This window comes from Pseudomonas sp. NPDC089741 (genome assembly GCF_044748825.1).
GTDB classification, from domain to species: domain Bacteria; phylum Pseudomonadota; class Gammaproteobacteria; order Pseudomonadales; family Pseudomonadaceae; genus Aquipseudomonas; species Aquipseudomonas helmanticensis.
In genome coordinates this window covers 6,405-61,076 of the sequence record NZ_JBIVGT010000015.1, presented here as the reverse complement: position 1 = coordinate 61,076, position 54,672 = coordinate 6,405, and the positions used below count along the sequence as shown (strand labels likewise).

At 58.0% G+C, this 54,672-nt stretch carries 56 protein-coding genes, 1 tRNA gene and 1 pseudogene (1 of these 58 cut by a window edge); 25 read left to right on the top strand and 33 right to left on the bottom strand.

The genetic code is table 11. From position 1 onward, the window contains the following. A tRNA-Asn gene (locus ACIPZE_RS16300) sits at positions 1–31 on the top strand; it begins 45 nt to the left of the window's first position. A 181-nt stretch (positions 32–212) separates the two neighbouring features. Here the strand turns inward: ACIPZE_RS16300 and ACIPZE_RS16295 are convergent. After that, on the bottom strand, positions 213–1,736 hold the full coding sequence (locus tag ACIPZE_RS16295; RefSeq protein WP_400773869.1) for a nucleobase:cation symporter-2 family protein: 1,524 nt from the start codon (positions 1,734–1,736) through the stop codon (positions 213–215). A 254-nt stretch (positions 1,737–1,990) separates the two neighbouring features. Here ACIPZE_RS16295 and ACIPZE_RS16290 point away from each other — a divergent pair, with 254 nt between their 5' ends. Further along, entirely contained in the window at positions 1,991–2,275 is a 285-nt protein-coding gene (locus tag ACIPZE_RS16290) for a BrnT family toxin (protein WP_400773866.1), read from the top strand. Between the two features lie 3 nt (positions 2,276–2,278). Then, positions 2,279–2,608, top strand: a complete 330-nt coding sequence (locus tag ACIPZE_RS16285; RefSeq protein WP_283435820.1) for a BrnA antitoxin family protein — start codon at positions 2,279–2,281, stop codon at positions 2,606–2,608. 3 nt (positions 2,609–2,611) lie between these two features. Here ACIPZE_RS16285 and ACIPZE_RS16280 read toward each other — a convergent pair whose 3' ends face one another. Together ACIPZE_RS16280 and xth are read right to left on the bottom strand one after the other, a co-directional pair. Beyond that, complete coding sequence (locus ACIPZE_RS16280) at positions 2,612–3,439, bottom strand: arylamine N-acetyltransferase (RefSeq protein ID WP_283435819.1); 828 nt, start codon at positions 3,437–3,439, stop codon at positions 2,612–2,614. Between the two features lie 101 nt (positions 3,440–3,540). Continuing rightward, positions 3,541–4,335: an exodeoxyribonuclease III gene (gene xth, locus ACIPZE_RS16275; RefSeq protein WP_129394733.1), complete on the bottom strand. Its 795-nt coding sequence runs from the start codon at positions 4,333–4,335 to the stop codon at positions 3,541–3,543. Between the two features lie 128 nt (positions 4,336–4,463). Between xth and ACIPZE_RS16270 the strand changes: the two genes are divergently transcribed. Both ACIPZE_RS16270 and ACIPZE_RS16265 read left to right on the top strand, forming a co-directional pair. Continuing rightward, positions 4,464–5,045 (top strand): GNAT family N-acetyltransferase, encoded by a 582-nt coding sequence (locus ACIPZE_RS16270; RefSeq protein ID WP_400773862.1) that lies wholly within the window; start codon positions 4,464–4,466, stop codon positions 5,043–5,045. 85 nt (positions 5,046–5,130) lie between these two features. Beyond that, positions 5,131–5,442, top strand: coding sequence for a hypothetical protein (locus tag ACIPZE_RS16265; protein ID WP_400773860.1), 312 nt, complete (start codon positions 5,131–5,133; stop codon positions 5,440–5,442). Between the two features lie 53 nt (positions 5,443–5,495). Here ACIPZE_RS16265 and ACIPZE_RS16260 read toward each other — a convergent pair whose 3' ends face one another. Next, positions 5,496–7,064: a diguanylate cyclase gene (locus ACIPZE_RS16260; protein WP_400773857.1), complete on the bottom strand. Its 1,569-nt coding sequence runs from the start codon at positions 7,062–7,064 to the stop codon at positions 5,496–5,498. A 212-nt stretch (positions 7,065–7,276) separates the two neighbouring features. Between ACIPZE_RS16260 and ACIPZE_RS16255 the strand changes: the two are divergent. After that, positions 7,277–7,894, top strand: a pseudogene (locus tag ACIPZE_RS16255) (LysR substrate-binding domain-containing protein); the annotation flags it as partial. Positions 7,895–8,042: 148 nt separating this feature from the next. On the opposite strand, the gene ACIPZE_RS16250 reads toward ACIPZE_RS16255, so the two are convergent. Continuing rightward, the gene (locus ACIPZE_RS16250; RefSeq protein ID WP_129394737.1) at positions 8,043–8,708 is read right to left on the bottom strand and encodes a ribonuclease T2; all 666 of its coding nucleotides are present in this window, start codon (positions 8,706–8,708) and stop codon (positions 8,043–8,045) included. Positions 8,709–8,873: 165 nt separating this feature from the next. Between ACIPZE_RS16250 and ACIPZE_RS16245 the strand changes: the two genes are divergently transcribed. Next, positions 8,874–9,344 (top strand): hypothetical protein, encoded by a 471-nt coding sequence (locus ACIPZE_RS16245; RefSeq protein WP_283435810.1) that lies wholly within the window; start codon positions 8,874–8,876, stop codon positions 9,342–9,344. Positions 9,345–9,350: 6 nt separating this feature from the next. Here ACIPZE_RS16245 and ACIPZE_RS16240 read toward each other — a convergent pair whose 3' ends face one another. After that, positions 9,351–10,205: a LysR substrate-binding domain-containing protein gene (locus tag ACIPZE_RS16240; RefSeq protein WP_400773854.1), complete on the bottom strand. Its 855-nt coding sequence runs from the start codon at positions 10,203–10,205 to the stop codon at positions 9,351–9,353. A 102-nt stretch (positions 10,206–10,307) separates the two neighbouring features. Between ACIPZE_RS16240 and ACIPZE_RS16235 the strand changes: the two genes are divergently transcribed. Together ACIPZE_RS16235 and ACIPZE_RS16230 are read left to right on the top strand one after the other, a co-directional pair. Beyond that, entirely contained in the window at positions 10,308–10,955 is a 648-nt protein-coding gene (locus ACIPZE_RS16235) for an FMN-dependent NADH-azoreductase (protein WP_283435808.1), read from the top strand. A 58-nt stretch (positions 10,956–11,013) separates the two neighbouring features. Next, positions 11,014–11,805, top strand: a complete 792-nt coding sequence (locus ACIPZE_RS16230; protein ID WP_400773851.1) for a transporter substrate-binding domain-containing protein — start codon at positions 11,014–11,016, stop codon at positions 11,803–11,805. 121 nt (positions 11,806–11,926) lie between these two features. On the opposite strand, the gene ACIPZE_RS16225 is transcribed toward ACIPZE_RS16230, so the two are convergent. After that, on the bottom strand, positions 11,927–12,142 hold the full coding sequence (locus ACIPZE_RS16225; protein ID WP_283435806.1) for a hypothetical protein: 216 nt from the start codon (positions 12,140–12,142) through the stop codon (positions 11,927–11,929). A gap of 135 nt (positions 12,143–12,277) precedes the next feature. Between ACIPZE_RS16225 and pseH the strand changes: the two genes are divergently transcribed. Both pseH and ACIPZE_RS16215 read left to right on the top strand, forming a co-directional pair. Next, a complete protein-coding gene (gene pseH / locus ACIPZE_RS16220; protein ID WP_400773849.1) occupies positions 12,278–12,844 on the top strand; it encodes a UDP-4-amino-4,6-dideoxy-N-acetyl-beta-L-altrosamine N-acetyltransferase in 567 nt (188 codons plus the stop codon). A gap of 51 nt (positions 12,845–12,895) precedes the next feature. Next, positions 12,896–13,300: a hypothetical protein gene (locus tag ACIPZE_RS16215; RefSeq protein ID WP_129394746.1), complete on the top strand. Its 405-nt coding sequence runs from the start codon at positions 12,896–12,898 to the stop codon at positions 13,298–13,300. A gap of 138 nt (positions 13,301–13,438) precedes the next feature. Here the strand turns inward: ACIPZE_RS16215 and lepB are convergent, their stop codons facing one another. The 3 genes from lepB to ACIPZE_RS16200 all read right to left on the bottom strand — a co-directional run bounded on the left by lepB (position 13,439) and on the right by ACIPZE_RS16200 (position 15,592). Beyond that, entirely contained in the window at positions 13,439–14,227 is a 789-nt protein-coding gene (lepB, locus tag ACIPZE_RS16210) for a signal peptidase I (protein WP_400773846.1), read from the bottom strand. 180 nt (positions 14,228–14,407) lie between these two features. Then, entirely contained in the window at positions 14,408–14,770 is a 363-nt protein-coding gene (locus ACIPZE_RS16205) for a DUF6124 family protein (RefSeq protein ID WP_400773844.1), read from the bottom strand. A 261-nt stretch (positions 14,771–15,031) separates the two neighbouring features. After that, positions 15,032–15,592: a hypothetical protein gene (locus ACIPZE_RS16200; RefSeq protein ID WP_400773839.1), complete on the bottom strand. Its 561-nt coding sequence runs from the start codon at positions 15,590–15,592 to the stop codon at positions 15,032–15,034. Between the two features lie 547 nt (positions 15,593–16,139). Here ACIPZE_RS16200 and dusA point away from each other — a divergent pair. Further along, on the top strand, positions 16,140–17,135 hold the full coding sequence (dusA, locus tag ACIPZE_RS16195) for a tRNA dihydrouridine(20/20a) synthase DusA (RefSeq protein ID WP_400773836.1): 996 nt from the start codon (positions 16,140–16,142) through the stop codon (positions 17,133–17,135). Positions 17,136–17,162: 27 nt separating this feature from the next. Next, positions 17,163–17,582: a DUF2388 domain-containing protein gene (locus ACIPZE_RS16190; RefSeq protein ID WP_400773834.1), complete on the top strand. Its 420-nt coding sequence runs from the start codon at positions 17,163–17,165 to the stop codon at positions 17,580–17,582. Here ACIPZE_RS16190 and ACIPZE_RS16185 read toward each other — a convergent pair whose 3' ends face one another. Then, positions 17,583–18,416, bottom strand: a complete 834-nt coding sequence (locus ACIPZE_RS16185) for an undecaprenyl-diphosphate phosphatase (protein WP_400773832.1) — start codon at positions 18,414–18,416, stop codon at positions 17,583–17,585. 584 nt (positions 18,417–19,000) lie between these two features. Here ACIPZE_RS16185 and ACIPZE_RS16180 point away from each other — a divergent pair. From ACIPZE_RS16180 to ACIPZE_RS16170, 3 genes are all read left to right on the top strand, one after another. Next, entirely contained in the window at positions 19,001–19,741 is a 741-nt protein-coding gene (locus ACIPZE_RS16180) for a winged helix-turn-helix domain-containing protein (protein ID WP_400773829.1), read from the top strand. A 279-nt stretch (positions 19,742–20,020) separates the two neighbouring features. Further along, a complete protein-coding gene (locus tag ACIPZE_RS16175) occupies positions 20,021–20,662 on the top strand; it encodes a winged helix-turn-helix domain-containing protein (protein WP_283435757.1) in 642 nt (213 codons plus the stop codon). Positions 20,663–21,054: 392 nt separating this feature from the next. Beyond that, positions 21,055–22,449, top strand: a complete 1,395-nt coding sequence (locus ACIPZE_RS16170; protein ID WP_129394757.1) for an undecaprenyl-phosphate glucose phosphotransferase — start codon at positions 21,055–21,057, stop codon at positions 22,447–22,449. A gap of 608 nt (positions 22,450–23,057) precedes the next feature. On the opposite strand, the gene ACIPZE_RS16165 is transcribed toward ACIPZE_RS16170, so the two are convergent. From ACIPZE_RS16165 to galE, 6 genes are all read right to left on the bottom strand, one after another. Further along, positions 23,058–25,136, bottom strand: a complete 2,079-nt coding sequence (locus ACIPZE_RS16165) for a YjbH domain-containing protein (RefSeq protein WP_400773826.1) — start codon at positions 25,134–25,136, stop codon at positions 23,058–23,060. Further along, positions 25,133–25,846 carry a capsule biosynthesis GfcC family protein gene (locus ACIPZE_RS16160; RefSeq protein ID WP_283435754.1) on the bottom strand — a complete coding sequence of 238 codons (714 nt, stop codon included), beginning with the start codon at positions 25,844–25,846 and terminating at the stop codon, positions 25,133–25,135. The genes ACIPZE_RS16165 and ACIPZE_RS16160 overlap by 4 nt, the downstream gene beginning before the upstream one ends. Positions 25,847–25,890: 44 nt before the next feature. Then, positions 25,891–26,556 (bottom strand): YjbF family lipoprotein, encoded by a 666-nt coding sequence (locus ACIPZE_RS16155; protein WP_283435753.1) that lies wholly within the window; start codon positions 26,554–26,556, stop codon positions 25,891–25,893. An 11-nt stretch (positions 26,557–26,567) separates the two neighbouring features. Beyond that, positions 26,568–27,629, bottom strand: coding sequence for a polysaccharide biosynthesis/export family protein (locus ACIPZE_RS16150; protein WP_129394761.1), 1,062 nt, complete (start codon positions 27,627–27,629; stop codon positions 26,568–26,570). Between the two features lie 144 nt (positions 27,630–27,773). Next, the gene (locus tag ACIPZE_RS16145; protein WP_129394762.1) at positions 27,774–28,010 is read right to left on the bottom strand and encodes a hypothetical protein; all 237 of its coding nucleotides are present in this window, start codon (positions 28,008–28,010) and stop codon (positions 27,774–27,776) included. 231 nt (positions 28,011–28,241) lie between these two features. After that, positions 28,242–29,258: a UDP-glucose 4-epimerase GalE gene (gene galE / locus ACIPZE_RS16140; protein WP_283435752.1), complete on the bottom strand. Its 1,017-nt coding sequence runs from the start codon at positions 29,256–29,258 to the stop codon at positions 28,242–28,244. A 389-nt stretch (positions 29,259–29,647) separates the two neighbouring features. On the opposite strand from galE, the gene galU reads away from it, so the two are divergent. Together galU and ACIPZE_RS16130 are read left to right on the top strand one after the other, a co-directional pair. Then, on the top strand, positions 29,648–30,481 hold the full coding sequence (gene galU, locus ACIPZE_RS16135) for a UTP--glucose-1-phosphate uridylyltransferase GalU (RefSeq protein ID WP_053122017.1): 834 nt from the start codon (positions 29,648–29,650) through the stop codon (positions 30,479–30,481). Positions 30,482–30,531: 50 nt separating this feature from the next. Further along, positions 30,532–30,945 (top strand): mannose-1-phosphate guanylyltransferase, encoded by a 414-nt coding sequence (locus tag ACIPZE_RS16130; protein WP_283435750.1) that lies wholly within the window; start codon positions 30,532–30,534, stop codon positions 30,943–30,945. Between the two features lie 128 nt (positions 30,946–31,073). On the opposite strand, the gene ACIPZE_RS16125 is transcribed toward ACIPZE_RS16130, so the two are convergent. From ACIPZE_RS16125 to ACIPZE_RS16090, 8 genes are all read right to left on the bottom strand, one after another. Then, on the bottom strand, positions 31,074–32,210 hold the full coding sequence (locus ACIPZE_RS16125; protein ID WP_400773821.1) for a GDSL-type esterase/lipase family protein: 1,137 nt from the start codon (positions 32,208–32,210) through the stop codon (positions 31,074–31,076). Positions 32,211–32,485: 275 nt separating this feature from the next. Further along, positions 32,486–33,523 carry an acyltransferase family protein gene (locus ACIPZE_RS16120; protein ID WP_283435748.1) on the bottom strand — a complete coding sequence of 346 codons (1,038 nt, stop codon included), beginning with the start codon at positions 33,521–33,523 and terminating at the stop codon, positions 32,486–32,488. A 12-nt stretch (positions 33,524–33,535) separates the two neighbouring features. Next, positions 33,536–34,639, bottom strand: coding sequence for a hypothetical protein (locus ACIPZE_RS16115; protein WP_129394768.1), 1,104 nt, complete (start codon positions 34,637–34,639; stop codon positions 33,536–33,538). Next, positions 34,630–35,862 (bottom strand): phosphoribosylaminoimidazole carboxylase, encoded by a 1,233-nt coding sequence (locus tag ACIPZE_RS16110; RefSeq protein WP_400773819.1) that lies wholly within the window; start codon positions 35,860–35,862, stop codon positions 34,630–34,632. Before ACIPZE_RS16110 ends, ACIPZE_RS16115 begins: the two co-directional genes overlap by 10 nt. Continuing rightward, positions 35,859–36,971: a polysaccharide pyruvyl transferase family protein gene (locus ACIPZE_RS16105; RefSeq protein WP_129394770.1), complete on the bottom strand. Its 1,113-nt coding sequence runs from the start codon at positions 36,969–36,971 to the stop codon at positions 35,859–35,861. Before ACIPZE_RS16105 ends, ACIPZE_RS16110 begins: the two co-directional genes overlap by 4 nt. Positions 36,972–36,985: 14 nt before the next feature. Continuing rightward, positions 36,986–38,068 carry a glycosyltransferase family 4 protein gene (locus tag ACIPZE_RS16100; RefSeq protein WP_129394771.1) on the bottom strand — a complete coding sequence of 361 codons (1,083 nt, stop codon included), beginning with the start codon at positions 38,066–38,068 and terminating at the stop codon, positions 36,986–36,988. A 40-nt stretch (positions 38,069–38,108) separates the two neighbouring features. Next, positions 38,109–40,337, bottom strand: coding sequence for a polysaccharide biosynthesis tyrosine autokinase (locus ACIPZE_RS16095; RefSeq protein WP_400773816.1), 2,229 nt, complete (start codon positions 40,335–40,337; stop codon positions 38,109–38,111). Positions 40,338–40,376: 39 nt separating this feature from the next. Continuing rightward, complete coding sequence (locus tag ACIPZE_RS16090) at positions 40,377–40,817, bottom strand: low molecular weight protein-tyrosine-phosphatase (protein WP_283435744.1); 441 nt, start codon at positions 40,815–40,817, stop codon at positions 40,377–40,379. Between the two features lie 292 nt (positions 40,818–41,109). Here ACIPZE_RS16090 and ACIPZE_RS16085 point away from each other — a divergent pair, with 292 nt between their 5' ends. Continuing rightward, positions 41,110–42,063, top strand: a complete 954-nt coding sequence (locus ACIPZE_RS16085) for a cellulase family glycosylhydrolase (protein WP_400773812.1) — start codon at positions 41,110–41,112, stop codon at positions 42,061–42,063. 201 nt (positions 42,064–42,264) lie between these two features. Next, the gene (tal, locus tag ACIPZE_RS16080) at positions 42,265–43,191 is read left to right on the top strand and encodes a transaldolase (RefSeq protein ID WP_283435742.1); all 927 of its coding nucleotides are present in this window, start codon (positions 42,265–42,267) and stop codon (positions 43,189–43,191) included. Between the two features lie 215 nt (positions 43,192–43,406). Here tal and rssC read toward each other — a convergent pair whose 3' ends face one another. Both rssC and rssB read right to left on the bottom strand, forming a co-directional pair. After that, positions 43,407–43,889 carry an anti-sigma factor antagonist RssC gene (rssC, locus tag ACIPZE_RS16075; RefSeq protein ID WP_042560140.1) on the bottom strand — a complete coding sequence of 161 codons (483 nt, stop codon included), beginning with the start codon at positions 43,887–43,889 and terminating at the stop codon, positions 43,407–43,409. Next, positions 43,889–45,070: a two-component system response regulator RssB gene (gene rssB / locus ACIPZE_RS16070; RefSeq protein ID WP_047302218.1), complete on the bottom strand. Its 1,182-nt coding sequence runs from the start codon at positions 45,068–45,070 to the stop codon at positions 43,889–43,891. The genes rssC and rssB overlap by 1 nt, the downstream gene beginning before the upstream one ends. 276 nt (positions 45,071–45,346) lie before the next feature. On the opposite strand from rssB, the gene ACIPZE_RS16065 reads away from it, so the two are divergent. Continuing rightward, positions 45,347–45,646, top strand: a complete 300-nt coding sequence (locus ACIPZE_RS16065) for a PilZ domain-containing protein (RefSeq protein WP_283435741.1) — start codon at positions 45,347–45,349, stop codon at positions 45,644–45,646. A 52-nt stretch (positions 45,647–45,698) separates the two neighbouring features. Here ACIPZE_RS16065 and ACIPZE_RS16060 read toward each other — a convergent pair whose 3' ends face one another. Beyond that, positions 45,699–46,388, bottom strand: a complete 690-nt coding sequence (locus tag ACIPZE_RS16060) for a VacJ family lipoprotein (protein WP_283435740.1) — start codon at positions 46,386–46,388, stop codon at positions 45,699–45,701. 197 nt (positions 46,389–46,585) lie between these two features. On the opposite strand from ACIPZE_RS16060, the gene ACIPZE_RS16055 reads away from it, so the two are divergent. Both ACIPZE_RS16055 and ACIPZE_RS16050 read left to right on the top strand, forming a co-directional pair. Then, a complete protein-coding gene (locus tag ACIPZE_RS16055; protein ID WP_129394778.1) occupies positions 46,586–47,206 on the top strand; it encodes an HAD family phosphatase in 621 nt (206 codons plus the stop codon). 108 nt (positions 47,207–47,314) lie between these two features. Then, positions 47,315–47,578, top strand: coding sequence for a DUF4404 family protein (locus tag ACIPZE_RS16050; protein ID WP_283435738.1), 264 nt, complete (start codon positions 47,315–47,317; stop codon positions 47,576–47,578). Positions 47,579–47,750: 172 nt separating this feature from the next. Here the strand turns inward: ACIPZE_RS16050 and queF are convergent, their stop codons facing one another. Then, positions 47,751–48,581, bottom strand: coding sequence for an NADPH-dependent 7-cyano-7-deazaguanine reductase QueF (gene queF, locus ACIPZE_RS16045; protein WP_283435737.1), 831 nt, complete (start codon positions 48,579–48,581; stop codon positions 47,751–47,753). Positions 48,582–48,642: 61 nt separating this feature from the next. Next, complete coding sequence (locus tag ACIPZE_RS16040; RefSeq protein ID WP_283435736.1) at positions 48,643–49,170, bottom strand: cupredoxin family protein; 528 nt, start codon at positions 49,168–49,170, stop codon at positions 48,643–48,645. A gap of 173 nt (positions 49,171–49,343) precedes the next feature. On the opposite strand from ACIPZE_RS16040, the gene ACIPZE_RS16035 reads away from it, so the two are divergent. Both ACIPZE_RS16035 and ACIPZE_RS16030 read left to right on the top strand, forming a co-directional pair. Then, positions 49,344–50,024, top strand: a complete 681-nt coding sequence (locus tag ACIPZE_RS16035; protein WP_129394782.1) for a heavy metal response regulator transcription factor — start codon at positions 49,344–49,346, stop codon at positions 50,022–50,024. After that, positions 50,024–51,370, top strand: coding sequence for a heavy metal sensor histidine kinase (locus tag ACIPZE_RS16030; protein ID WP_400773805.1), 1,347 nt, complete (start codon positions 50,024–50,026; stop codon positions 51,368–51,370). Before ACIPZE_RS16035 ends, ACIPZE_RS16030 begins: the two co-directional genes overlap by 1 nt. A 120-nt stretch (positions 51,371–51,490) precedes the next feature. Here the strand turns inward: ACIPZE_RS16030 and ACIPZE_RS16025 are convergent, their stop codons facing one another. The 3 genes from ACIPZE_RS16025 to ACIPZE_RS16015 all read right to left on the bottom strand — a co-directional run. After that, a complete protein-coding gene (locus ACIPZE_RS16025; protein ID WP_400773802.1) occupies positions 51,491–52,735 on the bottom strand; it encodes a lipoprotein-releasing ABC transporter permease subunit in 1,245 nt (414 codons plus the stop codon). Positions 52,736–52,798: 63 nt separating this feature from the next. Next, positions 52,799–53,497: a lipoprotein-releasing ABC transporter ATP-binding protein LolD gene (gene lolD, locus ACIPZE_RS16020; RefSeq protein WP_400773801.1), complete on the bottom strand. Its 699-nt coding sequence runs from the start codon at positions 53,495–53,497 to the stop codon at positions 52,799–52,801. Further along, positions 53,490–54,672, bottom strand: a 1,183-nt coding sequence (locus tag ACIPZE_RS16015; protein ID WP_400773798.1) for a lipoprotein-releasing ABC transporter permease subunit, incomplete at its 5' end; no start/stop codon positions are given. The genes lolD and ACIPZE_RS16015, both read right to left, overlap by 8 nt.

Genomic DNA, 54,672 nt, shown 5'->3' with positions numbered 1-54,672 from the left:
GTCCCTGGTTCGAGTCCAGGTTGTGGAGCCAAATAGCAAAGCCCCTGAATCGAAAGATTCAGGGGCTTTTTTGTGGGCGGCCGAAAAGATCAAAAGATCGCAGACCACCGATCCCTGTAGGAGCTGCCGAAGGCTGCGATCCTTTGATCTTCACATGAAAAAGGGCCGATCTGTTCAAAACAGATCGGCCCTTTTCTATTCAGGCACAGCGGTCAGACATGCTCGCTGCTCTTCGCCTGCGCTTTCGGCGCGCCATGTCCGTGGTCGTGATCATCCGGCTCGATCACCGGCACTTCCTTGCCATCGCAGTCATGCAGTTTGCCATCGCTGAAGTAGTCGCCTTCGCGCAACGCATCCAGATCGCGATAACGCAGGGTGCGCTCTTCCGCTGCCGCAAACACCGACTGCTGATCGGAGTTACCGGTGGTGAAGTGGTTGAACGCGAGGTTGAGCAGGATCGCCATGATCGCCGACGAGCTGATGCCCGAGTGGAAAATGGTCGCGAACCAGCTCGGGAAGTGATCGTAGAAGTTCGGCGCAGCAATCGGGATCATGCCGAAACCGATCGACGTCGCCACGATGATCAGGTTGACGTTGTTGCGGTAATCAACCTTCGACAGTGTACGAATCCCACTCGCGGCAACCGTGCCGAACAGCACGATACCGGCGCCGCCGAGCACCGAAGTCGGCACCGCTGCAATAACCCGCCCCATGAATGGCAGCAGGCCTAGGATCACCAGGAACACACCGCCAGTGGCGACCACGAAGCGGCTCTTGATCCCGGTCACTGCCACCAGCCCGACGTTCTGGGCGAAGGCGCTCTGGGTGAAAGAACCGAAGATCGGCGCGAACATGCTCGACAGCATGTCGGCACGCAGGCCGTTGCCCAGACGCTTGGAATCAACCTTGGTGCCGATGATTTCACCGACCGCCAGGATATCCGCCGAGGTTTCCACCAGCGTCACCATGACCACGATGCACATCGACAGGATCGCGGCGAAGTGGAATGTCGGCATGCCGAAGTGGAACGGTGTCGGGGAGCCGAACATCGGGCCAGTGGTGACACTGGAGAAGTCCGCCATGCCGAGGAACACCGCCAGCACCGTACCGATCACCATGGCCAACAGGATCGACAGACGCGAGATGGTCGAGCTGCCGACCTTGCTCAGCAGCAACACCAGCACCAGCGTGACCGCCGCCAGACCGATGTTCTGCATGCTGCCGAAGTCCGGCGCGTGGATATTGCCACCCATGGCCCAGCGTGCGGCCACTGGCATCAGCGTCAGGCCGATGGTGGTGATCACAATGCCGGTGACCAGCGGCGGGAAGAACTTGGTGATTCGCGAGAACACCGGCGTAATCAGCAAGCCGATCAATGATGCGGCAATCACCGCGCCCAGCACCGACTGGAAGCCGCCCTCCCCGCCACTGCTGACGATCGCGACCATGGTCGCTACGCCGGAGAACGACACGCCCTGTACCAGCGGCAACTGACAGCCAAAAAACGGCAGACCCAGGGTTTGCAGCAGTGTTGCCAGCCCCCCCGCAAACAATGAAGCAGCAATCAGCAAACCAATGTCTGCCGGCGACAGGCCGGCCGCCTGGCCGATGATCAGTGGCACCGCAACGATACCGCCGTACATGGTCAGAACATGTTGCAGGCCGTAAGCCATATTCGCGCCGACCCCGAGATTTTCGTCCTCGGGCCGTTGGTGTGAAACATGGGGCGTTTTCATGGTGGGGGGTTCCCTGGTTTTTGTTATGCGCACACTGTATTCAATACTCGGGACAAATGTCCATAGAGTTGTATACAACTTATCAGTCACATAATGGATAGGTAGCCACCCAACCTTCTAGCCCGCGGCTTGCATCCCCCACAAATCTGGCAACACATCCCTTCCTGCGTCTTCGCTCGCCCCCACTAGGCTGAACTGTTCATGGCGACCGACGGTACGGTCGCATCGTTTTTTATACATATAAAGTATGCATAATGGAGTCATTGGACATTCAGTACGACAAAAGCAAGAACGCAGCCAACAAACTCAAGCACAAAGGCGTCAGCCTCGCCGAGACCGAACCGGTCTTTCACGACGAACGAGCACTGACGATCGAGGACAACGATCACGATGAACAACGCTGGATCACCCTTGGTCTCGACGGCAAGGGACGTTTGCTGGTCGTTGCTTACAGTTATCGCGGCGCGAATGTCGTACGAATCATTTCTGCACGTGTCGCCACACCGAGCGAACGTTGCGCGTACTTTCCAGAGGCTTGATCGATGAAAGATGAATATGACTTCTCCCAAGGCAAACGCGGCGCACTGGCGCCGGCCAAGGGTAAAACCCGCATCACCATCATGCTCGACGACGCCGTCATCGAGGCGGCGCGCAACGTCGCGGAAAACGAAGGTTTCGGCTATCAGACAGTGATCAACAACACGCTGCGCCAGGTGTTGCTGGAGGGTGCCGGAAAGCCGGCCGATGACCCGGCCATTTCCGGGCAGTTCAAACAAGGCATTACCGCCGCCGACCTCAAGAGCCTCGAGAAAAAGCTGTCGGCGGCCGTCGGTGAAATCCGCCGCGTACTCGAGCCGGACGCAAAACCCTGACCGTCAGACAGGCACAAGCATTCGCGCCAGCGACTGGCGCACATGTGGCTGATCCGGAAGGCGCAAACCGAATTCCTGTTGCAGCACTTCGATCAGCTCATCGACGTCGCAGACTTCCCGGCGCTCACTGTCACCGCCCATGCGATGCAGGGCGAAACTGCCGTTGTTCAAGGTTTTGCGCCAGCCGTCGCCAGTGCGCGCAGCCATCAGGCGCTTGGCGAAAGGAGATTCCGGGTGAGTCGAGACGTACCAGTTACCGACGGTGTAGTCGGTGTCTTCCTGGCGCTGCAGATCGAACAGGTACATCGACCGCCACTCGCCGGCGACCTTGGCGCGCAGCATGTAGCCATCGACCTGCTTTTCGATGCGATAGGGTTCGTGGGGGGTGATTTGCTCGGCTTCGGAGTCGAGCAGCAACGGTGCGGTCGGCACCATGCCGCCAAACCCGACGTCAGTGATGTAACGCACATCATCGATGGTCACCAGACTCAAACGGTGAGTGCGCGTGGTCCAGGTGCCTTCGGGCTGGTTCATGACCACTCGACCGCTGATGGCACGCGCGTCGAAGCCCAGTTCGAGCAACAGGGCAAAAAACAGGTGATTGAGTTCGTAGCAGTAACCGCCGCGCCCGTCATGCAGGACTTTCTGCTCGATGGACGGCAGATCGATCAGTACCGGCGCGCCAGTAATGGTCGAGAGGTTTTCGAAGGTAAAGGCATTGGTGTGACGCCATTGCAATTCGCGCAGGGTGGCCAGGGTCGGCGCCGGCGGCTCAGCGAAACCGAGGCGTTGCAGATACAGTTTCACATCGTTCAGGCGGGGCTCACTCATTGCTCGATCCTTATGCATGGGGCCGCAGGTCACTGCGTTGATGGTCGCCATGTATACGGGATCGAGCAGCTGTTTCGATAATTGATTTCGCCAATCGCCCGTTAGCGCTTCTTGCGCGAAGCGATACGAATCCAGGTCGGCGCATGATCGCTGGCATGCGGCTCGTTGCGCACCCAGGCGTCTACCCCGGCCTCATGCAAATACGGACTCAGTGCCGGATTGAGCAGCAGATGATCGATGCGCAAACCGGAGTTGGTTTGCCAATGCTGACGAAAGTAATCCCAGAAGGTGTAGAGGCGATCCTCGGGGTACAGATGGCGCAATGAATCGGTCCAGCCCTGATCCAGCAAACGCTGGTAACACTCGCGGCTCTCGGGTTGCAGCAACGCGTCCTTGAGCCAGGAACGGGTGTTGTAGATGTCCATGTCGGTGGGCACGACGTTGTAGTCACCGGCCAGCACCACCGGGTGATCGCTCTGTTGCAGATCTTTCGCGTAGCTGATCAGCCGTTCGAACCAGGCCAGTTTGTAATCGAACTTCGGTCCCGGCTGCGGATTGCCATTGGGCAGGTACAGGCAGCCAACCAACACCCCGTGCACCGCCGCTTCCAGATAACGGCTGTGTTTGTCATCAGGGTCGCCGGGGAGCCCGCGCCGACTCTCCAGCGGTTGCGCATCACGGGCCAGAATCGCCACCCCGTTCCAAGCCGCCTGCCCTTGCCAGATCGCCCCGTAACCGGCGGCTTCCAGTTCGGCAGCGGGGAAGGCACTGTCGAGTGACTTGAGTTCTTGCAGGCAAGCGATGTCCGGTTGCTCGCGTTTGAGCCACTCGAGCAGGTTTGGCAATCGGGCGCGCAAACCGTTGACGTTGTAGGTGGCGATCCGCAGGTTTTTCATCGGCTGAGGCTCCTGCCCATGGGCTGTAAAAATTCTGACCCCACGATACTCGCGCCGGTTGCATCGGATCGGCCCGCTGCGGCGTAATAGGCGCTCGTCATTCGCCCGCACTGCCGAGAACCGAATCCATGCCCACCACGCTGCAAGGCCAGCGCATCGTTCTGCGCCCGCTTCAGTATGCCGACGCCGACGCCCTCCTCCACGCCGCCGCTGACGGCGAATTGTGGAACCTCACCGTCACCGTCGTGCCGTCGCCTGACACCATCGACAATTACCTGAAAAAAGCCCTCGATGGCCGCGACGCCGGCACGGTCATGCCGTTTGTCATCGTCTTGAAGGACAGCGGCGAAGTGATCGGCTCAACGCGGTTCTGGAAGATCGATCCGCTCAATCGCAAACTGGAAATCGGCAGCAGCTGGATCGCCGCGCGCTGGCAGAAATCCTTCGTCAACACTGAAGCCAAATACCTGATGCTGCGTCATGCCTTCGACGTACTCGACTGCGTGCGCGTGCAGTTCACCACCGATGAGAACAATCAGAAATCACGAAACGCGATCCTGCGTCTCGGCGCGCAACAGGAAGGCATCGTCCGCCATGAACGGATCATGCCGGATGGCCGCAAGCGCAACTCGGTGCGCTTCAGCATCATCGATGACGAGTGGCCCCAGGTGCGTCAGCGCCTTGAGCACAAGTTGGCGGCGTACGGCTGAAGCGACCGCTCGTCACCCGGCAGGCACCAAGTGTGGCGCGTCTCAGACCAACGTCAGGTAACCAGCCCTATTCTGGAGACCTACCATGACTTCCCGCACCCTGACTTCACTCGTGCTCGCCGGCCTGCTGGCAGCCACTTCCGCCGCAGCCTTCGCCGCCAACGATGGCGCGGACGCTACCGGCACCAAATCCGGCGCCACCAGCGGTACGAACATGCCGCCCAACAGTACGCCCGGCGCACCTTCCGGCAGCACCGGCAATGGCAATGACGGCTCCGTTTCGGGGTCCGGCACCGGCACCAACGGTGGCGCCAGCGGCTCGGGCTCAGGTGCCGGCGGTGGCACCGGAGCAGCGGGCGGCGGCACCGGCGGCGCGGGTGGTGGCACTGGCGGCTGAACGAACAAGAGCAGGCCATGGTAAGCGCCATGGCCTGTTTGTTTGCGCGCTGATCAACGATCCGAGCGCATCAGCTCCCCGAACACGGTGTCCATCGACAACACGGCGGCGCGATTGCGTCCGGCGTTTTTCGCCTGATACAGCGCCGCATCGGCACGCTGAATAAACATCTCGGGGCTGTCATTGCCCAGCGGAATGAACGAGTAGCAGCCAAGGCTCACAGTGAGATATTCCGAAGGTGATCCGCTGTGGGCGATGCGCTTGTCCATCACGCTACGGCGGATTTGCCCGGCAATCGCCAGTGCGCCATTGATGTCGGTGTCCGGCAGCAATACGGCAAATTCCTCACCGCCATAACGCACGGCCAGATCAGCCTTGCGCTGACAGCAACTCTTCACCACCTGCGCCACCTGAGTCAGGCAATGATCTCCCGCGACATGGCCATAGGCGTCGTTGTAGCGCTTGAAAAAATCGATGTCGAGCATGATCAGGCTGACCGGACTCGACTGCCGCGCACCTCGGGCAAACTCGATTTCCAGCGAGCGTTCGAACAACCGCCGGTTGGCCAACCCGGTAAGGCTGTCATGGGTGGCGATCTGCTCCAGTGCCCGTTGCGCCCGGAGCAGGTTCTTCTCGATCCGTTCGCCGTCGCGCACTTGATGGATGAACACCCAGCCGAACAAACCAACGCCGAGAATCACCAACGCGATGATCACACTGGACTGAAACGCGCGCTCGTACCAACCTTTGAGAATTGCGTCACGCGACGTCGCCGCCGCCACCACCAACGGATACGACGCCAGTTGCCGGTAGCCATACAAACGCACGACGCCATCGACCACCGAGTTGATCATCGCCGTACCGGCTGAAGCCTCAGGCAACAACGTCTTGTAAATCCGGCCCTGCGCCAGCGAAGAGCCGATCAGGCCTTCATCAAAAGGTCGACGCGCCAACAGCGTGCCGTCAGTCAGGCCGAGGAACATGATGCCGTTGTTGTCCAGGCTGAAGCTTTCGAAGAACTTGTCGAAGTACGACATCTTGATCCCGGCCATCAACACGCCCTGGAAGTTGCCGGCGCGGTCGTTGATGCGTTTCGAGATGGGGATGATCCATTCGCCATTCTCGCGGCTGCGAATCGCCGGGCCGATGTGCGCCAGCGTCGAGGCGTTCTGCTGGTGGAACTTGAAATACTCGCGATCCGCCACGCCGTTGCCACGTGGCAGATCGGTAAACGAGGTGATCACCCACTGACCGTCGCGATCGAACAGGAACATGCCGTGCAGCTGATCCAGTTGCTGCACCCGTCGGGCAAAGGTTTTCTGCAAACGCGGCTTCTGGCCGGCACCGTAGCCATCGTCCTCGATCCAGTCGACCAGGCTGGTCAGCACCAGATCAGCGGCCAGAAAGGTGTCCTCGGCCTGCTGCGCCATGGCGCGGGTCAGGTTGCTCGACGCCATCTTCGCCATCGCCAGATCCTGGCGGTGCGACTGCTCCAGTTGCAGATACAACAAACCGAACAGGCACAGGCATATCGCAACGATAAACAGCGCCGCCGCTTTGCGCAGCGGCAATCGTTTGAGTGCGCCGGGAGCCTGATGAGGATCGTGAATGGGGATTGGCAAAAGCGTGTCCTGGGCAGTTACGACAGGGGCAAACGCCCGAAACCCTTGTGTTGGTGAGCGTAGCCCACCGGGATACACCGGGCAAACGCCCTGGTCCCGCCTAGTAGTATCGGCGCACAGCGAGTTTCGATGATCGCTGTTCGCAGATTTATTTTCGATTGTTCTTTGCGGTTAGTCCGTTGTGAAGTGCCAGCCGGCGCATCGCACTGTGCAGTGAAGCGCTGGCCAGCGACTTCGATCTGGAAATCCTGCGCATCGGCATGCCGGAAGACTTCGATGCCCGCCGCATGGCGCTGATCCTCGCCGGATTCCCCCGCAACCACCCGCACGCACGCCTGGAAACCATTAGCGGTATGAGCCTGACCTGCGCCAACGGCTCGACGCTGGCGACATCGACATCGCGCTGATCAAACGCGAACCGGACAGCGGCCCGGCGTGGGCAACCTGGCCGGAACGGCTGGTGTAGGGTCAAAGGCGCGGATTTCGATTCGTCCAGCGGCGTGCTGCCGCTGGCGCTGTTTCCGCAAGGTTGCTTGTATCGGCAGCGGGCGATCCGCTTGCTCGATGTTGCGCAACGGCCGTGGCGTTTGGCGTTTGGCGTTTGGCGTTTGGCGTTTGGCAGCCACAGTTTGACCGGGATTCAAGCGGCAGTGGCTTCAGGGTTGAGGGTTTCGGTATTGCCGGAGCATCAAGTGTGTACGGACTTGCCTGAACTGGCGCCGACGGAGTTGGCGTTGGTCAGCCGTGAGGGGGTTTTGAGTGGGTTGCAGCGGGGGTTGGTGGAGTTTTTGCGTGGGGAGTTGGGTGTGGATGCCGGGGGATTTGCCTGACCGGTCAAGGTCGGCATCAAGCCTTTTGTGGCGAGGGGATTTATCCCCGCTGGATCGCGCAGCGGCCCCAAAAAAGGGTCTGCTGCGCAGCCCAACGGGGATAAATCCCCTCGCCACAGGCATGTGTACTTGATATTTAGCTAGCGTGTCAGCGCGACGGCGGCACCCGAATATCCCCCGCCCGGCATTGCGTCTTCACGCCCTTGCCACACGCGCCAAACTGCAGATCCTTGCCCATGCACACGCGCACTTCCGACAGTTCCGGGCCGCTGCAAATCACCGCAATGCCGTTTGCCGGAATCCCGGGATTGGCCTTGCGGAACAGGTCGGCGATCTCTTGGGCTTCGAAGTAATACGAGGAGCTGAGCGGTTGCAGTTCGTCCGGGACCTTCACTGCCGCGACGGCTTTATCCGCTTCATCCAGATAGCCCATCGCACCGAGGCCGCTGCAAGTGCCGTGCTTGGACCATTCGTGATCGAGCAGTTTTTTCGTCGGGAACAGTGTCAGGCCTTTAGCGGTTTCTGCCGCCGACAATGTCGTCAGCGGCGGGCAGGATTCCGGCCAGCCGCCGTTGGCGTATTGCGGCCACAGACCGTGCAGCACGAAGCCGTAACCCTTGCCGGTGCACTGTGAATCATCCTTGTGGGTCAAGCAGAACGTCGGCGACCAGGACAACGTCAGCAGGTAGTAATCGAACACCCCCGCCACTGCTTCTGCCTGCACCTTGCTCGATTGCGATTGACGCGCCGAACTCAAGCCGATGCTACCGGCTGTCAGCGCAATCACTGCCAAAATTGTAAACAGCTTTTTCATCTACCCGCTCCTTGGGACGCCTGCGTCCGTGGTTTTCGATCCTGGCCAGACTTGGCCAGTGCTGATTTCGACACGCTTGTGTTGCAAGCGCATGACGCAAGGCAAGGCCGTACGCCGTTGAAAGGTCTACGATTAACAGGCAGACATCAAACCAAGGGATCCGAAATGAGTAAAGCAGACGAACTCGCCGCCAAACTCAAGCAAACCCGGCACACCCACGCGGATGCGGCGCTGGAGATCGATTGTTGGCCGGCGCAGGTCTACGACCTGTATCACCGCATCGAGGCGTGGCTGCAACCGGTCACCGAGGTCGGCCTGAAAATTCGGCGTAATCCGACCCACGTTTGCGAAACCTCGCCCGATGGCGAAAGTCACGATTACGCCATCGACCAGTTGGTGATCGAGGCCAATCATCAAAGCCTGACATTTGATCCCATTGCCCGGTTTACCGAGGATGGCGCCGGACGGGTGCAGATCAATCCGTCAGCCACGGACACCTATTTGCTACGTACCGTGGATGAGCATGGCGAAAGCCATTGGTGGATGCAGTCGATTGAAACCGGGCAGCAGCTGGACGCCATCGCGCTGACGGAAAACAATCTTTTGCTGGCGGTACAGGAAGGTCTCGGCCTGTAGCGCCGACTATTGCCGCCGCGCCGCACAGAAATCGAAGATCGCCTGAGACACCGCTTCGATCATCTGCGGATCGGCATCAGCCGCGGTGAACAAGCGGAACTGCGCATCCGGCAACGCCGGCAAGCCATGTTCCGCATCCAGCGCCGCCAGCCCTTGGCCCAATTGACTCAATGGCATCGGTGCCACGGCAAATCCCGCCAGCGCCGCTGCGCGCAAACCGGCATTGCTGGAGCAGAGCATGGCGGTGCGCTGCGCGATTCCGGACTGGGCCAAACGGGTCAGCGCCGCTTCACGATACGGACACGGCTCAGGGAACAACGCCAGCGGCAATGGCGTCGGCAGTTGCGTAAGCGGTCGCGCGGCCCACGCCCACACCAACGGCTCTTGCCAGAGCAAGCGCCCCGACTCGCCGGTTTCACACAGCGAGCCGATGACCATTTCCAGGTTGCCCTGCTGCATCTGGCTGAGCAAAGTCCCCGGAATGTTCACCTGCACATCGATCTCCATTCCCGGGTGCTGCGCCGCGCAATCCTGCAATGCGCGCAACAACCGCGCCTCGACAAAATCCTCGGAAACCCCAATTCGCACCCGCCCCTGAAACGGCGTGCGCGTGAGTTGCGTCCAGGCATCGCGGTGCAACGCCAGAATCGTCCGCGCATAAGCGATCAGGCGCTCGCCGTCAGCCGTGAGCTGTTGCGAGCGCGTGGTGCGCTTGAGCAGAGGTTTGCCGACTTGCTCTTCCAGCCTGCGCAGATGACCGCTGACCGCCGATTGGGTCAGGTGCAGTTTTTCGGCGGCACGACTGAAGCCGTCCTCATCGACAACCGTGACAAACGTCTTGAGCAGCAGTGCGTCAAACATAGTGAGATACGTGATCAATGGTGGATTTATTCACGATTTATAGTTTGATGCGCGCTATGTTGCAATGCCTCGCACTGTCCACCCGAACTGTCGAGGCTTAGCGTGACCACCCTTCTGCACATCGAATGCTCACCGCGCAAACAACGCTCCGCGTCCCTGCAAGTGGCCCGCAGCTTTATCGATCGTCATCTCCAGCACCATCCGCAGACGCACGTCGAAACCCTCGATCTGTGGAGCCTGCAGCTGCCGGAGTTCGGTGAAGAGGCGATGAATGCCAAGTACGCAGGCCTCAGCGGAATAGCGCGTACAGCGGCCCAACAATCGGCCTGGGAAGAACTCGAGACACTCGCCGCCCACTTGCATCGTGCCGATATTCTGGTGATGTCAGTGCCGCTGTGGAATTACAGCATTCCCTACAAACTCAAGCACTACATTGACCTGGTGTCGCAGAAAGACATCCTCTTCAGCTTCGACCCCGAGCGTGGCCCGCAAGGTTTGCTGCACGGCAAAACTGCTGTGGTCGCGTATGCCCGTGGCCTGGATTTTTCGGCGCAATCGACCACGCCCGCCGAGCGGTTCGACTTTCAGAAACCGTACGTGGAAGCGTGGCTCGACTTTGTCGGGATCACCGATGTGCACGCGTTGATCGTCGAAAAGACCATTCTCGGTGAAGACCTCGACCGCGATTCGCGACTGCTCGCCTCACAACAGGCGCGGGATCTGGCTGATCGTCTCGCGCGGGCCGGGTGACACCCACGAAAGCCTTTCACTACACTGGGCCACCTTCCTTCTCGTAAACCCGATCGCAATGACAATTCTAAAAAGCACGATGATCCTCTGCGGTGCGCTCACTTTGGCCACCGCCGTTCAGGCGCAGGAAAGCACTTCACACCTCGACAGCATCCAGCAACAAGGCCAGTTGCGCGTCTGCACCACCGGCGACTACAAGCCCTACACCTTCAAACGCACCGACGGCGACTTCGAGGGCATCGACATCGCCATGGCCCGTTCGCTGGCCGATAGCCTCGGGGTCAAGGTCGAATGGGTGCAGACCACCTGGAAAACCCTGATGCCGGACATGCAGGCGGGCAAATGCGACATCGGCATGGGCGGTATTTCGGTGACGCTGGAGCGACAGAAAAAAGCCTACTTCAGCAACACCCTCGACACCGACGGCAAGATCCCGTTGGTGCGCTGCGCCGATGTCAGCAAGTACCAGAGCGTCGAGCAAATCAACCAGTCCAACGTGCGCCTGGTCGAACCTGCCGGCGGCACCAACGAAGCCTTCGTCCACGCCTTCCTGCCCAAGGCGCAACTGGCCTTGCACGACAACGTGACGATCTTCCAGCAACTGCTCGACAACCAAGCCGACGTGATGATCACCGACGCCTCGGAAGCGCTGTATCAGCAGAAACTCAAACCGGGGCTGTGCGCGGTGAATCCGCATCAGTACATGCAATATGGGGAGAAGGCTTACTTGCTGCCGCGCGATGACATCAGCTGGAAACTGTACGTTGATCAGTGGCTGCACCTGAGCAAGGCCACCGGCAAATATCAGCAAACGCTAAGCGAATGGATTGCCGTACCTACCGCCCAATAACCCTGTGGCGAGGGAGCTTGCTCCCGCTGGACTGCGCAGCAGGCCCAATCTTTCAAGGCAAAAGAAAGGGCCGCTTCGCGACCCAGCGGGAGCAAGCTCCCTCGCCACAGGTCATGTGTGATCAATCCTCATGCAACATGCCAGAGCTGTACTGATTCAAGCTGCTGCCAATACTGTTCCCGCCAAACTTCAGCGTATTGGCATTACTACGCCCTTCCTGCGACTGACAATCCGAGGAAAAACAACTCGTAGTCGTTAGCCCACCCGCCCCCGAACAAGCACTCAACACCGATACAGCTGCAGCAATCAACAGCACTTTGACGACACTGGCGCTCATGGCACGATACCCCTCGGGATGAAAAGCGACGATCTTGTGCCAACATCCTAGGCCCGCCCCGCACGCGGCAACATGAAACTTTGCGGATCGACAGCGCGGGTTCAGAATCGCCTCCCTGCCAGACAACGACATCCCATGCAATTGCTCCCTCTCACCGACGCCAGCCCCGCCATTCAGGCTTACGTCCGCACCCTGCGAAACCAGCCCGACGTGCGCAAATACATGTACACCTCGCACGAAATCTCCGAGCAGGAACATGCGAACTGGCTGGACTCGTTAAAGGGCAATCCACGCCAGCAAGTTTTTGTGGTGATCAATGATGAGCAGGCGGTGGGGGTTGTTTCGTTGAATGCGATCAACTTTTTGCACAAGAGCGCGGATTGGGCGTTTTATCTGGACGTGGGGTTGCAGGGTAAGGGCTTGGGCAGTGTCGTTGAATTCTGGATGCTTGATTACGCGTTTGGCGTGGTGGGGCTGGAGAAGCTGAATTGTGAAGTGCTGGCGATGAATTCGGCGGTGGTGAAGATGCATCAGAAGTTTGGGTTTGAAGTTGAGGGGGTGAGGCGGCAGAACGTGGTGAAGGATGGGGTTCGGGTCGATGTTGTTCTGCTCGGTATTAGCAAAAACGAATGGCAGAACAAGCGCCCGGCCTTACAAAGCGTGATTACCCGACTTGAGAGCCGCGCTGTCGGCAGCCCTTAAACACGAGGCGGATATCCTCTCACTCGCACAGCACGTGAATGGAAGTCAGAAATGGTAGAGCCGGCGCCGCGAATAATCGACCCCGTCAAACGTGACTGGGCGTCGGCGACTGAACAGCAGCGATTCGACGTCCATTGGGCGCTGTCAGATGCGTTTGTCGACAATGAGGTCAACTACGCATTTATCGCACGCGAAACCGAAGACTACGACCCACAAGAGATAAAGCGAATCCTCTACGAAGAGGTCGCACCTGTTTGCCATACGAATCTGGAAACCGTGATTCCAATGATCTGGTCTGCCTTCAACTCGGAGCAGTTGAAGGCAGACATAGCAGAGACTTTGAAAGCCCGGGAAAACAGCCGCTTTCGACGGCAGATAGACAAACTGCTGATACGTTGGCTGACGTTTCGATACAAATACATTTGGAAAGAGATCTCCAGGCATTATCGAAAGTGACCGACCCCATCGCTAGCTAATAGTTGGCGACCGCCGCAGCCTCCAGGCCATACCAAAAACTGTTTTTGATGGGCGCTTGGACTTTCGCTCAAGGACAAGTCAACAGCCACCACAACCCGCCCTTCAGGATTGGACTCATCAGTGAAAGACTGTGCCAATCCTCGATCGATCTTCTGAAAACCAGATCCCGGTGACCTTACCGACAATGTCCTCAACGGCGACCTGCCCCATAAAACGGCTATCGTTACTGCTATCGCGGTTATCGCCGAGCAAATACACGTGGTCTTTCTCGATCACCGTCTGCGGCGTTTGCAGATAACGACGATCCTTCACGCGCTCTGGCGGTGCAAAGAACAACCCCATGTTTTCACCGTTGCGAATGACCTTACCGTCAACGATCGACAAGGTATCGCCACCCACTGCGGCGACACGTTTGACCGCCTCCGTGCCGTTGTAGCGATAAACCACAATGTCGCCAACCTGCGGCGCGTCGATACGCGTTTTGGTGACGATGTAGTCCCCGATCGAGAGAGTCGGAACCATCGAGCCAGAGGGAATGAAGTAAGTCTTGAACCCTAGCGTCGGGCCTCGCAATGGCCCCAGCAGAACAAGCGAAACGATGATCAGCGCTACCACGTAAAGCACATGAAAACGGCTGCTGGGACTGTCCACCGAGCTGTCTTCTTTACGCGCCAGCATTGCCGCCGCCGTGGCCGATCCCAGTTTCACCAGCACGATAAAAATGCCGAAGACATACAAACCGATTGGCGTCGTCGTTACTCCGCACACGCCAAGCAAAACCACACCGACGTAGAGCAGCGCTGCCACGCGCACCGCCCATTTAACGCGACCGACATAAACCAGACCCCAGCCAGCCACCAGGCACGACATCACGAACGCTTGCAGCGGATTTTTACGAGTATTCATAAACTCTCATCGACGAGGTTGAAAGCGATCAGTGCTTCCGTGGAATTGCGGCGTTTTTCAACGCGGCGTGCGCGAAATGCTACTGAATGGCCATCATTCTGTCCATGTGGGCAAATGGGTGATTCCAGCGCTTTCCTCTCATGGCGACGGACTAACCGCCGTCGCCACGAAGGTCAGGATTTACGCCTTCAACTCGACGTTATCCAACGCCTGATTCACCGCCAACTCACCTAGCATCACCACCTGAGCAATGCCCAGCGCGGTTTTGCGGTGCGCGGGGTCGAGTGCTGCTGCGAAGTTGTTGAGCATTTCGGAGGCGGAACCGAGGGTTTCGCTGGCGTTGGCCAGGAGGGATTCGGTGTCGTACTTCGGATTGGCGAGGTACATGCGCTCGGGCTCGTTGGTGCTGGCCATGATGCGGTCAGCGGGAAGGAGGTAGTGATCGAGTGCGCGTTCGGCGGCTTCGTGGAGTTTGCGCGAATCGAGGGATTCGTAGGGGGATGCGGGATCGGTTTCTGGTGGGTTGGGCGTTACTTTGAACATAGATGGAGCCTCTAGCGCGATTACTAAAAGGAGCCATCACCCACGCTACCAAACGATGGGTGGCGGCCATACGCGGGTTGGTAGACCGGTCGCACTAGAACCCGGCGCCCACGAATGGGCCCCACGCATGACCACCATGTAATCCGAGTCCTGGGAAAGCGACTGCAAAAAAATCGGGACAGATTTATTTCCATCCAGAAACCCAGAACAAATGCAGAGCAAATAAATCCGTCTCCCTTCGCCACTAACCAATTTGGACGTTTATTGCTTGGGCTTTTCAGGACTTTCAACCGTAGGGTTGCCACTACCTAATGGCTTTTCTGGGGTAGATAAGCCTAGAGCCTCCCCAGAAGTGACTTTTGCAGACACAGCCTCTTCGACCTGACTTTTTGTTTTATCTTGAATAGATGCTTTGAGTAAATTCCTGATGCCTGTCGGAGTACACCGCCCTATATAAGTATTAAGATCAGAAACAGCAAGATCCAGCGAGTCTATCCGAAGCGGCCAAATGCCCGTCGGCTCTGAGACTCTCTTCAATAGTGTATTTTTATCCTTGGCTTGTGCAGAGGCAACCAACTCTTGCAGCAAACCAATATCCGTGGAAGCTAAAAAAGCAGAATTATATGCATCAAAGGATGATGATGAAAAACCAAACGCCGAACCTACGCCCCCTGTAACAGCAGATCCAGCATCTGCCAAGCCAAGCATGGCTGTAGTCAGGCTCCCCACCAGAGTGGTTTGCTTTTGTGAGTAGTCACGCTGTGCACGAGTCCAGTCTATCCTCGAAAAATACTCGCTGCATTGAAGATCCGTATAAGTCATTCCACTTTCGAGAAATCTCCGCAAATTTAGCTGAGTGGGCTCTTTTTTGGCCAATGCATAGGCAGCCGAAAACCTGTAACCCTGTGAACTTAACAAAGGCACATCTGTTCTAGGCTTCTCAACTTCTATTGGCCCATCCACCAAAGGGTTACGATCATTATAGGGAGTTTGTAACGATGTAAACGAACCGCACCCTGCGCTTGTTACAACAAACGGGATTACACATATGAGCTTTTTAGCTGTGTCCCTAGTTCTCATATTCGCAGCTCCAAAAACAACAGATATTTTCCATGGAGGGGATTAGGCATCTGTCTGAGTAACGAGATGCAGCTCTTGAACCTATTACACTGCAGTCAAAATGCCACTACCCGAGAGTAGGCAACAAACTGAAAAATGTCGAAGATGGCGATTCAGAAATGAGCCTTTTCATTAGTAGGGAAGGCGTCGTTGGCTAACTCATCTTGAGTTTCGCGAACAGACATCAACTGCGATATCCATTCCTGATAAACTCCCCCACCTCCCAGCCCCACCCAATCCAGAACCGCCAATGTCCCCTATTCCCGCCACACCCGCCCCACTCTCCCGCCGCTTCTCCGTCGCCCCGATGATGGATTGGACCGACCGCCATTGCCGTTTCTTCCTACGCCTCCTATCGAAGAACGCCCTGCTCTACACCGAAATGGTCACCACCGGCGCGCTCCTCAACGGCGATCACGAACGCTTCCTCCGTCACAACGAAGCCGAGCACCCTCTCGCCTTGCAGTTGGGCGGTAGCGTTCCGTTGGATCTGGCCGCCTGCGCCCGCATGGCCCAGGAACACGGTTACGACGAAGTAAACCTGAACGTCGGCTGCCCAAGCGATCGTGTGCAAAACAACATGATCGGCGCGTGCCTGATGGGTCACCCGCAACTGGTGGCGGATTGTGTGAAGGCAATGCAAGACGCGGTGTCGATTCCGGTGACGGTAAAGCACCGCATCGGCATCAACGGTCGGGACAGTTACGCCGAGCTGTGTGATTTCGTCGGCACCGTCCGCGATGCCGGGTGCACCAGTTTCACCGTGCATGCGCGGATTGCGATTCTGGAGGGGTTGTCGCCGAAGGAGAATCGTGACATTCCGCCTTTGCGCTATGACGTCGCGGCGCAGCTGAAGGCGGATTTTCCGGCGTTGGAGATTGTGCTGAATGGCGGGATCAAGACGATGGAGGCTTGTCACGAGCATTTGCGGACGTTCGACGGTGTGATGTTGGGGCGTGAGGCTTATCACAATCCGTATTTGCTGGCGGAGGTGGATCAGCAGTTGTTTGGCAGTTCGGCGCCGGTGATCAGTCGGGCTGAGGCGTTGGCGCAGTTGCGTCCTTATATAGCCGAGCATTTGTTGGCCGGAGGTGCGATGCATCACATCACGCGCCATGTGCTGGGCCTGGGCACGGGGTTCCCGGGGGCGCGGAAATTCCGTCAACTGTTGTCGGTGGATATTCACAAGGCCAAGGATCCGCTGGCGTTGCTGGATCAGGCGGCTGAGTTGCTTGAAGGTCGTTGATTGAAATTTTGAGTGTGCGGGCGACGCATGAGCGTTGCCCGTTGTTTTGTTGTACCGACAGGATGTCTTTTGTTTATGCCCGCGTTTACTTTTTCTGCTTTCAAGCGTTTCACCCTCCTCGCCTTGTTCAGCTTCACTTGCGACGTTTATGCGCACTGCGATGGCTTTTGCATGGGCCGTACCGATACGCCGTGGGAGGTGACGCAGTTTTCCGGCTTCACTTTGGTGTCTTTAATCCTCGCACCTATTTCGTCTAGCCAGGAAACGACTGACAGTCACAAGCGTGTTTACTCTGCCGAGGAACAGGAAGACGCGCGACTCTATCTGGCCAGCGACGGCATGCTGCAGGCCGCGTATTTCACGTCGGCCTTGCAGCGCTTTCGCCAGGAGTCGCCGGATTCGCCGCTAAACGATCTGGCCATTGCGGCGTTGATCAGCAGCCAGTGATCAGGCGGCCGCTGCTGCGGTCCAGTTGACCCAGCCAAACAGCCACGTCGCCAGAATCAACAAACCAAAGCCGATCCGATACCACGCGAACGCGGCGTAGCTGTGGTTGGCGATAAACTTGAGCAAGCCGCGCACGGCGATCATCGCGAAGATGAATGCGGTGACGAAGCCTAAGGCGAAGACTGGCAGGTCGTTGGGCTGGAACAGGTCGCGGTATTTGTAGCCGGAGTAGACGGCGGCGCCGACCATGGTCGGCATGGCGAGGAAGAACGAGAACTCAGTAGCGGCTTTGCGCGACAGGCCGAAGAGCAGACCGCCGATGATGGTCGAGCCGGAGCGCGAGGTGCCCGGAATCATCGCCAGGCATTGTACGAAACCTATCTTCAGTGCGTGAGACCAGCGCATGTCGTCGACGTGCTCGACGCTGATCACGTGATTGCGCTGTTCGGCCCACAACATGATGACGCCGCCCACCACCAATGCCACGGCGACGGTGATCGGGTTGAACAGGTATTGGTGGATTTTGTCAGCAAACAGTACGCCGAGTACCACGGCTGGCAGAAACGCAATCAGCAGATTGAGGGTGAAGCGTTGTGCGTTGCGTTGGGTGGGCAGGCCTTTGACGATATCGAAGATCTTCGGTCGAAACTCCCAGACGACGGCAAGAATGGCACCCAGTTGAATAATGATGTTGAACGCCATGGCGCGTTCGCCGCCGAAATCGAGCAAGTCGGCTACGATGATTTGGTGGCCGGTACTTGAGATTGGCAGGAATTCAGTCAGACCTTCTACCGCACCTAATATCAACACCTGGAAAAGGGTCCAGAAATCCATTAATCCTCCGTCAGAGCGCTCTTGATGAGCGACCGGGTAGTAACACTCAGGGGTTGAGTATCTGAAGTTACACAATTGGTTTGTTTGAAGAGCAAAAGATCGTCCGATCGCGGCCCGAACCTGCGGCAGCTCCTACAGGGGGAACGTATGCAAAGTAGGAGCTGCCGCAGGCTGCGATCTTTTGCTCTTGAAGAATAGGTCTTATGAATTGCCACACTCAAGCCATGTTAGTAATCGTCGGCCGACGAACTAAGAGGAAAATATTTAAGCCTTCCCTGGAAAAAAACTTGCCCAACCAACAAAGTGTGATCAATATCACACAATCCCGAGATGGCCAGACAGTGGCAAAAGGACATAGACAAAGCCATCGCAATAGACTCAAAATAGTGGCACCATTGCATATCGCCACTATCTAATCACTAGTTCACAGCTCCGCGAAAATCAACTAAAAGCTTGAAAAGCTTATTTATTGTTAGAAAACTCGCGAGACACGTCTAAAATCCGCGCAAATGTTACCAATTGTCAGTCACAGATGAGAACCGGTGCTTTAACATCCCGATGTCAGCACTAATTCGAGTCAATGCATGATGCTCTCAGGGAACTTAGCGACTAGAAGCCCGCGCCCGAAAAATGACGAACCTGGTGTTCTCACTCTGGGTCGTACCCGTTGCGTGGCTGAACATTTTAGTGCGCTGGTCGCCAAGCATGTGCACACCGATATGGCACTTGAGGCTAGTTCCTACACTAGTTCTTATCAGCTAAATGAATATTGCGACTCTTATCGGGCCATCTTCCTGGTCATCGACAATCCACAGGCGCTTGAAGACAATCTGGCGCTGGTGCAGAACCTGCGCTCGGGTAATTTGAAACCGATCATTTGCGCGGTCATCACCGGTCGCGGCGCCTTCAACAAGATCAAATATTATCTTGCCGGCGCGGACGCTTGTATCAAGCTCAATACCCTTGCCGATGATGGCGCCGACTTGCTCAGCGAATTCTTCAGCAGTGAAGAGTGGCAGCGCGATACCAATCTCACGCTTGATCCGACGCGGATCTGCCTGATGGACACCAGCAAGAAACTCGACATCTCTTTTGCCGAGATGAAGATCCTGGAAGCCTTTGCGCAAACCAGCAACCACATTCTCAGCCATGATGAAATCGCCAGCATCATGGGCCTGAACAGCAATTTCTACGACCCTCGAGCGCTGGAAAAATCGATCAGCCGCTTGCGTGGAAAAATCAAGGACATGTATGGTACAAACGCGATTCAGAGCATTCGCGGCTATGGCTATCGCCTGCTGCGGGGTCTGATATCGACTGCCTGAGTCACGGGCAGCCAATCCCTTTTGCAACGTACGAAGGATCGTCCAATGCAACCATATCGTTCTATCTGCATCTCACGCCTATTAGAAATCAAGCAATTGAATGAGCGCGGCAACACGACCCATAAAAATAAAACTCCATAACATAGCAGCAGTTCGAGTGGAACTTATCGAGGGCCATTATTGGGCCCAGACCCTGCCTATCGATTACTTCCAAGGAAGTCATTGCTCGCCTGCCGATTTATCTTTTAGCCAATTTTGGTGTGTATTTAGGAGAGAGACATGGAAACTAGTACAACCCTCCCAAGGAAATATTTTGTTGTCGTGACTCACAGCACAACGTCGCAACGTGAACTCGAGAGTATCCTCGCCAGCGAACGCTTCAATTCGTTTGGCAACTCTGAAGGTGTTGCGTCGCCCTCCTCCGCGCCAATGGTGATGGAGTTCACATATCCAAGCGTTAGTCGAAAGAATGTTGCTCGCAGCATTGAACATGACACCCAGCGAATTCTCGCGACTCTTGAGTCCGAATGGCTGGCAGCGCAAACCGCCAATCCTTTTCAAAGTATCCCGGCATTGACCGGTGAAAGCAGCAATATGCCACCGGCCATCGAAGGCGATCTGCCTTGCAGCGAAACCTGGCATCTCGACAACGATCAAGGTGCACTGGTCAAGGACGGTATCGAGATCAGTCTGACTGGCCTGGAAACAGCACTGGTCAGGAAAATGCTCAATCATGAAGAGCGCGTTGTCAGCCGAGACGAGTTGATCCTCAGTATCGGTCGAGAGCCGGAGCAATATCGCGGCCTGGAAATGTGCCTGAGTCGCCTGCAGGACAAATTCAAAAGCGCCAGTAATGGCGAGCGCCTGTTTCGTGCCGTAAGAAATCGCGGTTATTGCCTCATTCAGGAAATCGTCGCTTAAACGCGCAACCGACACCGCGAACAAAACAAACAGATTCAAGTGCGATTACAAAAACAACAAGAGCACTCTGTTTGGGTTCACCTCCCTTTGATAATAGAAACTCCCTGCCTCCACCCCTCCAACAGTAACAAATACGACAACACTTATTCACCCCCTGCTCTGCGACCTTTTCTAACAATCTTCTATTTAATTATTAAAAAGTTGGCACTGTGCCATCTTGTTAGAACTCGTCAGACACCATTTCCGTCGATAACTTAGTCTATTGACTGACGACAGTTCGGCATATCGATGTTGTTATCTCAAGACACTCGCTAGAACAAAAACAATAAGTCTGCATAACAACTCGGCTTTCAACTGTTGAAACCTGAATGGACGTCTTTTGGGGATATCGTATGGATCTTTCTCTTAGTATCAATCGAAGCGCAGGCCTCAAGGGACTGACCTTTTGGGGCCAATGGGCGCTGGCGCAGGGCTTTGTTGTAACGCTGTTGTTTATCCTCGCCGAGCAGCACACCGGGACGGTCGCGTTTTACTACCGTATGTGTGCAACGCTGGCGGTGCTGGCTTCGGTGCCGGCGTATACGTTCAGCGGTGTTTATCGCAAGCGTGACAACTACCTGACCGGGCTGGGCCGGCTGTTCATGGGTTGGTCGATGACGATGGCGGCGCTGGCTTGCATTGCGTTTGTCTGCCAGGCCGATGAGCTGTTTTCGCGGCAGGTGATCCTGAGCTGGGCGGTGTATGGCTTCCTCGGCCAGGCGTTTTTGTATGCGCCGCTGCATGCGTTTTCGAAGTTCTATCAGCGCTCGCGCAAAAGTGAGCACAAGACGCTGATTGTCGGCACCGGTGAACTGGCGTTGGGTCTGGCGAAGAAGCTCAGCCAGCTGGAGAATCTGCCGCTGGTGGGCCTGGTCAGCAACGGCGACGTGTCCGCGCTAGGTAAAGATGCACCGCGCGTAGTGGGCGCTCAGGAACAGTTGCTGGAGCTGATCGAAGCACACGACATCCGCCGTTTGTACATCACCCTGCCACTGTGCGAAGCGGCGAAGATCGAAGCGATGTATGTCGATTTGCTCGGGGCCAACGTCGATGTGGTCTGGGTGCCGGATCTGAACGCGCTGACGCTGCTCAATCACTCGGTGAAAGTCGTGGATGGCCTGCCGGCGATCTACCTGAACGAGAGCCCGCTGACCAGTCGCCCGACCGCTGCCTTGAGCAAGAGTCTGGTGGAGAAAACCGTTGCGTTGCTGGCGATCATCGCGCTGAGTCCGATCCTGTTGATCATCGCTCTGGCGGTGAAATTCAACTCGCCGGGGCCGGTGTTCTTCAAGCAGGATCGCCATGGCTGGAACGGCAAGGTGATCAAGGTCTGGAAGTTTCGCTCGATGAGCGTGCACGATGACCGCGATGTGAAACAGGCCAGCCGCAATGACTCGCGCATTACATCGGTCGGGCGCTTTATCCGTCGCACTTCGCTGGACGAGTTGCCGCAATTGTTCAACGTGCTGCAAGGGCATATGGCCCTGGTTGGCCCGCGCCCGCACGCTGTCGCGCACAACCATTTCTACTCGGGGAAAATCCTCGCCTACATGGCGCGCCACCGGATTAAACCGGGCATCACCGGGCTCGCGCAAATCAGCGGCTGCCGCGGTGAGACGGACACCCTCGACAAGATGCAGAAGCGCGTGGAGATTGACCTGCAGTACATCAACAGTTGGTCGTTGTGGCTGGATCTGAAGATCCTGGTGAAGACACCGTTTACGTTGCTGTCGAAGGATATTTACTGAGGCTCGACGCTACACACCGCAAGGGGACGAAAGTCCCCTTTTTTGTGCGTTGGATTTGGTGGTTGGCCGTGGATCCGTGGCTCAACACATAACCCCTGTAGGTGCGAGCCTGCTCGCGATCGCGGTGGGTCAGGCAAGACGATGTCGGCCGTTCTGACGCCTTCGCGAGCAGGCTCGCTCCCACAGAGGAATGGGGTTGCGCACAGGGAGCGGGATGGACACAAAACATTGTGGGAGAATCTCCCACAGGGATCTGGGTGTGGCAGTGGATCTGTGGCTCAACACATAACCCCTGTAGGAGCGAGCCTGCTCGCGATGGCGGTGGGTCAGGCAAGACGATGTCGGCCGTTCTGACGCCTTCGCGAGCAGGCTCGCTCCCACAGAGGAATGGGGTTGCGCACAGGGAGCGGGATGGACACAAAACATTGTGGGAGAATCTCCCACAGGGATCTGGGTGTGGCAGTGGATCCGTGGCTCAACACACACCCCCTGTAGGAGTGAGCCTGCTCGCGATCGCGGTGGGTCAGCAACGCGGATGTCGGCTGGTCTGGCGCTATCGCGAGCAAGCCTTGCTCCTACGGGATGTACGGTGTTTGTGGGATCAGCGCTTACTCCGTGATCTTCTCGAAATTCCGATAAAACACGTCCCCTTCCCGGCTATCGGTCATCGAGTGCAGCTGGAAGCTGCGGTTGAGTCGTGCACCACCGTCACGGGTCAGCGGCGCCCAGACCAGGTTGGCGCGGCGCATGGTCGACATGCTCATCATTTCGTCGAACGGAATCGACAGGTAGAGGCCCTTGTCGAAACTACCCTCGCCATACTCGGCACTGCTCGCGGTGGTGATCGTCGCCCACGCACCAAAGCGCACACCGTTGAAAAACTCCCGCGAGATATCCAGCGTGCCACCCCAATCCCCAGCCAGATAACGACCGACGCTGACAGCCGCCAACGTATCGAACGGCAAATCCGTATACCCGGTGATATGCCCGGTCACCACCGAGTAATCACGCAGGGCAAAACCCTGATCAAAATCACGCTGGCGCACCCAGTTGATATCCGCGCCCACCGACCAGCGCTCGCCGGTCGGCCGGAACAACACCTCACCGCCCACACCGGCAAACATCGACTCCAGATAGCCGCCGTAAACCATGCCATACAGGTCTTTATCCAACTGCTCGGCATGGCTGACCTGGAACAGCGGCATCGTCGTGTTGGACGTGGTCAGGTACTGACGCAAATCCGTGCGCACGCGCGGCAAACCGCTCGGCGCATCGTAGGTGAATTTGTCGAAGTTGTTGACCAGGTTGGCGCTGAGCAAACCGTTCCACCAAGTGTTGCGATTGAAACGATATTCAGCGTCCGCATCGGCAGTGAATTGATAGAGCAAACCATCTGGGCCGCCGACGTTCTGTTTGAAGCCCAGCCCGACGCCATAACTGAAATGCTGCGGCGCTTCGGTGTAGAGGGTTTTCTCGTTGTGCGGCATCGCCGGATTGATCTCGGTGGTGCGGTGCAACGACTGCAGCGGTTCCTCGTTGTTGATCACTTCGCGGAAAGTCTGGCGCGGCACACTGGTTTCTTCCAGGGGCAAGTCATAGCGCTTGTTGACCACAGTGAACCAGTCGATATCGTCATTGACGCTGTTGTCGAGAATCCGGCTCGCCCGCCCGACTGCCTTCGACGAATGGAAGTATCGCTGCTGCTCGCCATAGACGATCAGCTCGGAATCACGCTGGGCAATACGCTCGACTTTATAGCCGGCATTCTGCTGCAAACGCTGCGATACGTTGGCCCAATCGACCTGTTCCATCGACGCGGTCGGCGCCTTCGCCGGCAGTGGTTCCGGTGTCGGGTCGTAGGTCTTGGCCGGCGCCTTGCGACTGACGAAATTGGTGTGCAACGTCACACCAAACATCGCCGTGTTGCCGCGTTCCCACGCTGCGCTGAGGTCAATCGAATCGGTGACCTTGAACACCGCACCAAGGTTGATCGGCGAGTCCTGCTTGATCTCGTTGTCCTTCGGCTCGTGCTTGTAGTCGTTGCCTTCGAATTCGAGTTTCAGGCTGAGGCGATCCCACGGCGTCTGATAGCTCACGCCACCGAAAAACGACGGCCGGCCACGAAAGTATGAGCCCGAGTTGACGTCACCGGTGCCTTCTAGAGCTGGCCGGGTATCGAAACGATCGCTGACGTAGCCCAACGGGTTGTCGATATCGCCGCGATTACCGAGGTAGCCCCAGGCAATCCCGGCGCTGAAATCGAAGTTGTCGTAGCGTTTGTTGGCGACGAAAAATTCACTGGAGAACAAACCCGTACCGCCGACGTCTCGGAAGCCCAGCGCCACGTCGGGCAGCCAGTGGCTTTCCTGCCACAGCCGGACTTTGACGTCGACCGCCTTATCCTTATAGCTTTGGCTGCCGCTAAGGGCCTCCGAGCCGTAAGGCCGGTTGGTGATCGCGGTGTAGCGAAACGAGCCTTCGAGCCAATCCAGCGGCTGCAACGAAACGCTGTAGCGACTGTACGGTTCGGTGCGGTTGGCGTTGACGCTCAACTCGCCGGCCGGGGCCATGCGCGCCGTTGGCGTCTGCAACAGACCGGTGCCACCGAAGTCATTCTGGGTAATGCGCGGCTCTGCATGAACCAAACCACACGGCAATAACAACACAGCTGCAAAACGTAACTTCAACGAACCACCTCGGCCAGCTGCGTGGCAATAAATTCAGCCAACTGCTGATTCAGCTCAGGGATAGGCGGATCAAGATCGTCATTTTTAACCGGCACCAGAATCTTGCTGCCAGCCACGGGAAAGTGCCCGCTCTCGCGATTCCAGTGGGCAATGCCGACGCGCTGCGAAGCGCCGTTGGGCTGGATCAGCCACAGGTAATCGGCCTCGGCGTCACTCAGAATTGTGCAGCCTTGCAGGTATTCACGCGCCTCCAGCAACGGCTGATACGGCAAGTGGCACGGCTCGGCGACGGCACCGATTACTTGCACTTCATCGACGCGTTTCGGGTAGATCAGGCGATCGCCATCGCCGAGACGAATGTTGCGTGCGAAGCCGACTTCCAGTGCGACCGGATCGAGATCGGCGATCTGCCGTCCGGTGACCGGCATCTGCCGCACTTCTTCAGCCATGCGCTGCGCCAACGCCGCACGACTCGGCCGGTCGAAAAGCATCGACATGCGCTGCAGCACGTCCAGATCGAACAGCACGCCGACCTTCAGCCGTGTCTGCTCCTCAACCAGCGACTGACGCAGCAATCCGCCCGCCAGCCAATAGCCTTGCGCATTCGGCACCGCAACGCTGATCACATCGAGCAAACGCCCGCCCGGCGGCAGTTCAACGGGACCCGGATTGGCCACGTCACCGGTGACAGTGACGGCTGCGTGGCTCATGCCAGCGATCAGCATCAGGCACGCCGATAGCAAACCCCGGCGCGTCACGGCAGGTGCCTGCGATCAGGAGTCAGCTGCACAATTTTCACGCGCAGTTGCGAAGTCAGTTGCTGCTCGCTCTGCAAGATGAAACCGTCACGCGGATCGACCCAGTAACGATTCGTCGCGTTCAAGCCGATGGCCGGCGCGTCAATCTGTTCATCGACACGCAGCACGGTGTATTGCTTGTCGAGAATCTGCAGGGTTTGTTCCGATCGCCGGGAGAAACGACTGTTGACGATCACCCCGACTTCCTGGCCCTTGTACAGATCGATCCAGCGCCGCGTGGTGAAACCATCGGCGACCCGATGCAGACCTTGCTTGAACGGCGCGTCATCGGCCAGCCGCGTGCCATCCAGGTCGCCTTCCAGCCCGAGGCCGACACTGCGTACGGCGAGGCCATCGCGCAGGAGCAATACCTGTTTGCCGGAAGCGACCCAGAACTGCAGATCCTCGCGCTCGCGCATCAGCGCCAGCACACCGGAACCGGACGGCGTGGTCAGTTTCAGTTGCGGGTAGTTGACCGCAGCCACTTCGGCCGCCGTCACGTCCACCTCATCCGGGCCGACGACCGCTGCCTTCAGGTTGTTCAACGAAGCGCTCATCAACGGGTTACAGCCACAGAGCAACGAGGCCGCCATCAGGCAGACGCCAACTTTCAAGATGTTCAAAGTCGGCAACCTTATTTGCTGTTGTTACTGAATTCGCTCCAGTTCTTCGCAGCGGAAGCGCCTGTACCGACAATCGATGCCGACGGCACCAACTGACTGATGAAGCGGTTCCAGCGAGTCACGTTGGCAGGCCCGACATAGACGACGTCTTGAGGACGCACTTCGAAGTGCGAAGCGAGCGCCATGGCGGTCGGCGATTCAGCCTCCAGTTGATAGATTTTCGCCGGTTCGACATCGAGGTTTTCCACACCGCGAATCACGTACACCGCATTGCCATTGGAAGTGGTCTGGCTCAAGCCACCGACCGAACCGAGTACGTCGGACAGGTTCATCGTCGCCGTCTTGAAGCTCAATGCACGCGGCTGGTTGACTTCGCCCATGACGTAGATGCGTTTGTTGTCGTTGTATGGCAGGTACAGCTGATCGCCGCCCTTGAGGTAGACGTTCTGCAACTCGGAATCCGGTTGGTTGAGCGAGTCCAGGTTCAGCGGATAAACCCGTCCCTTGCGGGTCAGCAGCAGTCCGGACAAATCGGCGTTATTGGTGTCGATGCCGGCCGAACCCAAGGCTTCGACGACGCTCAGCGGATTGGTCGAAATCGCTTGTGGACCAGCCTTGGTCACCGCGCCGGTGACCACGACTTTCTGACTGGCGAAACGCAACACCGCGACATCCACTTGCGGCTCGGCGATGAACGCCGAGAGCCGCTGTTCAATGTCAGAGCGCAGTTGCTGAATGGTCCGGCCGGTGGCCTGGACTTCCTTGATGAACGGGTAATAGAGCGTGCCGTCGGAGCGCACCAGGCGGCCGTTGGCATCGATCTGTTGCTGCGCGCCGGACGGGGCCGTCAGCTCCGGGTGATCCCACACGGTGATGTACAGAACATCGTTGTTGCCGATGCGGTATTCGGCGGGTGTCGCCAACAGTTCCGCAGGCACTGACTCACGCTTTTGCGTGGCACGGTTCATGGAGATCAGTTTGGGGGTGATCGGGATCAACTCGACCCGGCTGCTTTCACTGGCGCCTTGGCGAGTGATGCTGCCGGTGCTCAGGTACTGACCGGGGGAAAACATGCAACCTTGCAAAGCGAGACTTGCCAACATTAAAAGATAAACACTACGAGTCATAATGGCACTACGCTATTCAAGGGCGAATCCAAAAACAAAGTCACCCGACTTGCGTCGGGCGACCTTGTACTGCACTAACAGAACTTCCTGTTAGTTATGCGTGCCGGTTGTACCGGTGGTACCCGTCGTACCGGTGGTACCGCCGTTGGCACTGCCACCACTGTTGGACGCCGCTACAGCACTGGCAACCATTGCAGTACTGGCTGCAGGCGCTTGAGAAGCCGCTACATTGCCACCTACATTGGTTACCGCTGTCAGCGGCGCTTCAGCAGCGGCAGCCCAGTTGCTCAACATCGTCAACAGGGCAATTGCCATCACTTTCTTCATATCAACTCCTTTCTAACATTCGACCTGTTAAAAAACCGGTCTGTGTTAGCGGTGGTAGAGTTCAAGCCCGCAAAAAGCGCGAACAAGATCCGTTGTTCTTTCACAGTCTTACCCAACTGATAAAAGTCGAACGGCAGGTTTATATCTACGGACTTGCAAAAGGCATTGCCAGTGTAATTTCCCGACGTAATCTAACAACCTGACTGAAAATAACATTGGACTAAATGGCCATCATTGCAGATAGCCTTTGGGATGATTCGACTGCCAGCGCCAAGTATCGGTGACCATGTCCTGCAAGTTGCGCGTGGCCGTCCAGCCAAGTTCTCGCGCCGCCTTGGAAGCATCCGCCCAACTCTCGGCGATATCCCCGGAACGACGCGGCATCACCCGATACGGCACCGGCTGCCCGCAAGCCTGTTCGAAGGCGCGCAGGACTTGCAGCACGCTGTAGCCATCGCCAGTGCCGAGATTCCAGGTGTGGATGCCGGTGCGCCCGCTGATCGACTGCAACGCCTTTAAATGGCCGTCCGCCAGATCGACGACATGGATGTAATCGCGCACGCCGGTGCCGTCCACGGTTGGATAATCATCGCCAAAGATCGACAGCTCTTGCAGGCTGCCCACCGCGACCTGGCTGATGTAAGGCAGCAGATTGTTGGGGATGCCATTGGGGTCTTCGCCCATATGCCCGCTGTCGTGCGCGCCAATCGGGTTGAAGTAGCGCAGCAAAGCGATGCTCCAGCGCGGCTCGGACTGACACAGGTCGCGCAGCACGTTTTCGACGATCAGTTTCGACTGGCCGTAAGGATTGGTCGGCGTGCCGGTGGGGAAATCCTCGCGAATCGGCATCTGCTCAGGCTCGCCATACACCGTCGCCGACGAGCTGAACACCAGCCGGAACACCCCCGCCGCTGCCATCGCCTGACACAGCGTGATGCTGCCGCTGACGTTGGTTTCGTAGTACTCAAGCGGCTTGCGCACGCTCTCGCCCACCGCTTTCAGCCCGGCGAAATGCAGGACGGCTTCGATGCTGTGCTCGCGGAAAATCCGGTCGAGCAAAGCGCGATCGCAGACATCGCCACGAATCATCTGCGCGCTCTTGCCGCAGATGGCTTCAACGGCGTGCAATGCCGCATCGCTGCTGTTACAAAGATTATCCAGTACGACAACTTGATAACCTGCTTCAAGCAATGCAAGTGTGGTGTGCGAGCCGATATAGCCAGCACCACCCGTTACCAGAATCTTCATAGCGCGGTCCGTCAATGGATAAGTACCCGGTAGCGTGTCAAGCCTGATTTATCGGAGTTGTGCTGCAATCCACATAAACAAGCCGACAACAACCTCGAACAAAATTAGTTCAACGACTGGCAATAAATATTTTTCCAGCTCAAACTGTATTGCCAGGTACTTATTAGCACTTCAAGTGCACCCATCACTATCAACAGATACCGACTAAAAATAACTAAAAAGGCTCTAACCGACATCTCATAACATTGTCATGCTTTACCCTAACGATTAATTGCCATGAACAACCTGACTCAGGTATTAAAGCAATCGTTCAATACTATTGAAACTTGCCCACTTGCATGAGTGCGCGCATTCGTCGCCTGTGTTCCATGACTGTCCAGGATACTTTTATGATTCGTAAATGTTTGTTCCCCGCTGCCGGCTATGGCACACGTTTCTTGCCGGCAACTAAAGCGATGCCCAAGGAAATGTTACCGATCGTCAACAAGCCTTTGATCGAATACGCCGTTGAAGAAGCACGGGACGCCGGCCTGCAACACATGGCCATCGTCACCGGCCGGGGCAAACGCGCGCTGGAAGACCATTTCGACATCAGTTACGAGCTGGAACATCAGATCCGCGGTACCGAGAAAGAGAAGTTCCTCGCCGGCACCCGCGAGCTGATCGACACCTGCACCTTCTCCTACACCCGTCAGGTCGAAATGAAAGGCCTCGGCCACGCGATCCTCAGCGGCCGTCCGTTGATCGGCGACGAGCCGTTTGCCGTGGTGCTGGCCGATGACCTGTGCCTGAACCTGGAAGGTGACGGCGTGCTCACGCAGATGATCCAGCTGTACAAGAAATTCCGCTGCTCGATCGTCGCCATCCAGGAAGTCCCGGCCGATCAGACGCACAAGTACGGAGTGATCGCCGGCGAGCTGATATCCGACGGCATCTACCGGGTCAACAACATGGTGGAAAAACCGGCACCACAAGACGCGCCATCGAACCTGGCGATCATCGGCCGCTACATCCTCACGCCGGATATTTTCGACCTCATCGCCGATACCGAACCGGGCAAGGGCGGCGAAATCCAGATCACCGACGCGCTGATGAAACAGGCGCAGAACGGTTGCGTGCTGGCCTATAAATTCAAAGGCATGCGCTTCGATTGCGGCGACGCCGAGGGTTATTTGCAGGCGACCAACTTCTGCTACGAGAACGTTTACCTCAAGGGCCGCTGAGACGGCCCCGACGCCACCTCACGCCCACTCTTCACTTCAGGCAGGCCACCATGAACATTGCACAACATTCCGTAGAGATTGAACGCGAGGTGGGTAACCTCGGGGTGATGAGCTGGTTGTCACGCCATCAGCCATTGCCCAGCGCCAATGAAACCTGGCTGGGGACGATCTTGCTGGTCGAACGCATTGGCGTGTTTCCCGCGTCCGGCGATATCCGCCGGCCGATGCGCGATCCCTATCCCCTGCTCGCTCATCTGAAAAAGCTGTATGGCGAGCAGGCGCTGGAAATGGATGACAGTGACGGGCTGAAAGTGATCTTCGGTGACTGGCGCTTCCGGGTGCGGATTTGCTGCAACGATCCGGCGATCATCATTAACGTTGAGACTCGATGCGATACGCGATTGATGCCGCAGAAGATTGCAGAGTTGTTGAGCCAGGTCGACAGTTTCACACCGGACGCCTGATCGTTCCCACGCTCCGCGTGGGAATGCCGCCCGGGACGCTCCGCGTCCCTTCGCTGAGTGACGCAGAGCGTCACAGGATGCATTCCCACGCGGAGCGTGGGAACGATCATCGCGCCGGGGTTTGCGCGTTATTTCATGGAGGCGTCGCAGCGGTCCTTGGTGCCGGTGATCCAGGCGTAGAAGTAATCGGCAATCACCTTGCCGCCCGTGGCCGGCACGGGGTGAATCTTGTCCGGGCCGATCATCGCCGCCGCGTAGCGTTTGACGTCGGGGCCGAATGCGCATTGCAGGTTGGTGTAACCCAGATGCTGCTCGCGTGCCCACGGCTCAAGTACCTGCGCATACGCCGACATCGGATAAGCGCTCGAGCGTGTGGTGTCCTGACGCATGATCAGGTTGATGCTCGCCTGCGGTTGGATCTCGCGCAGCATTCCCACCAAGCCCTGAACATTCTGCAGATACTTCGCCGGTTTCACGCCGAAACCCTGATCGTTGCCACCGAGCATGATCAGATAAACATCCGCAGGAATCTTCGACACAGCGGCTTTCCACTGCACCTGCCATTGCGGATCCTGGTGATAGAAATCCGCAGAAGCCGCACCCGATGCCGCCAGTTTCGAAACCCGAACGCCTTTCTGATCGTTGCTCATCCATAAGCCGAACAACGTCGGCGCGCCCTTCACAACTTCCAGTTTGAAGGACCAGTCTTTCGCTGCCGAGAGGCCTGCCAGTGGCACTTCCTGAACGCCCGAGCCTTCAAGTTTCAAGGGCTGCCAGTCTTGCGATGGCGCCCAGCGGTACCGGATTTCGCTGGCTTCGCCGTTGCCCAGATAGAGCAATTTCGCTTGGGTAACCGCCGTATTAATTGCCGGCGACGGGCTTGCATCGACCTGCAACCATGCGCCCGGTTTACCCGTCACGGTGCGGCTGTCCGGGCTGGCCTGCCCCAGGTCTGACACCTTCCAGTCTCCGCCAAAATACTTTTCACTGCTGCGGGTGTACTTGAAATGCGTCCCGCCGAGCGCCGCGCCGTGGTTGAAGCCGACATAACCCGGCCCGGCAAAACCCACCTCCCCGGCCACGCGTTGCACCAGTTTGTTCAGATAAAAATCCTGCCCGGCACTGTAGCTATCGCCGATCACCGAGACCGACAACACCGCGCCGGCCTTGCCTTCGCGCCACTGCGCAAAACGCTCGCGGGCATCGCCCACCTCAACCACCGCTGCTGCTGCTGCTGCGGGTTGCGCGTCATTCACTGCCAACATACAAATTTCCTTCAGTCTGGAATGGCCCTTCGCGAGCAGGCTCGCTCCCACAGGGATTGTGGTCATCGGCGAAACCCTTGTGCACAGGGAGAATTGTGGGAGCTGGCTTGCCAGCGATGGCGGTGGCTCTGGCAATGACGCTGCATCTTCCACAGGGATTGTGCGGCTGGCAAAGATCCATGTAGGAGCTGTCGAGTGAAACGAGGCTGCGATCTTTTGATCCTGACATTCAAAGACAAGATCAAAAGATCGCAGCGTGCCGCAGCTCCTACAGATCAGGTTTGCGGCACTGGGGTGATCGGTGCCAATGGTTTCTTCTTCGCCGCACGCTCGCCAAGGAACAGCACGGAAGTGAAATTGAACCGACTGAAAATCATCGACAACACCACCGGACCGAGCAAGCCAAAGCTCAAGCCACCCAGCACCAGCAAGCCCTCATCCTTAATCCCCAAGCGCCCCAGCACAAAACGCGAAGTCGCCGCGAACAGCACATGGAACAGGAAGATCGCATAGGAATAACCGCCCAACCACGTCAGCGCCTTCGAGCGCATATCACTCGACAGCAAAGCGATACACGACACGCAACCCACAGTCAGACCCACCAGGCTACGACGATCAACAATCAACTCACGATCAATCGCCGCCACATACAGCAGCGTCAGCGAGATCAGCACAAACACCAGCGGCCCGATCACCTTGAAGCGCTGCTTCAACGCATCGACGTTCTCTTGGCCAATCATCCCCGCGACGAAAAACGGCAGCAGGTAAATCGCGCCGTTAATCCCGAAAGCATCGAACGTGAACGGCGGCAGTAAAAACAATACCGCGGCAAACGCGAACAACCCATACAAGCGCGTCGCCGAACGCAACATCCCGCGCCATTCCAGCAGCCCGACGAACATGAAAATGATGAACACCGCCTGCAAGAACCAGAAGTGGTTGATCGGTACCCAGAACGACAACAACGCGTCGATCACCCCGACGTCCTTGTTCACCCCAGGCCCGACCGCTTGCAGCACCGAGAACGGCACGCCGACGCAAAACAGCGGCACGATCAAGCGGCGCACCTTGCCGGAGAAAAACGCCGAAAAGTCATTGCCGCGAATTTTGTAGATGGAATAGATGTACCCGGAAATGAACGTGAACAGCGGCATGCGCACGTACACCATCGAATCGGCAATCACCCGGAACGGCGAGCCGATATCGATCTTCAACCCACCGCCCAATGGTCCGATGACGTGATAGAGCACCAGCAGCAGGCACGCCAGGCCACGCAGGGTTTCGATCTCCAGGGACTTTTTCTTGCTCGACATAAAGCACCCGCCTCAATTCAGAATTCTTGATTCAACCTGCACCGGTTTGTTTGCCCGCAGCATCAATCCGAGGCCGACGAACAACACTGGTACCACCATTGAAAAGTGCCGGGCGAAGGAGCCGAAGTCCGGTTCGAACAAACCTTGCACCAGCAGAAACGCCAGCGGGATCGCGATCAGTTCCTTGGGCTTGGTCTGGATCGGCGCGCCCTTGTAATCGGTCGAGGTGATGACTTTGAACAGCAGCAACGCAGTCATGATCATCAACGCGACGAAGATCACCTGGCCTGGTCCGGACAGCAGAATCAGCTCCACCGGGAACGACAGCCGGAAGAAGATGATCATCGAGTCCAGCGCTTGCGAAACGAAATCGCTGCCGCTGAGCCACGAGACGATCAACGACTTCGAGCCCTCCTCGCCCGCCGTGCGCAGTTCGTTGTTGCTGGCACGAATCGACGACACCGGGAAGCCCAGCGCAAGCTGGATCGACATCGCCACGGCCAGGTAGAACAGGAACAGCATCAGAAAGAAGGTCGTGCGCGACACGTACTTTTTCATCACGCAGACACCGACCCACGACAGCGAAAACAGAATCCAGTAAGGCCGGATCAGCACGCCGTAGATCACCGCCGAGAGGAAAAAACCACCACGGTATTTGCGCGATAACGAGCTGAGCAAAATGCTCAACACCGCCACCGAGACGATGATTTCCTTGGTCAGGTTTTCCAGAAAGAACGAGCGCACGATCCCCCACAGACAGAGGGTGCCGAAGATCGCCAACGGCATGCGGCGGAACACCACCACTGGAATCGCCGTGAGGAAAAAATTGCAGAACATGCCGTAGGCCCAGGCATTGGTCAGGTTGATCCCGGTGGGCCGCAGCAGGAACGCCGAACACTCGTAGGACGAGCGATCCGGTGAGAACGGGTTCCAGAAATTGCAGTTGTCGGCCCGCGCGTAGGACGACCATAACGTCATCGCATCCGGCCCCGGATCGCGAGGAATCAACAACGGCATGGCCACCGACAGAAACAGCCCGGTGAAGAGGATCAGGAACGACAGCGAAGAGTCGAGTTTCTTGCCGCGAAACTCGATGCACGGCAACTTCAGGCCCATGACAGCGCAGCCTTTTTCGCAGCGGTCACGCGGGTCAGCAAAGCAATCACGCCGAGCTGCACGACGATCGCAAAAACGTTGCCCCACGCGGCGCCATAGATCGAGTAATGCTTGATCAGCACATAGCTGACCGGCACCGAAACCAGCAGGCAGATCGCCGCACTGGCGAGCGAGACACGACTGTTTTTCGAGGCGATCAAACCACCCCAGACGATGTCGCCAATCGCACGCAAGGCAAAGGAGAAGATCAACACGTCGAGGATCGCATTGTCCGGACGCGGCACACTGGTCGCGACGTAATCGAGCACCACGTTGAAGAACAGATAAATCGCCACCGCCACCGCCGCCGACACCACCAGCGAGCGCATGACCCATTTGTTGACGAACAACTGCTTGACCGTGAAGGCCTGCTGGTCGGCCTGAAAACGCTTGGCCAACACGGGAATCCCGACCACCGCTACCACCGCATACGACAAGGCTTGCAGGGTGTTGGCCGCCGACCACGCGTAGACGTATTTACCGAGGCTGGCGTAGGGCTCCAGATCGATGATCAGAAAGCGTTCGGCGTATTGGCTCAACGCGATCAGACCGGTGCCGAGATAGAACGGCAAGCCGGCCTTCCACACCGTCGCCGTGGCCAAGGTCCCGGCGACTCGGCCCTTGTGCACGTTCACCACAATCAGGTAACCGGCGATGATCACCAACACGTTGGCCGCCACCCACAACCACAAGACACTGGCGACGCTCGACACCCAGCCGAACATCATTCCGGCTACGGCCAACATCGCCCACAAACCGGTCTTGATGAAGAACAGCAACGCGCCGGCCGTGGCTTTCTGCGCAGAAAACACGAAAGAGTTGATCTCGAACGACAGGTGTTCGGTGAGCAACACCAGGGTCACACAGAGGATCAGCGCAGCCGTCGCTTCAACCTGCTGGAACAGTGAATAGATCAGCACCGTCACCACCGACAACAGCAGCCCGACGGTCAGGTACAGCAACAGCACTTTGTCGACGACACGACGCGAGCTGCCGCCGACGCTGATCAGCCGATTGATCTCGGAACTGAAACCGACGCTGTAGAACTTCGACGCGATCAACGACGCGGCAACCACCACGCCGTAAAAACCCAGCGCCTCGTAACCGAGGTAATGGGTGAGCGCCAACACCAGCAAAAACTTCGCGCCCAAGGCTCCGCCGCGAAGCAGTAGCCGAAATATCATCGAACGACACCCTTGATGATGTCGTCCATGGCCACGGTTTTCGCTTCGATTTCACGACAGGTGTCGGTCAGGCGCTTGCCGAAATTCGTCAGCGCGTCCGGTGCGTAAACCGTGTCGATGATTTTATCGACATCGATGTCGCCGCCATTGATCACCCAGTCTTCCACGCCCATGTCCTGATAGGCGCCAAACCCTTTGCGCTCATAGCTGATGTGGTACGCCGGCACGCCAGAGAGCAACGATTCGATGGCGCCGTGCAAGCGCACGGAAATCACCAGGTCCGGTTGATATTTGGCAATCGTCGCCTTCAACGACAACAGGTCTTCAGTGATGCCCAGTTCGCGATAGAACGCGCCGTCATCGTTGCCGCGCACCGCGCTCTGTACGGCGCAAACCACTTTGCTTTTGTTCTTCAGGCGCTGCAGCAGCAACTTCAGATTGGCCACGTAAGCGACTTTCTTTTCCTTGCTCCACTCCGGCGGCTTGCGCAGCACCACACAGACGGTGGCGGGCGAAGCAGCGCAGCGGGTGAACTTCGGCTGCTGGAGGATTTTGCTCGCCAGCGACTGCACTGCCAGATCCGGCGCACGGTAGACGTTTTCACAGGCGTCGAAGATCGCTGAGGAACGGTTATCGCGCACGAACACCGCGTCGGCGCTGGCGTAATGCTCGACGATCTGACTGCTCTCGCCGTGGAACGGGCCGATGCTTTGCGGCAGGTACACCGACGGCACTTTGCTGAGGATCGCGGTTTCCAGTTGCTTGGCGTGGCCGAGCTTCAACTTGATGTGTTCGAAAGCGCTTTTCGAGCGCATGTAGCCGCCACCGACGCCGACGATCAGATCGGTTTTGCGCAACAGGTCCGCCAGTCCCGCGTAGGACTGGTTAAGAAACACTGCCTGCTTGACCCGGCCCAGGCCCTTGGCCGCCATCACCGGCGCATCGAAACGCGGGTGCGGCAAGTAGCTGAAAGAATCCGGATCGGAGGCGACCACGCTGATCGCCGTGTCATCGCCAAAGTTGCGCTGCACCAAGGCAATGGCCAGATCGACGAGCAGGCCGTCACCGGAGTTGGACGCACTGTAGCCATGCAAAATCGTTACGTTCATAAGCTGAGTTCTACTTAATAAGTGGGAGCGCAATACACGTCGTAGGTCTGGCGGATCATCAACGCGGCGCTGAAGCGCTCACGGACAATGCTGCGCCCTTCGGTGCCGAGGTCGAGTAACCGCGGCTTCTGGATTTGCGCCAGCACATCGGCCAACGCCTGGTGATCACCGGACGGAAACACGTAGCCAGACACGCCGTGCGTGACCAGTTCCGGCAGCGAGGTGCAATTGCTGGCGATCACCGGCAAGCCCATCGCCATGCCTTCCAGCGGCACCATGGCAAATCCTTCCCAGCGACTCGGCACGATCAGCGCATCGGCTTTTTGATACAGCGCCTGCACTTCGCCCGGGGTGACCCAAGGTAAATATTCGACGGCGTCCATCGGCGGGCACTCGACCGAGTCCTCGTTCACCGCGCTGCCGACCACCGTCAGTTTCAGGTCATTGCGCTGCACCTTGGCGAACGCCTTGAGCAACACGTCGAAGCCTTTCTGGTAGTCGAGACGGCCGACGAACAGCAAGTGAATCGGCTCGGGACTCGCCGCTTTCGGTGCGTCGTCCTTGTGATGAATGCCGTTGTAGATCAGCTTCATCCGTTTGCGCTCGATGCCGAAGCGCGCGGCTTTATCCAGTTCGTACTGGCTGACGCAAATGATCACGTCGGTGACCTTTTGCAGCACCCGCTCGATCCACGCATAGACTTTCTGTTTGATCGGCGAGCTTTCCATCAGGAACGAAAACGCATGCGGGCAGTAGACGATTTTCGGCTTGCGCCACGGTCGCAACAGCACGCACACGCAACGGCCGATCACCCCGGAAAAGGTGCTGTGCAAATGCACCACATCGGGTTTTTCCTTGAGCAGCACCTGGCTCAGGCGCCAGGCGAAGCGCAGCAACGACGGCACATTGCGGCCGGTACGGGCGAACGTGCGAATCTGTTCTGCGCCGATCCCGTGCAGCTCTTTTGCCTGATCGTCCGGCACCAGATACACCAGCTCGTAGTTCGCCGCATCATCCTCGGGGGATGCCGAAATCGTGCGGATAACGGTCGCGACGCCACCTTTGATCGTCTCTGCCACGTGCAGTATTTTCTTCACAACTCACCCACTTAAAACAGGAAAGAACAATCGCTGACAGTCAGGATTTGTCGGACGCATATTCGTAGTTGTAATAGCCGTAGCCGCCGTTGCCGTAGTAACTGGCCGCGCGCTTCTCGACACCGTTGAATACCGCGCCCTTCAACTCGATACCGTTCTGTGCGAAACGGCGGATGGTCAGTTCGATCTCTTTGGCCGGGTTCACCCCGAAACGCGTGACGATCAGGCTGATCCCGGCTTCACGGCCGACAATTGCCGCATCGGTCACAGCCAGCAGCGGCGGCGTATCGATGATCACCAGGTCGTAGCGCTCGCTCAGTTCGGCGAGCAGCTCGCGGAAGTTGGCGTGCATCAACAGTTCCGAAGGATTCGGCGGCACCTGGCCGCGACTGATGAAGTGCAGGTTGTCGACTTCGACCCGGTTGATCGCCTGCTCGATGCTGCAGCGTTTGACCAGCAAGTCCGAGAGGCCATTGGTGATCGGGGTGTTGAGGGTTTTGTGCAGGTGCCCTTTGCGCATGTCGGCATCGATCAGCACCACGCGCTGGCCGCTCAGCGCCATGACGGCAGCGAGGTTGGACGAGACGAAGGTTTTGCCGACCTGCGGGCTCGGCCCGGAAATCATGATGCGGTTGTTGGTTGAATCGAGGCCGGCGAAGTGCAGACAGGTGCGCAGGCTGCGAATCGATTCGATCGACAGATCGGTCGGGTTGCGCAAGGCCAACAGGTAAGCAGGCTTATCGACGCCGTCGCGCGCACGACCTTTTTTGCTGTCCTCTTCCTGCTGCAAGGCGCTGTAGGGAATCGATGCGTACACCGGCAGGCCAAGCTGTTCGATGGCTTCGGGACCTTCCAGACCACGACTGAGGGATTTACGCAGCAGCACCAGCGCCACGCCGACGAAGGCACCGAGGAATGTGGCGATGATAACGATCAGGGCTTTTTTCGGCTTGACCGGGCTGGTCAGGTCGACATCCGCCGCATCGACCAGACGCACGTTACCCACGGCACCGGCGCGAACGATGTCCAGCTCTTGGGATTTGTTCAGCAACTGCGTGTAGATCTGCGAGGCCACTTCGACATCGCGGGTCAGGTTGAGCAGCTCTTGTTGGGTCGCGGGCAGATCGCCGACCTTGCCTTCCAGCGACTTCTGTTGCTGGGTCAGTTCGCCGATCTGGCTCATCAACGCGCGATAGGCCGGGTGTTGTTTGGTGAACTTGCGGTCCATCTCCGCCTGCTGCATTTTCAGCTCGGAAATCCGCGTTTCGAGCGCGACGGACTGACCGAGCACCGATTGCGTTTCCAGCGAGATGTTCACGGTTTTGCCGTGGGTCTGATAGGCGTTCAGCGCGTCGCTGGCCTTGGCCAGATCACGCTTGACCTGGGGCAACTGGCTTTGCAGGAATGCCAGGCTTTGCGCCGCTTCCGCCGAAGTACGACGGACGTTTTGATCGACGTACAGCGCAGCGATCTTGTTGAGGATTTTCACCGCTTCAGCCGCGTCGCTGCTGGCCAGCGCCAGTTTGATAATCCCCGATTCCTTGCCCTGCTCGGAGATATCCAACGCATCCTGATAACCCTGGATGGTCACGATACGTGGGTTGCGCACCACTTCGAAACGCGTGCCCGGGTTGGCCTGCAGTTGCGTGATCTGCCCTTCCACACCGTCCTGCGCGAAGGCTTCACCGGCAACGCCGTCGACCAGCAGGTTGTCGTTGTCATCGAGCAACCGGAAGCGCTTTTGTTCACCCGCGATGAGGGTGAGTTTCTTGCCGAGCAGCTCTTTCGGCAGATTGAGCCGGGCAAACTCCAGGCGCTCGCCGCCCCAAGCGTAACTGTTCAAGCCGAAACGCGGCGCAGCGACGCTGGTCTCGGTCTCGCCGCGATAACGACGGGCAAGAAAACCGCCAATCACCGGGAAGGTATTCGGCGTGACATCGATATCCAGACGCAGATCGTCAACGGTTTTGCCGATCACCGCGCGGGACTTGATGATGCCGATTTCGGTCACTGACGGCGATTGCCCACCGAGCATGCTGTTGAGGTCGGAAAAGCCGAGCATGTCGTTCTTTTTCGGCTCGACCTGCACCAGCGCATTCGCCAGGTACACCGGGGTGGCCAGAACCGCATAGGCCACGCCGGTGACCATGAAGGCACCGGTAAGCGCACCAATCAGCCATTTCTGGTCGATCAGGCTGCCGAATATGCCGAGCAGATCAATACTGTCTTGATCGTTGTCACGGGTGCCGATTACTGACGGTAACTGCATAAGTCTGTTCTTACCATTCACTGTTCTGAAGAATATTGATCAATGCCCGAGGCGCTGCGCCCATGAACTAACAGCATCTTCAATCAATGCATGAGCATGAATAAAAGCGGCCTGGCCTTGACGATACGGGTCTTGTATTTCGCGCTCGCTCTGCCATTTGCCGAGTAGAAACACTTTGCCCCTCGCGTGAGCGGCAATCTTCAGTACTTGATTTACATGCTGTTTTTCCATCACCAGAATCAAGTCTGATTCGTTGACGATGTCCGAAGTCAGTTGCCGCGCCTTGAACGCTTCGGCACTGTGCCCATGGTTTTCCAGGACCTCGCGGGCCGAAGGCTCGACGCCCTCGCCGACCCTGGCGGACAAGCCCGCAGAGGACACGGTGATCGCTGAAGAGGCCAGCGCGTTACGCAGCAACAGTTCTGCCGTCGGACTACGGCAAATATTGCCCACGCAGACAACTAGGATCTTTCTGAACAAGGTTTTACTTTCCCGTGTAATGTCAAACGGCCAACATGCGAGAGAACTTTAGTGAACCCTCAAGATCTTCCTGCACTCAGAAATAGACTCGCCGTGTTAGTACCGGAGCATTAAGTACCACAGCGTTTTATAGCGCCCCAACCACAATTAGCGGACTAAAAATAACTGTGATTTTCAGCCGCTTGATTTCCGACAAAAAATAACATTCGCGCACTAAGTGCCATCATCCTTATCGAAAATTGAGAAACGAGATAAATATTCGCTGTTGTCACTTCTCTTCGGGAGAGCAGACATGAAATCCGTACATCTCAAAAAACTCGGCGCCCTGGCGCTACTGATGCTGGGTGCCACTCAGGTTCACGCCAGCGAACTGTTCCCTAACCTTCCAGCCAAGAACATCGGCGTTCAGGTGAAGATCCAGAACTTCACGGCGGCCGACGCCGCGCAGATCAAAACGGCAGGCTTCGGTTTTGTCCGCTTCGGCGTGTGGAGCGAGAGCCTGACTGCCAAGGCTTATCAACAACAAGTCAGCGACGCTTTTGCGGCGGCCAAGTCGGCAGGGCTGGAAGTCTTGCTGACGGTGCGGGCGATCAAGCCATTGCCCGCCACATCGAACGCCGAACTGACCAGCGCCGGTGAAGGCTTCGCCAAAGCGGTGACCGGCCTGGAACAGACGTACGGCTCGCAAATGGTCGCGATTGAGTTATGGAACGAGCCGGATCTGGAAACTTACTGGCCGACGGGCAAGTTCGACACCACGTTTGTGCCGTTCATGAGCGCCGTGTGCAAGACGCTGCAAGGGCAACCGCCTTCGACGCCGGTAATCGGTTACGGCTTCGCCCGGCCACCCAGCGCAGGCTCGGCCTCTACCGTGGCGCTTAATCGTATCGTCAGCGAATACCCGAAATGCCTGAGCGCGGTGTCCTATCACCCCTATGGCATGACGGCCACGCAGATCAGCAATGCGCAGGCGTTTATCCAGCAGAACTTCCATCTGCCGGGGGTCATCAGTGAATGGGGCATCTCGGCACTCGCCTCCAATGGCGGGACTGAAGGGCAAGCGAGCAAGATCAACGCGTTTATCGGCGATGTCAAAAGACTCAACATCCCGCTGACCTCCATCTATGAATGGAAGAACAGTGAAACGGGCAGCAATGAACGCGAGAAGAACTTCGGCCTGCTGACGTCCGACGGGCAACCGAAACCGGCGCGCATGTCGGTCGAAGCCCTGTTGAACGCCCAATAGCGCCCGCACACCGACCTGTACGCAGGTCGGTTGCTTTGAACCTGTTGGCTGTTTTGGCATCGTATTCATCGATAGCCGCCCCGACCTTTCAAACAATCGTTTTCAGGTTGTTGCCGCAGGGGCCATCGATACACGCACGCGCCCTTGAGTGACTGTCAGCGCTCGGGTAATGTCATCAGACCCATAGGATAGAGCACGCCCATGACTTCCAAGCTGGAACAACTCAAACAGTTCACCACCGTGGTTGCCGACACTGGCGACTTCGAAGCGATCGCCCGGGTCAAGCCGGTAGACGCCACCACCAACCCTTCGCTCCTGCTCAAGGCCGCGGCCATTCCGGCGTATGCCGAGCTGCTGAATGCTTGTGTCAGCGACTGCAAGGGTGATGTCGGCCTGGCCAGCGACCGTTTCGGCGTTGCGGTCGGCCAGGAAATTCTCAAAGTGATCCCGGGCCGTATTTCCACCGAAGTGGATGCGCGCCTGTCGTTCGACAAGGATGCCGTGCTGAAACGCGCGCATCGCCTGATCGAGCTGTATGACAAGGCCGGCGTTGGCCGCGACCGCGTCCTGATCAAGATCGCCTCGACCTGGGAAGGCATCCGCGCCGCCGAAGTGTTGGAAAAGGAAGGCATCCAGACCAACCTGACCCTGCTGTTCTCCTTCGCCCAGGCAGCCGCATGCGCTGACGCCGGGGTGTTCCTGATTTCGCCGTTCGTGGGCCGCATCTACGACTGGTACAAAAAGGCCAACGGCAACGACTACACCGGCGCTGATGATCCGGGCGTACAGTCGGTAACGCGCATCTACAACTACTACAAGGCCAATGACTACAAGACTGTGGTCATGGGCGCGAGCTTCCGCAACCTGAATCAGATCGAGCAGTTGGCGGGCTGCGACCGCCTGACCATCAGCCCGGACCTGATCGACAAGCTGGCAGCCGACACGGGCAAGCTGGAGCGCAAATTGGCTCCGGGCCACGCCGGTGAAGCGCGTCTGAACCTCAACGAAGCGCAATTCCGCTGGTTGTCCAACGAAGACGCGATGGCTACCGAGAAACTGGCTGAGGGTATTCGTCAGTTTGCCCGCGACCAGGAGAAGCTTGAGGCGTTGTTGCAGGCCAAGCTGTGATCTGAGCTGGCGAAATGCAAAAAGGGCGAACCTGTTAAGGTTCGCCCTTTTTTGTGCCTGCGGGGAAATTCGTGGTGATCTTGCGGCCGCTTTCGCGAGCAGGCTCGCTCCTACAGGGGATCTGTGGAGCGATTGCGATTATGTGGCTAATGAAGAACCTGTAGGAGTGAGCCTGCTCGCGATAGGGCCAGCAGCCCCTACCCCATTTCAGACCATCAATGTCTTTCGAGGGCATTCACCAGATCATGGAACGCTTCACGATTGGAATCGTTCAGCCCCATGAGGATCTTGTGTGCTTCGAGCACCTTGATCCGCACCACTTCTTCCGACTGGTCCTGATCCGGCAGGTCGTCCAGGCACTCGGGGCATGGCACCGGGTGATTGACGATGTTGAACACCTGCTCGAAGCCCATCGATTGCAGCAGACGGGTGATGTCATCGTGGGTAGTGACGACGGTCGGCAACAAGCCGACCTTCTGCCGCGACAGGATCGACAGTTTGGCCAACAGGCCCAACGTCGTGCTGTCGATGCTGCGGGTTTCGGTCAAATCGATCACGATCGCGTTGAAATTCAACGCGGTGAAGATTTTCTCAATAGTCGCATCCAACGCCGAACACAGGGTCAGGCGAACTTCACCGACGAACTTCAGGACGAAGGTGCCGTCCTGCTCGGCGAACTGGATTCTACCGGTACTCATTAAAGATTCCTGCTCAACACCAACAGGGCGATATCATCCGGCATCTCCCCTAGCGTGGCCAATCCAAACACTTGCCGCAGACCATCCAGGCTGCCGCCCGCCGACTTCACCCGTTGAGGCAAAGCGGCTTCTTTTTCTTTGAGCGTAGGTTCTGGCAAAAGATCCAGAATGCCATCCGACATCAGCGTCAGGCTGAACGTCGGCGGCAGCTCAAGCACGTGATCTTCGTAGGTGGCTTCATTGAAGAGGCCAACCGGCAGACCGCGTCCTTCGAGATAACGAACACTGTCAGGCGTGTACAACACAGGCAACGGCAGATGGCCGCCGATGCTATAGGTCAACAAACCGGTCTCCTCGTCGATGACTCCACCGACCATTGTGACGTGTTTACCCAGCTTACAACTGATCAGCCCCCGGTTGATATGACCAAGGACTTCCGAAGGCTTGAATTCCGGCAAAGTGCCGTTGCGCTTGGATTCGAACAGCAAGCGCGTGGTCATGAACTTCAGCAGCACGGTGACAAAGGCCGAAGAGGCGCCATGACCGGATACATCCGCCAGGTAGAACGCGACCCGGCGCTCGTCGACACGGAAATAGTCGACAAAATCACCCGACAGATACAACGACGGGATGATCTGGTGCGCAAACTTGAACTCGTCGATGCTCCACGGGCTTTCCGGCAGCATGTTCATCTGCACCTGGCGACCGGCGTTCTGGTCTTCCTGGAGCAGGTTCAGGCTCGCCTCAAGCTCGCGATTGGCCTTTTCCAGCTTCTCGCGGTAGCGCTGGTTTTCCAGCAGCAGGCGCGCACGATCCAGGGCCCGGCGCACGGAGTGCTCGAGCACGGCCAGATCTTCGAGAGGCTTGATCAGGTAGTCCGCCGCGCCCAGGCGCAGGGCCTCGACCGCGTCGTTCATCACGCCGGCACCCGAAACCACGATCACCGGCGTTTGCGGCGACAGCTCGGTGACCTGACGGATGAGTTCGAGACCGCCCATCTGCGGCATGCGCAGATCGCAGATGACCAAGTCGGGCTTGTCTTGCTCGAATACCTGAAGACCCTGTTGGCCGTTGCTGGCCTGCAGGACACTGAAACCACTGTCTTCCAAATAGGCCGCGAGACTCGCGCGCACTACTTCGTCATCATCGATTATCAGCAGCGTGGCACTGGTTTTTGGCATGTGGGCAAACGGCGCCAGAATTAGGTTGGCGTAGTTGGCTGGGCATTTTGGCCCTGCGCAGACTACTGGATTCGCTTTCTAGCCACTCTGTTGCACCGCTTTCGAGCGTTCGCCCTGCACACGGTTACACCAGAGGTGCCCTTCTAAGGCGCAGACGGTACTCCCATCCGCAGAGCGTTTCAAGCATGCGCCGATGGTCGCTTGACGACTTTACTTGTCAAATCACCGAGAGTTATAAGAACAGCTCAAACCGTAACCCAATGGAAGGACGGAACCATGAGTCAAACCGGTCGGGACTACAGCGAAAAGCGCGATTTCATCCGCATGCGGGTTGATGCCGATGTCGTGTTGATTCATGCAGGCGATCAGGTTTCAGCGACCTGCATCGATCTGTCCAGCAGCGGCATGCAGGTCGAAGCACCGCGCCAGTTCACGGTTGGCGACCGTTTGCGGGTGCGCATCGACTCCGATCACGCGGCGCTCAGCGGCCTCGAAGCGGAGACCGAAGTGGTCTGGGTCAAGGCGCAGGATGGCGACAGCCAGAGGCTCGGGCTGAGCATTCTTGCGATGAAATAGCTGCACACAAAAAAGGCGACCCTGAGGTCGCCTTTGTTTTTACCGGTCGAGATTAAAAATCGTCTTCGACCTGGCCATCCTTCACCTTGAACTCGCGGTTCTGCAGGTAAGCATTGCGGATGAAGGTGTATTTGTCGCCGCTGATCAGTTTCTCGCTCGACAGCAGGCTGGCGCGGGTGTCGACGATGTTCAGGCCGAAGATCGAGTTACGCGCTGGCACATCGTTGATGTAGCGGTACATGCCGGTGTAGCTGTCGACGTATTTCGACGGTGCATCACGCAGGGTGCTTGGGCCGAGCAATGGCAGCATCACGTACGGACCGCTGCCGACACCCCAGTAGCCGAGGGTCTGGCCGAAGTCTTCGTCGCTGCGGTTCAGGCCCATTTTGGTGCCGACGTCGAAGAAACCGAGCAGACCGAAAGTGGTGTTGAAGATCAGACGTGCCGTGTCGACGCCAGCGGCGGCCGGTTTGCCCTGCAGAACGTTGTTCGCCAGGTTGGTGACATCACCGACGTTGCGGAACATGTTGTGGATGCCGTCTTCGACAAACTGCGGCGTGACAAACTCATAACCCTGCGCCAGAGGCTTCAGCGCGTAGGTATCAACGAAGTCGTTGAACTGGAAGATCGGACGGTTGACGCTTTCCCAAGGGTCTTCTTCCGTTGCGGCCTGAGTGGCGAACGGCGCCAGCAACAGGCCGGCATAGACACAAAGCTGAGCGAGCGGATGGCTCCAGCGCATAGAAAAACTCCTTGGATTTGTACTGTCGCGGGCAACTGGGCTCACGCATTAAGGCCGCTAGTATAAGCGCAAAAGCCCATTTGGGCAGTCCGGGAATGCACTGACTTGTAGGACATTTCCTGCACGCCCTTTCACGCGGCTGTCATCCAACTGTCACCGACAAACCCTAGCCTTGTGGCTATTTCAGGGACGTTGCCATGTCACATGCCGAAACCTTGCCTATCGCTGCGCCCAGTCTGACCGCCGTGCTGTTCGGACTCAGCGGTTGCCTGGTGGATTTCGGCGCCCGCGCCCGGCAACAGACTCCCGCCGCGTCCGCACACGCCGATGCCACACCGGGTGCGCTCGAAAGCTTGCACAGCTTGCAGCGGCAGCAGATTCCCTGTGCCTGGCTCGATGACTTGCCCCCTGCCCTCGCACAACCGCTGTCGGCTGCGCTGCCGGCCTGGATCAAATCACCGCAACATTCGGCAACAATCAATCCATGGCCGGCGCCCAACGCCTGCTGGCAAGCCTTGATGGATCTCAACGTCAGCAGTCTCGATGGCTGCGTCTTGGTCAGCGGCGAACCGCGCCTGCTGCAATCGGGCCTGAATGCCGGGCTGTGGACCATTGGCCTGGCGTCGTGCGGTTCGCTGTGCGGCCTGGCGCCAAACGAGTGGCAGGCCCTGAGCCAGAAAGAACGCGAGCAACTGCGCGGCAAGGCCACGATGCAGCTGTTCGGGCTCGGCGTACATTCGGTGATCGATCACCTGGGCGAGCTCGACAACTGTCTCGCCGACATCCGCCTGCGCCGCCTCAAAGGCGAAAAGCCCTGATCGGGATCATGCACACCTGACGAGAGTGGATTAATCTAAAGGTCAGCCATAGACCTTTGGCGCGCGGCTGCGGTCAATGCCAGTGCCTCTCGATAAAAGGAAAACACCATGCCCGCCCAAGAACTGCAAAAACAGCTCGAAACCCTGCGCGAGCAGCTGGAACAGAATCCGCCGCTGTCGGAAGTCGAACGGGAAGATTTGCACGCGCTGATGGCGCAGATCGAATCGGAAATTCAACTGGAAAATGCCACGCAAGACGCCAGCATCGCTGACGGCGTGAACCTAGCGGTCGAACGCTTCGAAGTTGAACACCCGGCCATCGCCGGCACCCTGCGCAATATCGTCAACGCGCTGGGCAGCATGGGGATCTGATTCCCCAGCCATACAAAAAAGCCCTGCCATCACTGGCAGGGCTTTTTCACTTCCGGACTGGCAATGCAATCCCCTGTAGGAGTGAGCCTGCTCGCGATAGCGGTGTGTCAGTTAACATCATCGTCAACTGACTCACCGCTATCGCGAGCAGGCTCACTCCTACAGTTGATCTTTATTGACGCACGAGCCGGTGATTCGGCAGCTGTACGCTTTCGGTGCTGCGGTACGGGTTGATGTCCAGACCACCGCGACGCACGTAACGTGCAAACACGGTCAGCTTTTCCGGTTTCAGCAACCGCTGCAGGTCGAGGAAAATCCGCTCCACACACTGCTCATGGAAGTCCGAGTGCTGGCGGAAGCTGACGATGTACTCGAGCAAGCTCGCATGATCCAGCGCCGATCCGCGATATTCCACCACGACACTGCCCCAGTCCGGCTGACTGGTCACCGGGCAGTTGGATTTGAGCAAATGGCTGTAAACCGTCTCCTCGACGATCCGCGAGTCATCGCAACGCAGCAGTTCCGGGCGCGGATGCTCATAGTTGCTGACGCTGATATCCAGATCGTCGATGCACACGCCCGGCAATGCCACGACGCCTTCCGCTTCTACATCCTTCAGACTACGCACGCGCACGCCCACCGGTTTGCCGGCGGCGGCCGACAAATCCTTGACCAGCGTCGCTTCCAACGTGCCAACGTCGGCAAACGGCGTCTGGTTCAGCGAGTTCAGGTACAGCTTGAACGACTTCGATTCGATGATGTTCGGCGAATCCGCCGGGATGCTGAATTCAGCGATCGCCACCACCGGTTTGCCGGAAGGCAGCAGCCACGACAGCTCGAAGCAGTTCCAGAAATCCACGCCTTTATACGGCAGGGTTTCGGCGGTCAGGCCCAGTTCGGCCCATTTCGCGGTGCGCGGAATCGGGAACAGCAGGGACGGCGTGTACGTGGCGATGTATTCGCTGGATTTGCCCAGCGGCGAGTGTTCGGCTGCGGGATGCATGGCGGAAACCTGACTGAAGAATCAGCGGATTCTACCAGCCTTTGCGCGCGCCTTTGAGTGCTTACTGACTGACAGTCAATTTGCCGACCATGCCCGCCTGGTAATGCCCGGGAATATTGCAGGCGAATTCCAGGCTCGTGGCCTTGCTGAACGTCCAGGTCAGCTCGGCGGACTTGCCCGGTTCGACCAGCACACTGTTCGGGTCATCGTGTTTCATGGTGTGGCCCATTGCGGCGTGATCCATGCCCGCCATGTCGTGGGACATTTCCTTCATGCCAGTAGGCGTGAGCATGCCGCTTTGCTGCATCTGCAACATTTCCTGCTGGTGTTTGGCGTGCATTGCCGCGTCACCCAGGTTGAACTCGTGCAACAACTGGCCTTTATTCACCAGCACAAAACGCACGGTCTCACCGGCCTTGACCTGAATCGCCTTCGGGTCGAACGACATGTCGTTCAGCACCACTTCAACGCTGCGCGTGGCTTGGGCGGCGGGCGCCGGCTGGCCGAAGTCGTAGGTGTGCGCGGGGGCTGCCCACACCGGCGAACTCAACGCCAACAAACACAAGGCCAGGGATTTACGCAAAAACATGGTCGTACTCCAACAAGATAAGGTTCAGCTTGTGGGAAACTTTAGCCGGCCTGCGCTGGCATCAAGCTGACAGGCAGATTACAACTTTGTCAGGTTGGCGCCTGTCGTCTGCTGTCACGCTATAAAGCTTTCGTTACCAGAACCCGAATCACCCCGGACAACCCGAGTCGCCCATGAAACTGTTGATCGTCGAAGACCAAGCAAAAACCGGCCAATACCTGCGCCAGGGCCTGACTGAGGCCGGGTTCAACACCGAGCTGGTGGCCGACGGCAACAGCGGCCAGCAATTGGCCTTGAGCGGTGAGTATGCGCTGTTGATCCTCGATGTGATGTTGCCGGGGCGCAATGGCTGGCAGATTCTGCACGCGGTGCGCAGTGCCGGGCTGGATACGCCGGTACTTTTTCTGACCGCCAAAGACGCGGTGGAGGACAGGGTTCACGGCCTCGAACTGGGTGCCGACGATTATCTGGTCAAACCGTTCGCCTTCTCCGAACTGCTGGCGCGGGTACGCAGCCTGTTGCGTCGCGGCAGCGGCACGCCGCAGGAAACCAGTCTGCAACTGGCCGATCTGCGCCTGGATCTGATCCGTCGCCGGGTCGAACGCAGTGGCCAGCGCATCGACCTGACCGCCAAGGAATTCGCCCTGTTGGAAATGCTCTTGCGTCGCCAGGGCGAAGTGCTGCCGAAATCGCTGATCGCCTCGCAGGTCTGGGACATGAATTTCGACAGCGACACCAATGTCATCGAAGTGGCAATCCGCCGCTTGCGTCTGAAGATCGACGACGACTTCCCCAACAAACTGATCCACACCGTACGCGGCATGGGCTATGTGCTTGAAGAGCGCGCAGTCTGATGCGCCGACTGTCCTTGAGTTCACGCCTGGCCTTGTTGTTTGCCGCTTGCACCGCCGTGGTTTCGTTGTTCGCCGGGGTGCTGTTCAACCGTGCCAGCGAGGCGCATTTCATCGAACTCGACCAGCAACAACTGGATGGCAAACTGATTGGCCTGCGCCGCGCCCTGCAGGATCTTCAGCCTGCTCAGCGTGAAGTGCGACTCGCGGATGAGCTCAGTCGTCAAGCCGATTTGTCGCTACGTATCACCGGCGCTGATGGCCAGCGCTGGTATGACAGTTCGACGCAGATTCCCAGGAATTTCCCCCAACAAACCGGCTTGTCGACGATCAGCAATGACGGCACCGATTACCGCGTGCTCAACGCCCCGCTCTATCCCGATAAAACCGATTCGCCACAACTGAGCCTGCTGCTCGACATCACCCATCACCAACACTTCCTGCAACGCATGCAGCACTTGATCTGGCTCACGGTCGGGCTCTCGGCATTGGCGACGGCGCTGCTCGGTGCCTGGGCGGCACGCAGCGGTTTGCGCCCGTTGCGGTGCATGAGCGCGGTGGCCCGTGGCGTTTCCGCACAATCGCTGAATGCGCGCCTGTCGCAAGAGCAAATGCCGCCAGAGCTTGCGGAAATGGCCCACAGCTTCAACGCCATGCTCGCACGACTCGACGACTCGTTTCAGCGCCTCTCGGCGTTCTCTGCTGACATTGCCCATGAATTGCGCACGCCACTGTCGAACCTGCTGACCCACACGCAAGTCACCCTCACCCGTCCAAGGCCGATCGAGGATTACCGCGAAGCGCTGCACAGCAACCTCGAAGAGCTGCAATGGATGGCGCAACTGGTCAACGACATGCTGTACCTGGCCAAAGCTGACCACGGTTTGCTGATGCCCAAGCGTGAACCGCTGGAACTGAAGGATGAGGCTGATGTGTTGCTGGAGTTTTTTGCGCCGCTGGCGGAGGACGCCGGAGTGACGTTGACACGTGAGGGTCATGCGCGGATCGAAGGTGACCGCAACATGTTGCGCCGCGCTTTGTCGAATTTGCTCGATAACGCGCTGCGGTTTACCCCGGCTGGGGGTGATTTGAGCGTGCGGATCGTTGATCAACCGGGCGCTGTGCGTATTTCGGTTGAAAACAGTGGAAAAGGGATTTCAACAGAATTGTTACCGCGATTGTTTGACCGGTTTTATCGGGCCGACCCGGCGCGACAGGAAGGCAGCAGTGAGCATGCGGGGCTGGGGTTGGCGATTACACAGTCGATCGTCCGGGCCCATGGTGGGCAGATTCATTGCGAATCAGAGTTGGGGTGGACGCGCTTTGTGATCGAGTTGCCTCGAACCTGATCGTTCCCACGCTCTGCGTGGGAATGCCGCCCGGGACGCTCCGCGTCCCCTGCAGAGCCGAACGCGGAGCGTCCGTTGAGGCATTCCCACGCAGAGCGTGGGAACGAGCATGGAGGTCGCTTACGAATATCTCAGGGCGTGAGCTGGCTCGATCTTCGCCGCTCGCCACGCCGGGTACACCGTTGCCAAGAAGCTTAGAATGAACCCCGCCGAGCAGATCAACAGCACATCCCCAGCCTGCAATTCCGACGGCAGATTGCTGACGAAGTACACGTCAGAACTGAAGATATGCTGCCCGCTCACGCGCTCGATCCAGCCAACCATCTCGCTGACATTCAGCGCAGCAATCACGCCCAGTACGCCGCCAATAATGGTGCCGACAATGCCAATCACCGTGCCTTGCACCATGAAGATCGCCATGATCTGCCGTGGCGTGGCGCCGATGGTACGGAGAATCGCGATGTCCGCGCCCTTGTCGTTCACCACCATGATCAGCGTCGCGATGATGTTGAACGCCGCCACCGCGACGATCATCAGCAACAGCAGGCCGATCATGGTTTTTTCCATCTTCATCGCGCTGAACAGACTGCCTTGGGTGTGAGTCCAGTCGTCAGCCTTGAACTCCGCGCCCAAACTGGCGGCGATGTCCGAGGACACCTTCGGCGCGGCATACAGATCCTTGACCGCCAGACGCACGCTCTGCACCTGATTCGGCTGCCAGTGCTGCATGGTCGCGGCGTCAGCCACGTGGATCAGGCCCATTGAGCCGTCCAGTTCGGCGCCGACCTTGAACACGCCCACCACGTTCAGCCGCTGCATACGCGGGGTGATGCCACCCGGTGCGGTGCTGACTTCCGGGACGATCAGGGTGATTTTGTCGCCGACGTTGAGACGGAAACGACGCGCAGTAATCTCACCGATCACCACACCGAACTCGCCCGGTTTCAAGTCATCGAGACGGCCCTGCACAATGTGTTGGGCAACGATCGACACCTTGCCTTCCTGGGCGGGATCAACGCCGCTGATCTGGATCGGCTGCATCAACCCTTTATAGGAGAGCATGCCTTCCATTTCAGTGAACGGGACGGCGGCGGTCACTTCGGGATTCTTCATCGCGGCGACAGCAACCGGCTGCCAGTCATCGATCGGCTTTACGCCAACGATGGTCGCGTGCGGCACCATGCCGAGGATGCGCGAGCTCATCTCGCGCTGGAAGCCGTTCATTACCGACAACACCACGATCATCGCCAGCACGCCGAGGGCGAGGCCGATCATCGAGGTCATCGAAATGAACGAAACGAAGCGATTGCGGCGCTTGGCGCGGGTATAGCGCGTGCCGATAAAGATCGATAACGGTCTGAACATTCGCTGGGGCACCGTATAAAAATAAAAGACCCGACGCCTTTGCAGACGTCGGGTTGCAGCCAATCAGATAGGCGTGAGGCGACCTTCTTGCAGGTGCAGTACGCGGTCCATCTGGCGGGCCAGGTTCATGTCGTGAGTCACCACCAGAAACGCGGTGCGCATCGAGGTGCTGAGTTCCAGCATCAAATCCTGAATGCCCTGGGCGGTGTGAGAGTCGAGGTTGCCGGTCGGCTCGTCGAGCATCACCAGGCCTGGCTTGTTCACCAGCGCGCGGGCGATCGCCACACGTTGACGCTCCCCCCCGGACAGTTCGGATGGCTTGTGTTCCAGACGATGGCCGAGGCCGACGCGTTCCAGCAAAGCAGTCGCACGCTGACGCGCTTCAGGGATCGGCGTCTTGCCGATCAGCAGCGGCATGCAGACGTTTTCCAGCGCAGTGAATTCCGGCAGCAAATGGTGGAACTGGTAAACGAAACCGAGCGAACGGTTACGCAGCAGGCCACGCTTCTTTTCGCTCAGTGCCGACAATTCTTCGCCGTCGAGCCAGACGCTGCCCTTGGTCGGCGTATCCAGGCCACCGAGCAGGTTGAGCAAAGTACTTTTGCCCGAACCTGAGGTGCCGACGATCGCCACACGCTCGCCCGGGTGCAACTCCAGTTGCAGGCCGGCCAGCACTTCGACCGACTCCGGGCCTTCGTCGTAGGATTTGCCCAGGTTGCGGCAGCTCAAGATTGCTTGTTCACTCATGCCCGACTCACTCATAACGTAGCGCCTCCGCCGGCTGGGTGCGCGCGGCACGCCAGGCGGGATACAGGGTGGCGAGGAAACTCAGAACCAACGCCGCGGCGCAGACCATGACGACATCCTGGCTCTGCACCTGCGACGGAAGATAATCAATGAAATACACGTCAGCATTAAGGAATTTATGGCCGATCAGGCCTTCCAGTGCCGAGATCGCGGCGCTGACGTTAAGCGCAGCGAAAATACCGACCACCGCACCAATCGCTGTACCGACCACACCGATCACCGTGCCTTGCACCATGAACGTGCGCATGATCGTGCCCGGCGTCGCGCCCAACGTGCGCAGAATGGCGATGTCGCCCTTCTTGTCGTTGACCACCATCACCAGTGTGGAAATGATGTTGAACGCAGCGACGGCGACGATCAGCAGCAACAGCAGGCCGATCATGGCTTTTTCCATGCGGATCGCCTGATACAGATTGCCGTGGGTACGGGTCCAGTCGCGGGCGTAGTAATGGTCTTCGCCAAGCTGCTGGGCGATGTTCCATGCCACACGCGGCGCCTGGAACAGGTCGTCGAACTTCAGGCGGATGCCCTGTACCTGATCCGGTTTCCAGCGGTGCATCTTCGCCAGATCCTGCAGGTTGGTCACGCCCAGATAGCCGTCGAGTTCGCCAGCGCCGACATGGAAAATGCCGACCACGGTGAAGCGTTTCATGCGCGGGAACATCCCAGCCGGGGTCAGGCTGACCTCCGGCGCGACGAAGGTGACTTTGTCACCAATGCCGACACCGAGCTTGGTCGCGGCCTTGTCGCCGATGACGATGCCGAAGCTGCCCGGCGTCAAATCGTCGAGTTTGCCCTGCTTCATGAAGTTGTCGATGATCGACACATTGCGTTCGAGCGCAGGGTCGATGGCATTGAGCAACACCTTGGAGACCTGACCGTTGTTGGTCAGCAGGCCCTGCATCTGGGTGAACGGCGCAACGGCTGTCACCTGCGGGTTCTGCTTGACCTTGGTCGCCAGGCTTTGCCAATCGTTGATCGGCTCAGTGGATTCAATGGTCGCGTGGGGCACCATGCCCAGCACGCGGGTGCGCATCTCATGATCGAAGCCATTCATCACCGACAGCACGACGATCATCACGACCACGCCAAGGGCGAGCCCGATCATCGAAGTCAGGGAAATGAATGAC

What these genes read in the sequence shown, in the direction of transcription:
- ACIPZE_RS16295 (WP_400773869.1), bottom strand. Translation starts at nt 1,736, where the DNA reads ATGAAAACGCCCCATGTTTCACACCAACGGCCCGAGGACGAAAATCTC.
- ACIPZE_RS16290 (WP_400773866.1), top strand. Translation starts at nt 1,991, where the DNA reads ATGGAGTCATTGGACATTCAGTACGACAAAAGCAAGAACGCAGCCAAC.
- ACIPZE_RS16285 (WP_283435820.1), top strand. Translation starts at nt 2,279, where the DNA reads ATGAAAGATGAATATGACTTCTCCCAAGGCAAACGCGGCGCACTGGCG.
- ACIPZE_RS16280 (WP_283435819.1), bottom strand. Translation starts at nt 3,439, where the DNA reads ATGAGTGAGCCCCGCCTGAACGATGTGAAACTGTATCTGCAACGCCTC.
- xth (WP_129394733.1), bottom strand. Translation starts at nt 4,335, where the DNA reads ATGAAAAACCTGCGGATCGCCACCTACAACGTCAACGGTTTGCGCGCC.
- ACIPZE_RS16270 (WP_400773862.1), top strand. Translation starts at nt 4,464, where the DNA reads ATGCCCACCACGCTGCAAGGCCAGCGCATCGTTCTGCGCCCGCTTCAG.
- ACIPZE_RS16265 (WP_400773860.1), top strand. Translation starts at nt 5,131, where the DNA reads ATGACTTCCCGCACCCTGACTTCACTCGTGCTCGCCGGCCTGCTGGCA.
- ACIPZE_RS16250 (WP_129394737.1), bottom strand. Translation starts at nt 8,708, where the DNA reads ATGAAAAAGCTGTTTACAATTTTGGCAGTGATTGCGCTGACAGCCGGT.
- ACIPZE_RS16245 (WP_283435810.1), top strand. Translation starts at nt 8,874, where the DNA reads ATGAGTAAAGCAGACGAACTCGCCGCCAAACTCAAGCAAACCCGGCAC.
- ACIPZE_RS16240 (WP_400773854.1), bottom strand. Translation starts at nt 10,205, where the DNA reads ATGTTTGACGCACTGCTGCTCAAGACGTTTGTCACGGTTGTCGATGAG.
- ACIPZE_RS16230 (WP_400773851.1), top strand. Translation starts at nt 11,014, where the DNA reads ATGACAATTCTAAAAAGCACGATGATCCTCTGCGGTGCGCTCACTTTG.
- ACIPZE_RS16225 (WP_283435806.1), bottom strand. Translation starts at nt 12,142, where the DNA reads ATGAGCGCCAGTGTCGTCAAAGTGCTGTTGATTGCTGCAGCTGTATCG.
- pseH (WP_400773849.1), top strand. Translation starts at nt 12,278, where the DNA reads ATGCAATTGCTCCCTCTCACCGACGCCAGCCCCGCCATTCAGGCTTAC.
- ACIPZE_RS16215 (WP_129394746.1), top strand. Translation starts at nt 12,896, where the DNA reads ATGGTAGAGCCGGCGCCGCGAATAATCGACCCCGTCAAACGTGACTGG.
- lepB (WP_400773846.1), bottom strand. Translation starts at nt 14,227, where the DNA reads ATGAATACTCGTAAAAATCCGCTGCAAGCGTTCGTGATGTCGTGCCTG.
- ACIPZE_RS16205 (WP_400773844.1), bottom strand. Translation starts at nt 14,770, where the DNA reads ATGTTCAAAGTAACGCCCAACCCACCAGAAACCGATCCCGCATCCCCC.
- ACIPZE_RS16200 (WP_400773839.1), bottom strand. Translation starts at nt 15,592, where the DNA reads ATGACTTATACGGATCTTCAATGCAGCGAGTATTTTTCGAGGATAGAC.
- dusA (WP_400773836.1), top strand. Translation starts at nt 16,140, where the DNA reads ATGTCCCCTATTCCCGCCACACCCGCCCCACTCTCCCGCCGCTTCTCC.
- ACIPZE_RS16190 (WP_400773834.1), top strand. Translation starts at nt 17,163, where the DNA reads ATGAGCGTTGCCCGTTGTTTTGTTGTACCGACAGGATGTCTTTTGTTT.
- ACIPZE_RS16185 (WP_400773832.1), bottom strand. Translation starts at nt 18,416, where the DNA reads ATGGATTTCTGGACCCTTTTCCAGGTGTTGATATTAGGTGCGGTAGAA.
- ACIPZE_RS16180 (WP_400773829.1), top strand. Translation starts at nt 19,001, where the DNA reads ATGATGCTCTCAGGGAACTTAGCGACTAGAAGCCCGCGCCCGAAAAAT.
- ACIPZE_RS16175 (WP_283435757.1), top strand. Translation starts at nt 20,021, where the DNA reads ATGGAAACTAGTACAACCCTCCCAAGGAAATATTTTGTTGTCGTGACT.
- ACIPZE_RS16170 (WP_129394757.1), top strand. Translation starts at nt 21,055, where the DNA reads ATGGATCTTTCTCTTAGTATCAATCGAAGCGCAGGCCTCAAGGGACTG.
- ACIPZE_RS16160 (WP_283435754.1), bottom strand. Translation starts at nt 25,846, where the DNA reads ATGAGCCACGCAGCCGTCACTGTCACCGGTGACGTGGCCAATCCGGGT.
- ACIPZE_RS16150 (WP_129394761.1), bottom strand. Translation starts at nt 27,629, where the DNA reads ATGTTTTCCCCCGGTCAGTACCTGAGCACCGGCAGCATCACTCGCCAA.
- ACIPZE_RS16145 (WP_129394762.1), bottom strand. Translation starts at nt 28,010, where the DNA reads ATGAAGAAAGTGATGGCAATTGCCCTGTTGACGATGTTGAGCAACTGG.
- galE (WP_283435752.1), bottom strand. Translation starts at nt 29,258, where the DNA reads ATGAAGATTCTGGTAACGGGTGGTGCTGGCTATATCGGCTCGCACACC.
- galU (WP_053122017.1), top strand. Translation starts at nt 29,648, where the DNA reads ATGATTCGTAAATGTTTGTTCCCCGCTGCCGGCTATGGCACACGTTTC.
- ACIPZE_RS16130 (WP_283435750.1), top strand. Translation starts at nt 30,532, where the DNA reads ATGAACATTGCACAACATTCCGTAGAGATTGAACGCGAGGTGGGTAAC.
- ACIPZE_RS16125 (WP_400773821.1), bottom strand. Translation starts at nt 32,210, where the DNA reads ATGTTGGCAGTGAATGACGCGCAACCCGCAGCAGCAGCAGCAGCGGTG.
- ACIPZE_RS16120 (WP_283435748.1), bottom strand. Translation starts at nt 33,523, where the DNA reads ATGTCGAGCAAGAAAAAGTCCCTGGAGATCGAAACCCTGCGTGGCCTG.
- ACIPZE_RS16115 (WP_129394768.1), bottom strand. Translation starts at nt 34,639, where the DNA reads ATGGGCCTGAAGTTGCCGTGCATCGAGTTTCGCGGCAAGAAACTCGAC.
- ACIPZE_RS16110 (WP_400773819.1), bottom strand. Translation starts at nt 35,862, where the DNA reads ATGATATTTCGGCTACTGCTTCGCGGCGGAGCCTTGGGCGCGAAGTTT.
- ACIPZE_RS16105 (WP_129394770.1), bottom strand. Translation starts at nt 36,971, where the DNA reads ATGAACGTAACGATTTTGCATGGCTACAGTGCGTCCAACTCCGGTGAC.
- ACIPZE_RS16095 (WP_400773816.1), bottom strand. Translation starts at nt 40,337, where the DNA reads ATGCAGTTACCGTCAGTAATCGGCACCCGTGACAACGATCAAGACAGT.
- ACIPZE_RS16085 (WP_400773812.1), top strand. Translation starts at nt 41,110, where the DNA reads ATGAAATCCGTACATCTCAAAAAACTCGGCGCCCTGGCGCTACTGATG.
- tal (WP_283435742.1), top strand. Translation starts at nt 42,265, where the DNA reads ATGACTTCCAAGCTGGAACAACTCAAACAGTTCACCACCGTGGTTGCC.
- rssC (WP_042560140.1), bottom strand. Translation starts at nt 43,889, where the DNA reads ATGAGTACCGGTAGAATCCAGTTCGCCGAGCAGGACGGCACCTTCGTC.
- rssB (WP_047302218.1), bottom strand. Translation starts at nt 45,070, where the DNA reads ATGCCAAAAACCAGTGCCACGCTGCTGATAATCGATGATGACGAAGTA.
- ACIPZE_RS16065 (WP_283435741.1), top strand. Translation starts at nt 45,347, where the DNA reads ATGAGTCAAACCGGTCGGGACTACAGCGAAAAGCGCGATTTCATCCGC.
- ACIPZE_RS16060 (WP_283435740.1), bottom strand. Translation starts at nt 46,388, where the DNA reads ATGCGCTGGAGCCATCCGCTCGCTCAGCTTTGTGTCTATGCCGGCCTG.
- ACIPZE_RS16055 (WP_129394778.1), top strand. Translation starts at nt 46,586, where the DNA reads ATGTCACATGCCGAAACCTTGCCTATCGCTGCGCCCAGTCTGACCGCC.
- ACIPZE_RS16050 (WP_283435738.1), top strand. Translation starts at nt 47,315, where the DNA reads ATGCCCGCCCAAGAACTGCAAAAACAGCTCGAAACCCTGCGCGAGCAG.
- queF (WP_283435737.1), bottom strand. Translation starts at nt 48,581, where the DNA reads ATGCATCCCGCAGCCGAACACTCGCCGCTGGGCAAATCCAGCGAATAC.
- ACIPZE_RS16040 (WP_283435736.1), bottom strand. Translation starts at nt 49,170, where the DNA reads ATGTTTTTGCGTAAATCCCTGGCCTTGTGTTTGTTGGCGTTGAGTTCG.
- ACIPZE_RS16035 (WP_129394782.1), top strand. Translation starts at nt 49,344, where the DNA reads ATGAAACTGTTGATCGTCGAAGACCAAGCAAAAACCGGCCAATACCTG.
- ACIPZE_RS16030 (WP_400773805.1), top strand. Translation starts at nt 50,024, where the DNA reads ATGCGCCGACTGTCCTTGAGTTCACGCCTGGCCTTGTTGTTTGCCGCT.
- ACIPZE_RS16025 (WP_400773802.1), bottom strand. Translation starts at nt 52,735, where the DNA reads ATGTTCAGACCGTTATCGATCTTTATCGGCACGCGCTATACCCGCGCC.
- lolD (WP_400773801.1), bottom strand. Translation starts at nt 53,497, where the DNA reads ATGAGTGAGTCGGGCATGAGTGAACAAGCAATCTTGAGCTGCCGCAAC.